The following is a 57,671-nucleotide window of genomic DNA, read 5'->3' on the forward strand; positions in this document are numbered from 1 at the left end:
CGACAAGGCGAAGGCGTTGGGCATCCCGGTCTCGCGTTTTGGCGGCGGCGGATGAGCACCGCTATTCTTCGGTTTCTTCCAAATAGCTGTGGAACGGAATGAGGACCGGCGATCTCTTGTCTCTGTTAATAAGCGAGGATCGCGATGCGCGGGAGGGCTTAGATTTTGACAGCCGTGCGGAATGCAAAAATACTCAATAAATGTAGCGGCATAACCCTCGTCGATTCTGCGTGCAGTGGTGCCGATCGTCGAATCGGGGCATTAACCTCTCGTTAACTTAAAATCGGTTGCCGTTCGGAGAGAATCGGGCATAGTTCACGCTTGCGACGAGGATTGTCGCGGAAAAGCGTTATTCCGGGAACGGCGCGGATGAATATGGCGGCACCTATCGAGGATCTTGAGGCTTTCAACTTCCACGAGACCATTCTCCAACAAGGAGAACTGATCTCGGACAAGCTGAACATGCTCCGGATTGAGCACTATCCTCCCAATGCCACGAAAGGACTTCGACAGTTCTCACTCTCGGAAGCGGCGTATTTTCTGGGCGTCACGCAATCGAACGTCAAGAAGCTCCATCTTGAGGGGAAGGGGCCGACGCCTACCACCTCTGTCTCTGGGCGAAGGACGTATACCGCAGAGCAAATGCTAGAATTGCGCCAATACCTCGATCGACACGGCCGCGCGGACTTCAAAAAATACGTTCCTCATCGAAGGGCGGGCGAACGCCTGCAGGTGACCTCCGTCGTGAATTTCAAGGGCGGCAGCGGCAAAACCACAACCGCTGCTCATCTCGCACAACATCTCGCCCTCACGGGTCATCGCGTGCTCGCAATTGATTTGGATCCGCAGGCCTCCCTTTCTGCCCTTCACGGGTTTCAACCCGAGCTCGACAGAAATCTCTCGCTCTATGAGGCTCTGCGATACGATGAAGCCAAGAAGCCAATCTCTCAGGTGATACGTGCGACGAATTTTCCGGGCCTCGATATCGTGCCGGCGAACCTTGAGCTTCAGGAATATGAATATGACACACCGCTGGCCGCATCGAACCGGTCGTCTTCGGATGGGCGTCTATTTTTCACGCGTATTACCGACGCGCTGAGAGAAGTCGACGATCGTTACGATGTCGTCATTATCGATTGCCCCCCGCAGCTTGGCTATTTGACGCTGACTGCGTTGACGGCTTCCACGTCGGTCCTAATTACGATCCACCCGCAAATGCTCGACGTAATGTCGATGAGTCAGTTCTTGCTCATGCTTGGTGGCATTTTGCGCTCGATCAGCAAGGCGGGCGCGCAGGTGCGCCTCAAGTGGTTTCGATATCTGGTGACGCGCTACGAGCCGACCGATGGGCCGCAGGCCCAGATGGTTGGCTTTATGCAGGCGCTGTTCTCAAAGCAGATGCTGAAGAACCCTATGGTGAAGTCCACGGCCATTTCTGACGCAGGCATCACGAATCAATCTCTCTATGAGGTCGAGCGCTCCCAATTCATCCGGGCAACGTATGACCGCGCGCTAGAAGCGCTCAATTCAGTGAACGAGGAGATTACGTCTCTCATGCACGAGGCTTGGGGACGCAAATGAAGCCCCTCTTTGACAGCCGTGCAGAATTTTCAATTCGATTTCTATCTCAATGGGTTGTCGTGATCCAGAGGAGGTCATGATGGCACGCAAAAATCTCCTAGCGAGCGTTACCAACCACGATGCGACCAAAGCTGATCACGAAGCGCGCTCCGAGTACGCCAATCGGGGCGCGTCGCGTTCGATGATGCTTTCGATCGAGGAAATGGCAGAAAACACAAAGAAGATGATTGCCGGTGAAGCGATCGTCAGTTTGGACCCGAACTTGGTCGATGGGTCCTTTGTCTCCGATCGCATCGAAGAGGACGAGGAAGAGTTTGCGCTGTTTCGGCAAGGAATGAAGGACGAGGGCCAGTTACAGCCGATCCTTGTGCGGCCGCACCCCGATGTCGATGGTCGATACATGGTCGTGTTCGGGCATCGGCGGACGCGAGCGGCGAGAGAACTCGGGATTCCCGTTCGCGCTGTCGTGAAAAATCTTGAGGCGATTGCGCACATCATCGCGCAGGGGCAGGAGAACTCCCGCAGGGCGAACTTGTCCTTCATCGAAAAAGCGCTATTCGCCAAAAAATTGCTTAGCATGGGGCAGAGCAAGGAGACCATCAAGTCTGCGCTGAGCGTCGATGACACGCTACTTTCGCGAATGTTGTCGGTAGTGGAATCGGTGCCTCCAACTGTGATTGAGGCGATCGGAGCAGCAAAGTCCGTCGGGCGAGACAGGTGGGAAGAGCTAAAAAAACTCATGGCGCATCCAAAGAGAGCGGATTTCGCCAAGGAGGTCGTTTTTTCGGACGGGTTTCGTTCGACCGAGAGCATCGGGCGCTTCAACTACGTACTTGCGCAATTGAAATTAGTGCGGAAGGACGCTCGTAAAGCTGCCCCGAATAGGGGCGCCGGAGCATGGGCTCCTGCCGACGAGATGGTCGCGGCAAGCTATCGCAATACGGGAAAGACCTTCAGCCTTTCGCTCAAATCGAAAGATGCCGGCGAATTTGGCAAATACATTTCGTCGAGCCTCGACGCGCTCTATTGCGCGTTCAAGGACGCGAAAACCCGCAACCAAGGAGACTAAGCCGCAAAAGAAAAAAGCCCCCGAACGTCGCCGCGCGGAAGCCTTTCTCTGATCTAAGCACCCAGAGAATCCCATTTTCGCGAATCACTGTCAAGCGTTTCAAACGTCGTTGTTCGGCGAGCAGATTTCTTTTGCCTTACTGAAGGTGAAAGAAAGTGGAACCTCATTTCTCGACGACGCCCTTTGGGCGGCGAACGCTGACGCTTGCCCATGTGGCAAGCCAGATTAGCGCGAAGGCCCGGCCGCCGGAGAAGGCGGTTCACAAATGGCAGGTCTTCCGGGCGGTCTGCGCGGCCAAGGCGAGGGTCGGCGTGTCCGAGCGCTCGCTGGCCGTGCTGGACGCTTTGCTCAGCTTTCACCCCGAAACGGTGCTGTCCGGCGAGAATCTGATCGTTTTCCCGTCGAATTACCAGCTTGCCTTGCGGGCGCACGGCATGGCGCCGGCGACGATGCGGCGTCATCTGGCGGCGCTGGTCGATTGCGGCCTGGTGATCCGCCGCGACAGTCCCAACGGCAAGCGTTACTCCCGGAAAGGGCGGGGAGGCGATATCGAACTGGCTTTCGGCTTCGATTTGAGTCCGCTCGTTGCCCGCGCCGACGAATTTGAGGCCTGGGCGGAAGAGGTCCGGGCTGACGAGCGGGCACTGAAGCTCGTGCGCGAGCGCATCACCATCTGCCGGCGCGACATCGCCAAGATGATTGCCACGGGGGTTGAGGAGAGGGTGCCGGTCGGACTTCGCGGGCGCGGCCTTGCTGATTGGCCGGACATCCACGCGTTGTATCGGGGCATCGTCGAGCGGATTCCGCGCACCGCGACGCGTCAGGAGCTTGAGCCGGTTGCCGAAGAGTTATCCATGCTCGCCGACGAAGTGCTTATGCTGCTGGAAGATCACATAAAATCTAAGAATCCAAGCGCCAATGAGTCTCAAAGTGAGCAGCACAAACAGAATTCAAATCCAAGTCACCTCACTGAACTTGAACCCGCTCCTCGAGAAAGCAGGGCGGCGGGGGTTGAGTCTAAGATACAAACGCCCAGGGTTCCGGACGGGGTGTTCCCATTAGGAATGGTTCTCGACGCCTGCCCCGACATCGTCGACTACGCCAAGACCGGAATTTCCAATTGGCGCGATTTCCTGGCGACCGCGGCGGTGGTCCGGCCGATGTTGGGGATCAGCCCCAGCGCCTGGGATGAGGCGCTGGAGGTGATGGGAGAACTTCCAGCGGCGGTGGTTGTCGCGGCAATCCTCCAACGAAGCGCCGCGATCAACAGCGCGGGTGGATATTTGCGTGGGCTGACGGAGCGGGCGAAGGCAGGGCAGTTCTCGCTGGGGCCGATGCTGATGGCGCTGATCGGCAGCCGGAAGCGCGAAAAGAAGCGGGCCTAGCCAGATGCGTCGGACGATGGAGCGTCGGCTTTCGCGAAACCACGGACGGCGAGGATCAATGGCTGCGGCCGCTTAGGACAGGCGCGCCCCGTGACAAGTGACTGAGTCGATTCCGGCGAATTCGGAGAATCAGATAGACTTTGCGATAGGCGCGGATGGCGCGCCGCCGCGCGGGTCGCTTAGGTGGGAGGGATGATGACCAATAGCTCAATCTCTGTTGGCGCTGCGATCGCCGCGGCGCTGGAACGTGGCGAGCAGCTTCGCAAGGGGTCCGCTCGAAAACCGCGCGTCCGGATCATGACGGTGTTCGGCTATGATCAGAGTGGTCTCACCGTTAGCGCGCGGATCGCCGCCCGCACGAACGAAGAGTTGATGGCGCAGCAGAATCTTGGCGCCCGCCGCATTCCCTGGGCCGATCTCGATGGCCGCGCAGCCGAACTCGTCACCCTCGTCGACGAGGTCGTGAGCGAAGTCGAGACCGCGGTCAAAAATGCAGCGCCGCCTCCGGGACGGCCGAGCAGAACTGAAAGCGATATGGATCTAGCTGCCTATGAGGCGGTGAAAGACGCCAGCTACGAGGCGCTGACCAGATCTGCGATGGTGTCGCTGCAGAACGCTGACACCAAAAGGCTTTCTGTGGGCGCCGCCAGCGAAGCGACGATGATCGCCGCTTTGAAACTTGCGGCGCTCGCGGCTTTGAGCGGACGCATTGCGCCCGATGACGTGCAAGAGGAACTGCGGATAGCTCTGAGCGACATCCGGGCCAAGGCAGGCGAGGGAACGTCCCCGCTGATGCGGCGGCGCCTCGATTCTTGAGCGATGATCGGGCTTTCGCGGCTATAGTCCCGCAGCCTTGGTCAGATTGAAGGGGAAACGTCGGATTGACGCCCTTAGCCACAACGCTTGGGAACGCCGGCGGTTTGGCCGCACGAAGCCTCTCATAGGGTCAACCGCGCCGCCTTGCCCTGACGTCGCTCGGCGTCATTGTAATAGCTCGCCGCCTGCTGGACGGATCGGTGTTGCGATTGCTGCATGGCTTCGGGCAGCGAGACGCCGGACCGCGCGGCCTCGGTGAGATAGCCTGAGCGCAGGCCATGGGCGCTGAACTGAGCCGGGTCGAGGCCCGCTTGCAGGCAGCGGCGCTTGACGATCAGGTTGACGGCTTGGGGCGTCAGCGCCCGCTCCTCCATCCCTTCCCATTGATCGATGGCGCGAAAAATCGGCCCCCTCGCTATGTCGGCGCGCTCAAGCCATGTTCGCAGGGCCTCGACCGGCGGCCCGACCAGCAGGACGCGCGAATCGTCGTCAGCGCCAGCGGTTTTGGTCCGACCGAGAGCGATCGCCATGCAGGGCAGCGGCGCAGATGAAGGGTCGCTTGGATCGAGCGACACCGGCGCTTCGTCGGAAAACTGTTCGACGCGCAGGCGTGCTATTTCGCTGCGCCTGCGTCCTCCGGACCCGAAGGCGATCAGCAGCAGGGCGGAATCGCGGCAATCGGCAAGCCGATCGCCGCGGCACGCAGCGAGCAAGCGGTCGAGAATGTCGCGGGTGACGGCGCGCTTGCTCTTGCGGCGGCGAGGCCGCGCCGCGGCGCGCACCGCCAGGCGGATCGCGGCCCGCAGCATGGGGGCGGCGAAGGGACCCTCGAGCCCTCGCCAGCGGTGCAGGGTGCTCCAGCTGGCCAGGCGCCGTTTGACCGTCGATGGCGCATGCGGCCCGTCGACGCGCAAAGCGCCAATGGCGGTAAGCGTGGCCGTAACTTCGGCCGGCATGCCGTGCGCCGCCTCAACTTCGCGCTTGGCGGGATCCCACAAGTGATGCGCGACAAATTTCAATGCCAGCCCTTCGGGCGCCGGCCAGGGCAGGGGGGCAGCGGTCGCCGCCTGCGCCCAGGCTTCCAGATAGGCCAAATCCGACGCGAGCGCCCGCAGGCTATTTTCCCCCATCCCCTCGCGGGCGAGATGTTTGAGAGTCTCAACGTCGTCATCGGTGAGAATCTGGGCGAGGCGGTCGCGCCGGTCCATGGGAAGGATGGCGGAAAGCGCGTCAAGCTGCAACGCGCGGCGCGTTTCCGGGTCGGCGAGGCGGGCAGGGATGTCGTCCATGGTCGCGCTGTCCGATCAGAAAAGGTAGCGGGCGTCGTCCCAGCGGAGCAGGACTTTGGCGTCGCGATCCGGCAGCCGGACGCGCTGTGCACGCAGGCCGGCCGCGATCGCATGCCCAACGTCAGGGTCGACCCAATTTCCGTGCGTCATCAGGAAAAACCAGCCGAATTTTAGACCGATTTCGCGATCGACGGCTTCGACGCGCTCCATCAACCGATACACGGACGGGGCGTCGTCGGCGGGAAGCTTTTCGGCCGGCGCCCGCAGCGGCCGCGGAATGAATCCGACCTCGCGCCGACCACGATGTTCATCGTCGCGGATGTCGAACGCCCAATGGTCGAAAATCCGCTCGGCCGACGCGCTCGAACGCTCCCAATCCTCGAAAAAGCGGACCTCGCGCGGGACGAAGTCGAACCAGCCTGGAACGGCGTCGAGGAAAGATATCTCGCGCGCGCCTTCGGGGCCAACCTCATGGATTACGCGGCTCTCGAGTTCCGGGCGACGCGCTTCCCGGTTCTCGCGTTCGACCCGCGCGCAGCGGCCGAGAAAGCCGCGCATATGCACGATTGCGCCGCCGCGGCGTTGTGACAACCGGTAGACCGGCCCGGCCAGACGATCCGCCTCGACCTGGTCGTCGCGGGCGATCCAGGTCGGCTCGAGCAGTTTTTCGATATCGTTCGGGCGGTAGTGGGGGTCGACGATGGGACCGGCGCGCCATTCGCTTTCCCGGCCGAGGGTGATCTGGACGAAATCCGCCGTGCCTGGTCCGGTGGCGGCGGTGGCGAAGGCGCTGGCGCCGCGCCATTCGGCGAACCGAAGATCGCCGGCGCGATGCCGGGCCCAGAACGCGGTCAGATCGCCGCCCATGGCTTCCAGCTCTCGTGTGACCCAGGCGTGGTGGTCGCCGAGGCGCGTCCGGCCGCCGTCGATAATGGTGCGCTCATCGCGCCAGTATGCATCGTCGATCGCGGCGACCGTGAAGGAAAATCCGGGAAAGGCGCGGCTGAGGGCCGGGGCGAGGGCGAGGTCGGCCGAGGCCGGCTTCAGTTCGGCGAGTACGGTCTCGACGGACGCGGCGTCGGGGAGGCGGCTGGGCTCGATGCTCATGGCGGGCGCCTTTCGCGCGGGCGAAACAGAGTTTCTCGTCGGTCGGAAGGCCGGCCGAGACCACCGGCGGGCTTCTGGACGCCCAGAATCGCCGATTTTGGGCGGGATGTCTATGGGTATCGATAAGAGGTAATTATCGATAGTGATAGGCGCGCGCGAAGAGGGTCGACTATGACGGAAGATAATGGCGTTTTAGATGCTCGGTCAATATTAATAGTGAGAAATATCAGTATTATGGTATCGTGGAGTTGGCGATACGTCTCCGGGTTCTGGACGCGAATTCGCCGAGCAACTTGGCCGCCGGTCCCTCATGACGCCCGATTCTCCGCCTTATGCGCTCCCCGACCCGATCCCCTGGCGCGCGCTGGCCGGACCGCTTGCCCAGGCCGACGACGCCCTCGCGCGCCTCGACGAGCGGTTGCGCGCCAGCCCGGTGAGGGAGGGCTGGACTGCCAGAACCCATTTTACCGAGGCCTGCGCCGCGCTCTGGCTGGAGGGCGCGCTCGTCCACCTGGAAGACCTCGTGCTGCACGATTCCGGCATGGATATCCGTGCGCCGACCCATGAACTGATCCGCGCCCACGCAATCCTGCGGGCGCGCCGGCGCATCGCCGCGGAAGCGCCCGACTGGGCTTTGTCGAAGGCCGGCCTCGGGGCGCTACGCAGCGACGCGGCCGGCGATGACGCGCCGGAAGAGGGCAGGCGACAGCAGGGAGAGCCGTCTGGCGCGATGGATAGCGATGCTGAGAATTCGAACGATGGCGGCTTTGACACGAATGTGATCGGCGACGCCTCCGGCCGTCCAGACGGACTTGAGGCAGAGTTCGCGGCTGTCGACGCCGCGCTCGCGCGCTCGCAACGCGTCATCGACGGGGAATCGGCGGCGCCGCGGCCGCGCGATCCTCTCGTCTATGATTTCGATTGGAACCAGGACGAGCGCCTGCAAGCCTGGCGCGCCGCGCGCGATCAAACCCGAAATCTGCCGCCGCTTCTCGCAGGCGCATTTCTCTGGGAGGCCTGGCAAAACATCGAACCGCTGCAGCATCGACCTTGGCTTGGCGCCCTTCTCGTCGCGGCAGGATTGCGCGAGGTTAAGAAGACCAAGGTGCATCTGCTCTGCCTGAACGCTGGTCTGCGCCTCGTCTCCCGCGAACGCCGCCGTGCGGTGAATCGCACCGCGCGCTTGATCGCCTGGGGCGAGGCGGTCGCCGCCGCCGCGGAGGCCGGCATGAAGGATCATGACCGCTTAGCTCTGGCGCGCCGGCAGTTGGAGCGAAAGCTGGTCGGACGGCGATCGACCTCGCATCTGGCCGGCCTGATCGATCTGGTCCTCGCTCGCCCTATCGCCAGTGTCGGCATGATCGCCAAAGAACTTGGCGTGACGCCCCGCGCTGCGCAAAACCTCGTCGCCGAGCTCGGGTTGCGTGAGGCGACCGGAAGGGGGCGGTACCGGGCGTGGGGGATATCGTGAAGGCTCCGAGGATGTCATGGAATCGATTCCAGGATTTACGTTGACACCGAGGTGATGTGCCGCTCGGCGCCTGTCCTCGTGGTGATGCGCTGATTGTTCCGTACGGGAGTCGCCGCTAGACGGAGATCATGCATTTTCCCCAGGCCTGCCGTAGTTCTGACTCCAGTCAGTATGGATAGGCGCCTTGTCATTCGATGACTTTCTTCGGCCTTCGGATGAAGCTAGCCACGATTGATATGTTTCTGCCAGCGCCTCGACACCCGTCGCCATTTCTAAAATAATCCAGGCATTTCCCGCAGCTACAAATCTGATGTCTCATGGCCATTCGTGCAGCGCTGTGACCCCAAGGGTCCGTTCGGTCATTGCTCACATGATATGAAAGGTCGGTTATAAAGTTGCTATATCCTACGTTTTGTATCATACTGCAGCAATGAATACAGCACCTGATCGCCAACAAGACCGGGCGCTCTCCTTGCTCAAGCAACGGGGAATTGTTCGCCTGTCTGAGCTAAACGCAGAGGGCATCACGGCCGCAACGGTATCGCGCATGACGGAGAAGGGCGCACTCTTGCGCCTTGGCCGGGGACTTTATCAGCTTCCCGGCTCATCGCTCGACATCAATCATTCGCTCGCGGAGGCGGCTAAGCTCGTGCCGAAGGGCGTGGTCTGCATGGTGACGGCGCTTGCGTTCCATGAGCTGACCGACACCATTCCTTCGCGCGTATGGATGGCGATCGGACCCAAAGATCGCCGGCCCCGCGCCAGCGGCCTGCCGTTTCAGTTTGTGCGCTTCCGGGAGGCGATGCTGAAGTCGGGCGTGGACGAGCATCTCATCGAGGGCGTGTCGGTGCGCATCTACAATCCCGCCAAGACGGTCGTCGACCTGTTTCGCTACCGGCAGAGCGCCGGCACGCGCTATCAAAAAAGCCCCGGCCTAAATCTGGCGCTCGAAGGCCTCAGAGAAGCGCTGCGGCAGCGCAAAGCGACTCCCTCCGATATCGCCCGCTACGCGACCGAAGGCGGCGTCTGGAAGGTCGTTCAACCCTATCTGGATGCGATGACCGCCAATGCGTGAACCCATCCGCAATATCGGCGCTTCGGTGCGCGCGCGTCTTCAGAACGTCGCGCGGCAGCGAAACCAGACCTTTCAATTAGTGATGACCCATTATGTGCTCGAACGGTTGCTCTACCGCCTGAGCCAGACCAAACATCGCGACCGCTTCGCGCTGAAAGGCGCGATGCTGCTCACGACATGGTTCGCCGATCCGCTGCGGCCGACGCAGGATCTTGATCTTCTCGGCTTCGGGGACGTCGACGTCGACAGGATGTTGAGCACCTTCCGAGAAATCTGCGCGGTCCCATTCGACGACGCTGTTGTCTTCGACATCGAAGGTGTGGAGATCGACCGTACCCGTGAGGAACTGGAATATGGCGGATTTCGCATCAAGACCAACGCCACCGTCGACGGCGCGCGCGTCAGAGTCGTCATCGATATCGGATTCGGCGACGCCACCGAGCCGGGTCTCACCGAAATGGACTTGCCGGTTTTGCTCGACTTTCCGGCGCCGCATCTGCGCGCCTATGCGCGCGAAACGGTCATCGCCGAAAAGTTTCAGGCGATGGTGATGCTCGGCCGCGCCAACAGCCGCATGAAGGACTTCTATGATATTTGGGCCCTCTCCCGCGCCTACGAGTTCAGGGGCGACAATCTTGCGCGCGCGATTGCCGCGACGTTCGCCCGTCGTAAGACGGACATCCCCTCGACGTTGCCGGACGCGCTGACGCAGTCATTCGCGGAAGACCCGGCCAAGGTGCAGCAATGGAATTCATTTGTGAGAGATGTGGCGTTTCAGACCGGCCCATTTGCTGACGTCATCCGGGATTTGGCGGCGTTCCTCATGCAACAGGCTGCGGCGGCGCGCGCAATCGGCGGGCCCGAGTCCACATGAGCCCGATTGGAATTTGCAAGCGCGTCGGCGCGGGTCGGGAACCGCTCGCTGGGAAAGCGCGCATTTGTGGCATCGGTCGCTGGAAGATTTCGAGATTATTGTCATGAATGTTTTGGAGGAGCGCGGACTTTTCTGGTGGCATCATGAACCGATTCCGGAAAGGCATTTCGCACCAGAGGCGAGCGTCTCAGGTCTGCTGAAAATAGACGAGGATGGCCTGGTCAAGCTTGAGCTTGACGGACGGCTATCGCGCGATAAAAGCCCGATGTCCGTGCTTCCATCGCAGGGAAGCAATGCCGAATTGGCCGGCAAGAGCATCGAGGGGATTCTGAAGGCCAGCAGCAAGCATGTGCTCTTGATCGACCTCATGAAGCAGGGAGGGCGCTTCAGTTCACATGGAATGTCTTATGAGGGATATGCGGCAGCGCATTGCCTAGTCAGCGATCATTCGCCGCCAAGGGCCAGAAAGCAGATATTGTCGAGCGAACTGGAGATTCAGCTCAAGGGCTTTGAAGAATGGCTTCGGCTCGGCTCTATTACGGCCATAAGAACAAAATCGAAAATCTCGGCAAAATATGCGCGCGTCAAAGACATCCGATACGGACTCGGTAACGGCAATATCGAGGTAAAATATCATATCCTCGGGCCGCAACTCGGCGAGTCGAGGGAAGATACGCTTGAGCTAAAGGAGACCGTTTCTCTGGTCTATCGGCCTGAAAAGCCGGCAACGCTCGGCGACATGAGGACAGAATTCGGATTGTTCCAGGAGTTGTTTATACTTTTAACCGACTCTGAATATGTGTTGGATTGGCCTTCGCTTAGGATACGATTGGGTCCGAAAAACAGGGAATACAAATGGTATTTTTGGCGCCTCAAAACGTCCGAGGAGCCTCCGAAAGCGCATGAGTGCGTCACAAATTTTGTTCAGCTCAGAGACAGTTTCGGCGACATAGTCTCCGCGTGGCGGAACAAACGCGAAGAATTCGGGCCGGGATATTATCTTTATCTTGGCGTCAGGCGCGGCGTGAAATTATACGCCGAACATCGTTTCGTGAATTTGATATGGGGCATCGAGGCGCTTCACAGAAAAAAGAAGATCGATGAGCCCGAGGCTGAGCTGAAAGTGAAGGAAAAAGTACGCAGAATATTGGACAAAATTGACGTCGCGAAAGACAAGAAATGGCTGGAAAGCAGGCTAAAGACGGCGCATGAACCGACATTGGAGCAGCGAATATTCGACGTTCTTTCGAGTGTTCCGATCAACCTGGAGGACGAAAAGATTCGTATGTTTGCGAGGCGGTGCGCGGAGCTTCGCAACGACATTTCGCACTTCGGATCTCAGAGACACGGGGGAAGCTATAAAGATTTTCTTGAAGAGCTCATGAAGATGAGCGAAGCGCTCTCAATCGTCTATCACATGCTCATTTTGCATGAGATTGGGGTCGAGGAAGAGATTTTGAAGTGGTGGATTTACCAAGGGTTCAAATCGTACCAGAATAAAAGGTCGCTCGTTGACGCCGACCTCCTCGACGCAAGCGTTCTTAAACCCAAGGTGTAACGGGGTGTAACGTGAAAATCGTGATTGATGATGGCGAATTGCCAGCCTCGCGGGCCGATCCCTGCAGGGCCAATCGAGAACTTATTTAGGATGGCACGCTAGTTCCTCAGCGTGTTTTGTAAGCTCGAGAGCCACGTGGGCCTGGGGAGTCGACCTCAAGACTCTGGTCTTGTTCGGCCTCTCGATCGATTTGTTCATCGATCGCCCTTCGAATTTCCGGACGGCATGAACCGCAATTCGTGCCCGCCTTCACCGCTGCGCCAACCGCCTCGACGGTGATGGCGCCTGCGCGGATCGCCGCCATGATTTGACTGACGCCGACGTTGAAGCAGGAGCAGACGATCGCGCCCGCATCGGGCCGGTCGCTGCCTGGCCGCCCCGAAAGCAGCTCCAGCCGTCGACGAGGTTCCGTAAACGCCTTGCCGAAATGCTGGATCGCGAAGCCGCGCGCCACTTCGACCGGTTCGGGCGCGACGAACAAGGCGCCGACCAACAGGCCGTCGGCAAATATTGCGAAACGATGCCGGCCGCCGGCAATGTCGTGATAAGCGAGCGTCTCGCCATCCTTCACGCCGACGAGCGCCTCCGCGAAAACCGTCCAATCTTTCGGAGCGCTGGTTCCCGCCAGCTCCATCCGCCAGCCGCCGTCGATCCGCGCTAGCGCCCAATAGGCGATATTGTTGAAGGCGGGCTTTTCGGCCGACAAAGCGAACCCATACCAGCTCGCGGCGAAGGGCTTTACTTCGACGCGCGTCGATTTAGAGGCCGGCTGCCCGGAGATCGGATCGGTCCGCCCGGGCGCCAGGGCGTCAACGCGCGCCTTGGAGGCGAATTGGTCGTTCCAGTGGAACGGCGCGAAGACGGAACCCCGACGTTGTTCGGGGGACAGGCGGGCGCGCAGGACGACGGAGCCATGTGGGCTCACGATCGAGACGAGGCTCGCCGCGCCGATGCCTCGCTCCGCAGCATCGGCTGGATGGATCTCGGCATAGGGTTCGGCAATGTGCCCGGAGAGCCGGGCGGACTTCCCGCTTCGCGTCATCGTATGCCACTGGTCGCGGATGCGCCCGGTGTTGAGAATGAGTGGAAAAGCGGGATCGATAGGCTCTGGAGCGGCTGGGGGTGTTGCGACAAAGCGGGCGCGCCGGTCGGAAGTGTAGAAGCGCCCGTCGCCGAAGAAGCGCCCGCCGGAAGCTCTTCCGCGCGAGACAGGCCATTGGATCGGCGCCATGGCGTCGAAAGCCTCTTTGTCCAGATCGGCAAGAGCGCCGAGATCGAAGTCGCGCGTTCCCTCGTTCTCGAAGGCGGACAGCGCGGCATGCTCGGCGAAGATGGGCGCCGCCCCATCGTAAGGGAATGCATCGGTAAAACCCATGCGGCGACCGACCTCGGCCAGCATCCACCAATCGGGCTTCGCCTCGCCGGGCGCCGGAAGAAAGGCGCGCTGACGCGAGATGCATCGTTCCGAATTGGTGACCGTCCCGTCCTTTTCTCCCCACGCCGCGGCGGGCAGGAGCACATGAGCGAAGCGGTTGGTGTCGGTCTCGCGCACGACATCGGAGACGACCACGAAGGGACAGGCTGCAAGCGCAATCTTCACCGCGTCGGCGTCCGGCAAGCTGTCGATTGGATTGGTGGCGATGATCCAGAGAGCTTTCACCCTTCCATCGCCGACCGCGCGAAACAGATCGACGGCCTTCAAACCGGGCCTATCGGCGATTGTCGGCGCATTCCAAAAGCGTTTCACCCGATCGCGGGCTTCCCCATCCTCGATCGCCATATGGGCGGCGAGTTGATTGGCGAGCCCGCCGACCTCCCGGCCGCCCATCGCATTGGGCTGTCCCGTCACGGAAAATGGTCCCGTTCCCGGCCGGCCGATGCGGCCGGTGGCGAGATGGCAATTGACAATCGCGTTCACCTTGTCCGTGCCCGAAGCCGACTGATTGACCCCTTGCGAATAGACGGTGACGACCTTTTCCGTCGCAGCGAAAAGCGTGAAGAAATGCACGATCTCGGCGGCAGCCAGACCCGTCGCCTTGACTACGGCTTCAACGGTCATTTCGTCCGCTGCCTCCAACGCCTCCAAAAAGCCGCTGGTGTGCTCCTTCAGGAAACCGCGATTGATCGCCCCGCTTTGCGCGAGATGGCGCAGCAGGCCAGCGAACAGTGCTATGTCGCCATCGGGCGCGATGGCCAGATGCAGGTCGGCGGAAGAGGCTGTCGGCGTGCGGCGTGGATCGATGGCGACGACGGCGATCGGCCGTTTCTCCCTTGCCGCCATGAGCCGTTGGAACAGAATGGGATGGCACCATGCGAGATTGGAGCCGACGAGAACGACAAGATCGGCCTCCTCCAAATCCTCATAGACTCCCGGAACCGTGTCGCTGCCGAAGGCTCGGCGATGGCCCGCGACGGACGAAGCCATGCAGAGGCGAGAATTGGTGTCGATATTGGCCGAGCCGATGAACCCCTTCATCAGCTTATTGGCGACGTAATAATCCTCGGTGAGACATTGCCCGGAGACATAGAAAGCGACAGAATCCGGACCGTGTGCGGCGATCGCGTCTTTAAATCGTTTCGCCACCAGATCGAGCGCGCCATCCCAGCTCGAACGCTCGCCATAGACCTCCGGGTGGAGTAGCCGACCCTCGAGGGACAGCGTTTCGGCCAGCGCCGATCCCTTGGAGCAGAGGCGGCCGAAATTGGCGGGATGATCGGGATCGCCCGCAACCGTGACCGTTCCGCCCGCTTCAACTTTGGCGAGCACGCCGCAGCCGACTCCGCAATAGGGGCAGGTCGTCTTGACGGGAGGCCTTTCGAGCACTGAATCGTTTCTCAAGCGGCTCTCGAAGCCAACGCTTCTTGCACGATGAAAATATGTGCGCCCTCAACTCTGAGAGGAATGGTGCGTACAGTTCCCTCATCGGCGCCCAGCGCTTTGCCTGTTTCCAGCGAGATCACCCAATTGTGCAGGGGGCAGGTCACCGCCGCGCCATGCACGATCCCCTGACTAAGCGGGCCGCCTTTATGCGGACAACGATCTTCGATGGCGAAGACCTGATTCTCAATCGTGCGGAAGATCGCGATTCTACCCTGCGGCGTGTTCACGCAACGCGCGCCGCGCTGAGGGATGTCCTCGATCGAACCTATCGAAATCCAATTCATCGGTTTCTCTCTTGTCCTGAGCGGGATCACGTCGCCAAACGATAACGGTCCAGGGCTCGCGCTCTACTCGGCCGCCTCGGCAAAGCCGACGGCCGCCATGGGCAGAAACTCGTGTTTATCTTTGCCGGAGACGCGTTCCGACCAAGGATCGATCTGGGCGAATTTCTGACTGAACACAAAGCGGTCGAAATAGGCGCCGCGTTTCGCCTCGTCGGCAACAATTTGACGTCGGATCTCGGCGAAGCCAATCCGCTTCGCCCATTTATAGATGCGCTCGAGATAGCGACCCTGCTCGCGGTACATCTGAACCAGCGCGACGATATATTTGAGCGCTTCCTGTTCAGTTTTCACGAGGCACAAGACCTCGGTGCCCTTGATGTCGAGACCGGCAGCGCCGGCAAAGTGGATCTCGTAGCCCGAATCCACGCAGATGACGCCGACGTCCTTGCAAGTCGCCTCGGCGCAGTTCCGGGGACAGCCCGAGACCGCCATCTTGACCTTGGCCGGCGTCCACGAGCCCCACATGAACTTCTCGATCCGGATGCCGAGCCCCGTTGAGTCCTGCGTGCCGAAACGACACCAGTCCGTACCGACGCAAGTCTTTACCGTCCTAAGCCCCTTGGCGTAGGCCTGTCCGGAGACGAAGCCAGCCTTGCCGAGATCGGCCCAGACCGACGGCAGATCTTCCTTCCTGACGCCGAGCATGTCGATGCGCTGGCCGCCGGTCACCTTGACCGTCGGGATATGGAACTTGTCGACCACATCGGCGATCGCGCGTAGCTCCCTGGCGCTGGTCACGCCGCCCCACATTCGCGGTACCACCGAATAGGTGCCGTCTTTCTGGATGTTGGCGTGAACGCGCTCATTGATGAAGCGCGACTGGTAGTCGTCGGCATATTCATCGGGCCACGCGCACACCAGATAATAGTTCAACGCCGGCCGGCATTTGGCGCAGCCGCAGGATGTCTTCCATTCCAGTTCCTGCAGTGCGGCAGCAAGCGTCTTCAGTCTCTTGGTCACGATCAGGCGGCGGATGTCGTCATGGCCCAGCGTCGTGCAGCCACACATCGGTTGGACGCTCGCTGGATTATAGGCTTCGCCGAGGGTGAGCGTCATTAGCTGCTCGACAAGCCCGCTGCAGGAGCCGCAAGAAGCGGACGCCTTCGTGTGCGCGCGCACATCGTCGATTGACTTCAACCCCTTCGAGACGATCGCGTTGGTGATTGTTCCCTTGCAGACGCCGTTGCAGCCGCAGATTTCCGAATCATCCGGCAAGGCTGCAACGGCCGCCGTAGGGCCCAGGCTTGGCCCTCCTTGATAGGCTTGGCCGAAAATCAGCGTGTCGCGCATCTCCGATATGTCGGTTCGCTTCTTCTTCAGGTCGCTGAACCAGGCCCCATCGGCGACCTCGCCATAGAGAACCGTGCCGATGACGCGGTCGTCCTTGAGAATGACTCGCTTGTAGACGCCCGCCGCGGCGTCGCGCAGGACGATCTCCTGACGATCGTCGCCCTCGGCAAAGTCGCCGACCGAGAACAGATCGATGCCGGTGACCTTGAGCTTTGTCGGCGTGTCGCTGTGGACGAAGCTTGCCGCGGCATCGCCGGCAAGTTGCGCCGCCGCCACACGGGCCATTTCGTAAAGGGGCGCAACAAGGCCGTAGACATGCCCGCCGACCTCGGCGCATTCGCCAAGCGCGAAGACATCCGGATCGGATGTGCGCATGCCGCTGTCGACGACAATGCCGCGATTGACCGTGATGCCGATGTCTTTCGCTAATTGTGAATTCGGTTTGATGCCTGCCGCCATGACAATGAGGGTCGCGGGAATGATCGTGCCGTCGGCCAATTCCACCGCCTCGACTTTGGTCTTGCCGAGGATCATTTTCGTGTTGGCCTTGGTGAAGACCTTGATGCCGCGGTCTTCGATCGCGCGCCGCAACAGATAGCCCGCCGCCGGATCGAGCTGGCGCTCCATCAGAGTGGGCATCAGATGCACCACGCTGACGTCCATGCCTTGGCTGCTCAACCCCGCTGCCGCCTCGAGACCGAGCAATCCGCCACCGATAACCACCGCCTTGCTTCGCGATTGCGCCGCCAGCAGCATGGCGTTGACGTCGTCGAGATCGCGGTAGGTCAGCACCCCCGGCAAACCATGGCCGGGTACGGGAAGGATGAAGGGGGATGATCCTGTGGCGATCACAAGTTTGTCGTAGGTTTCCGTGACGCCGTGGTTCGATGTGACGGTCTTCGCCGATCGATCGATCGAGACGATCTTGTGGCCCTTGTAAAGCATGATCTCGTTCTTGATGTACCATCCATCGCCGTGGATGATAATCTCCTCATAGGCTTTCTCGCCCGATAGAACGGGCGACAGCATGATACGGTCGTAATTGACCCGGGGCTCCGCGTTGAAGATCGTAATGGAATAGCGGCCTGGCGCTCTTTCAAGTAGGTGTTCGAGCATCCGCCCGGGCGCCATGCCGTTGCCGATAATGATGAGCTTCTCAATCATAAATGTCCGATCCGCTGCCGGTCAGGCCGCAGCCTCCTTGCCGTAGGCTTCCGCGATCATGACGCCTGAAAGCGCCCCGTACGTCGAAATCCATGCGCTCCTGGCCTCAAGGGTGAAATCCTCACCGAGACCTTTCTCCAGGGTCCATATCAGCGCCGCTCCGACGGGCTCATAATGGGCCGCGGTGACGCCGTAGCCCACATGTTTGACCGCCAACGCCTTGGCGGCCGGCAGGACCGCGTCGAGGTTCTTGAGGCTGCCGACCACGACGCCGAGCGTCGTCATCAGCTTGCGTCCCTGTTCGCGCATGTCATTGCGGAACAATGGCTTCACTTCCGGCGCAATTTCGAACAGCCGGCCGTAGAATAGCTCGGCGGCAGCGTCGGCGATCGGAACGACTTTGGCGAACGACGACTGAACAAGATCAATTTGGTCTGATGTCATGGTCCTGGCTCCGTTTGTAAACGATTGTTTGCATACCGGTGGGTGAGGGCATGGATTGTTCGATGCGGTCAGATCCGCGCCACGGCGACTCCATGGCTGGTCCAGGTGGTGCGCCAGCGGCGCTTAACCCGCGTCAGAGCGGCCAAGGCGAGAGCGGCCAAAGTCGCGAAGATCAGGAAGCCCGCCTGATAGCTGCCGGTAATCTGCCTGGAGAAGCCGAGGCTGGAGGCGAGATAGAAGCCGCCGATGCCGCCTGTCATGCCGACCAACCCGGTCATGACGCCCATCTCGGCGCCAAAGCGCTGCGGCACAAGCTGGAAGACGGCGCCATTGCCCATGCCCAGCGCCAGCATTCCAACGAGCAGCACGCCGAGTCCAAGCCAGAGCTGCGAAAGGCCGAAGCTGACGATCACGAAGGCGACGGTGGCGACGGAATAAAGCACGGTGAGGACACGGACCCCGCCGAACCGATCGGCCGCCGCGCCGCCGATCGGGCGGAAGAGAGAGCCGACCAGCACACAGGCCGCCGTGAAATAGCCAGCGGTCACGGCGTCGAGGCGATATTGCGTGTTGAAATAAATGCCGAGAGAAGAGGCGAGTCCGGAAAAACCGCCGAATGTGACGGCGTAGTAGAACATGAACCACCAGGCGTCCGGCTCGCGCAAAACTTTCCCATAGTCGGCAAAAGATTTGGCCGCCGCCCGCTCGGAGCTGTCCTTGGCCATCGCGAGATAGACGACGAGGGCGACCGTCAACGGTATCGCGGCAAGACCAATGACATTAATCCACCCGAAAGCCGCCGCCAGAACGGGCGCGAACAGGGCGGCGAGGACCGTACCGGAATTGCCAGCGCCCGCAATCCCGAGCGCGATGCCCTGATACTGAGGCGGGTACCATCGCGAGGCCAACGGCAAGGCGACCGCGAAGGAAGCGCCGGCGACGCCGAGAATCACGCCAAGAAGCAGGACCCCAGCGTAGGTGTGGACGCCCAGATACCAAAAGGCCAACAATCCAACAATTACGATCGCCTGACCGATTATGCCGGCGCGCTTGGGCTGGAGACGGTCGACGAGCACGCCGTTGACCACGCGCAAAAAGGCGCCCGCCAGGACCGGCAGCGCAACCATCAAGCCCTTTTGAGCGGGATCAAGATGGAGATCGTTCGCGATCTGCACGGCTAGTGGACCCAAGATGATCCAGACCATGAAACTCACGTCGAAATAGAGGAACGCCGCGAAAAGCGTCGGCCAATGTCCGGCTTTGAAGAAGTCTTTGCTGATCAATTCTCGCGTCCCGATTTTGAAGATGGCGTGAAGACAAAACCTGCCGAACCGATCCAGATCGCCAAAAAGGGCAAACAAGAACGATCGGCAACAATGCCGGCTCGCATCCATCGGTGGACGCCGGGGCTTTGAGCCCCAATTTAGAGATTGAACCACCTGCTGGACCTTCATTGGTCCGGGTGGCGATTACGAGAAGGTCGTTCGTCTCGCTGAGCGGACAATAGGATCAGTCAATGCGGATCGACAAGATCAAACTTTGTGCGCTGCAGCACGGAATTTAATCTCGCGCACGCTATTGGCGCCTCATATTTGGACGTCGAACGATTTGAGATAGGCTTCGACCTCATCCGGATCGAAGAGACGTCCATCGAAGAAACCGTCCGGACCGAGCACCATCGTACCGTTCCGCGAAGCAACCGGCGTCGCTACGGTCAACGCGCCTTCGACTTTGGCGCTGGCGCGCGGAAGGTCTGTTCCTGTAGCAGCTAGAGCGTTTCGGTAGAGGTCGGGCCGATAGACTCGCCGCGCCTTCTCCGCAAGTGCGGAGGAGTAGGAAATCTGTCTCCAGCGCACCATTTGCGAATAGAACCACAGAGAGTGGCTCTGCCATGGAAAATTTGCGGCGTGGGCGTTAAACACAAGAAAATCTGGAATCTGCTCCGGCGTTCCACCCTGGATCCGAACCAGATGACCGCTCAGCGCCCGCAAGATGATCTCGGCGGGTGTTGCAAGATAATTGGTCGCCGCGAGCATCTGGCTGAGTTCGGAATGATTTTCGCTCCGCCCGGCCCAATCGGCCGCTTTGTAGACAGCGCGCACAAGCGCCGCGATCCTCTCGGGCCAGCGTTCCGCGAAATCGGCGCGGAATCCGAGCACCTTTTCCGGTCCCTGGCGCCAAAGCGCGGATTTGGTCACGACGATGACGCCCGCCGCCGCCTCGACCGCCAAAGAGTTCCAGGGCTCGCCGACGCAGAAACCATCGATCTGCCGGTCGCGCACGCCGCCCATCATCGCGGACGGCGGCAGCACATTTATGCGCACGTCGCGATCAGGATCGATTCCCGCCGCGGCAAGCCAGTAACGTAACTCGTAATTATGGCCCGAAAAAGGATGAACCACCGCGAGCGTGAGGGGAGCGCCGCCTCGTTCATGACGGCGCGAGATGACATCTGCGAGCGCACGGCCCATCTCCGAAGGCGCCGAATTCAGGCTGGCGCCCGCAGCGCTCATCTCGGCAAAAATCTCGGGCGAGACCGTAATCGCGTTACCCCCCAGGCCTAGGGAGAAAGGGGCGATCATCGGCGCTGCGATATGCCCGATGCCCAGCGTCGAAGCGATCGGCATGGGCCCGAGCATCTGCGCCGCATCAAAATGCCCAAGCATCACCCGATCGCGAATATTGGCCCAGGACGTCTCCCGAACGAGCGAAAGCGCCAGCCCCTCGGCTGCGGCGAATCCCTTCTCCTTGGCGACCACGAGAGGGGCGCAATCCACCAGCGGAATAAACCCGAGCGTAAGGTGGACGGATGATCCGTCCCCTGCTTCTGAGTCCTCAACGATATCGGCGCCCGCTCCCAATGATCGCTCCTCTAGCCTAATAGTTTCGCAGCTGTGATAAGAGATCGCGCTACATCTGCCAGGCGTCGGCTCTCGTTCATCGCGGTCTTGCGTAAGAGCGCGTAAGCGTCTTCCTCCGCAATACCGCGGCTTTTCATGAGGATGCCTTTCGCCCTGTCAATGACCTTGCGATCCTCGAGCGCCTGCTTTGTGCGGTCCAGTTCATCCCTGAGCCGGTGGAACGCATTGAAACGGCTGATAGCCATGTCGAGGATCGGCTTGACGCGTTCCTTGTGCATCCCATTCACGACATAGGCGGACACGCCAGCGTCAATAGCCGCTTCAATCGACGCCGTGTCCGATTGGTCGACGAACATCGCAACCGGCCGGTGTACGGTTCGCGACACCTGAAACATCTGTTCGAGAACGTCACGATTCGGATTTTCGAGGTCAATGAAAATAACATCCGGATCGGCTTGAACGATCTGCGGCAGGAGGCGACGCATGTCGGTGATCACCGTGACCTTTTCATGCCCTGCTTCACGTAGGCCTTCCTCGATCACCGAGGCCCTGACGGCATTGTCATCGATTATCAGGACATGAAGCGCCGCATCGGTCATACTTCATCTTCGAACACGGAAGATGAAGTTGCAAGGGAGCGGCCGCTTCGCGACTGACGGCGCTATTGCCTGGCGCGATCGATGACAGAAAGCGATTCGTTGATGTCCGCGCCTCCGCAACCTTTTTCGACCGAACCACTCCGCGCCAGCCTCAGCGAGGCGGACGATCGCATCCGCGTCAATCATTGGATGCCGCCCCAGGAGGGGATTGCGCCGCGAGTCCGGTTCGGCCGCCGTTGGATCAACGCGCTATGGGGTCTGCCTATTGGAGCCGCCACGCTGCTCTCGCTGATCGCTCTGGCTCAAAGTCTGCGCGATCTTCCTGGCGTGGAGGCCTTCATCCAGCAGCATCCAGGCATCGCGCAGTCCGCCCCGTCGGTCGATTCGGGCTTCCCATGGTGGCTGCAGCTCCAGCACTTCTTCAACATGTTCTTCATGCTGTTCATCATGCGGGCTGGTCTCCAGATCCTGGCTGACCATCTCCGGCTCTATTGGGGCCGCGACTGCACGCCGGGGACCGATTGGTTCCGCTTCCAGGTTCCGGTGCCGACGGGTCGCGTCTGGACCGCCAAGGACGATTCCGTCACGCTGCCGACATGGCTCGGCATTCCTGGGCTTCGCCACACGCTCGGGCTGTCGCGCTGGTGGCATTTCTCGGTCAATCTGCTGTGGCTGGTCAATGGCGTCGCCTTTTACGCGTTGCTGTTTTGCACGGACCAGTGGCGCCGGCTCGTGCCGCTGACCTGGGAGGTGTTCCCGGCTGCGCTGTCGACGGCGATCCAATATGCCTCGCTGAACTTCCCCGTCGATCACAGCTGGACCCGCTACAACGGCCTCCAACAGCTTAGCTATTTCGTTACCGTGTTCGTCGCTGCGCCCGTCTCGATCGTCACCGGTCTGATGCAGAGCCCCGCAATCTCCAATGCGCTGGGATGGTTCGGCAGGCTGTTCAACCGGCAGGCGATGCGGTCGGTTCACTTCATCTCGTTCGCCTGGCTCGTGGGCTTCATCCTGGCGCATGGCGCGATGGTGTTCGTCACCAGCATAAGAGAGAACACCAACCACATGTTCGGCGGCGTCGACGACGCATCTTGGCGGGGATTTCCGCTGTTCTTGCTGGCGATGGCCATCATGACGGTCGCCTGGCTCACGGCTTCGCCCTACACCATTCGGCACGCTCGCCTGGTGCAGCGCGCCGGCGCGTTCATGATCGGCTGGATCATGGGGATAGCCGAAGGCTGGGATCCGCGCTCACAGCTTACCCGGAAAGACATATCCCCCTACTTCTGGCCGAACGGCACGATGCCCAATTCCAAAGAGTTTGATGATCTGGTGGGGGACGAATTCGCCAGCTACAAGCTGCGGATCAGCGGCCTTGTCGAGGCGCCGCGTGAATTCTCTCTGGCCGACCTCAAGGCCATGGCGAAGCAGGACCAGATCACGACGCATTTTTGCATCCAGGGCTGGTCGGGCGTCGCCGAATGGGGCGGCGTTCCCATGCGCGATATCCTTGACATTGTGAAGCCGATGCCTGAGGCCCGCTACGCTGTGTTCTATTCGCTGGCCGACGGCGCCGATGGCGGTCGGTACTACGACGTCCACAAGATCGCGAACATGCGCCACTCCCTGACGATCCTCGCCTACGAGATGAACGGGGCGCCGGTCAGCGTCCTGCACGGCGCGCCGTTACGGCTGCGATGCGAGAACGAATTGGGGTTCAAGATGGTCAAGTGGATCGCGGCGATAGAATTCGTGCGCGACTTTGCGAATCTTGGCGCGGGGCAGGGCGGCTACAATGAGGACCATGAGTTCTATGGCTACCGCATGCCGATCTGATCCCTCCGAACGTGCGAGCTTGCGGCGGAGGGGGTCTCTCAAAGGCGTCCTATCGAAGTCGGGGCCGATCTCGCCGAAAATTCTACGCCATCAGATCAGGAGAATTAGACGATTGCAGGCGGAATGAGGAGATCGAGCGATCGGCCGATCGCATCTTCCTCGTCGAAGCCGAAGATGCGGGTGGCGCCAGGATCCCAGCACCGCATGCTGCTGCAAAGGCGCGTAAGCTATCCAAAAATTGCGAGCCGCCACGTGCTGCGTTCACCGTCGCTTTTTCTAACAACAACAAAGACATGCTAATAGCCTAAATGGCTGATAAGGCAAGCTTATCGGACATCGATATCGCACGACGGGCGCGGCGGTTTGAGGGCTACAGGCTATCTGAAAGCGCCGTCCTCTGCTACGATTCCAACCATGATTCGCGCCGATTCCACCGCGTTGAAGATCGCCGTAACGACGCCGCAAACCCCCGCATGGGCGCGGCCCGGCGAGGGTGCGCCCGCTGGCGAAAGCGCGGCGCTGGAAGCCGCGTTCCTGGCCGGCGCCGGCCTCGGCGCCCTCGACGCCTTCTTGCGCCTCGCGCCGCCCTGGGCCGGCGTCTGGCGCCGCCGCCTGGCGCTGACCGCCGCCGTCGCCAGCGTGAGCCTGATCGGCCGCCGCGAGGACGAGGCGGCGTTGCGCGATGCCTGGGCGCTGCGCCGGCCGGCTGACGATCCGGGCCCGGCCGGGCGCATCCTCGCCGCCTGGCGCTCTTTAAGCGAACGGTCCGATCCGCTGGCCCCGGAAAGCGTGCAAGCCGCCGCCCAAAACTTCGGCCTGGCGCTCGGCGACGCGCTGCCGGCGATCGTCGCGGCGGCGCAAGAGCTGGCGGCGGGCGATCGGCCGGCGGTGCTCGCAGCGGCCGAGGCGTCGCGGCGCGTCGTCGCGCTTCGGCCGGACGCCGAACTTCTCGCGTTCTGGGTCGCCGACGCGGTCCTCGCCGCCCGCCTGCGCTGGACCGTCGCCATTCCCTTGCTCGCCGTCCAGGTCTTGCATCCGCGCCTGAAGGCCGGCGCCGCGGGCCGGCGACCGAAAGCAGGCGACGCCGACTGGCTGCGCGCGTGCTGTCTCGCCTACGCCCGCGCCGCGGGCGCCGCCTGCGACCTCGGCGCCGATCTCGGCCGGCGCGCCGATCGGCTGAACAGCGTCGCCCCAAAACTGCGCGCCAAGGGCGCCGACGCCGTCATTGCCGCGCTACTCGAGGACGACGCGCTGACCGCCGCCGGCGGCGCCGGCCGCATGGGCGAGCGCGCCCTGCGCCGCCTGTTCGATCGGCTTGTGAGCTTGGGCGCCGTTCGTGAACTGTCGGGGCGCGACAGTTTTCGGTTGTATGGGCTGTAGCGATGAGCCGGCGGGCCAGAGCCGACATCGCCCTCGACGTCGAGCTCGACGATCTGCCGCCGGCGATGCGCTGGCGCGAATGGATGGGCCGCGTCGAGGCCGTCATCTTCGCCTCCGCCCAGCCGGTCTTGCGCGAAAGTCTCGCGAGGGTCGTGGGAAAGGCCTGCAATCTCGACCTGATCATCGAGGACATCCGCGACGAGTTGCGCAATCGTCCCTATGAGATCGTCGCCGTCGCCGGCGGCTGGAGTTTTCGCACCCGGCTCGGCCATGCCGCGGCGATCCGCGCCGCCGGAATCGTCAGAGAGCCCGCCGCCGATCTGTCGCGGCGCGAGGCGCTGGTGCTGATGACGGTGGCTTATTTTCAGCCGGTGACGCGCGGCGAGCTCGGCCAGTTCTTCGGCATGGAGGTCAGCCGCGACACCATCGCCGCCCTGCGGCAGGCGGGGTTCATCGCCGCCGGGCCGCGCAGCCCGCAGCCCGGCGCGCCCTACGCCTATGTCACCACGCCGGCGTTCCTGTCGCACTTCGGCTTCGAATCTTTGCGCGATCTGCCGGATATGGAAAAGCTCGAGGAGGCCGGGCTGCTCGGCCGGACGAGCGCGGCTGCGTCAGGCGCGCCGGGAGGGAGGGGGGAGAATGCGGGGCTGCTCGCCGACCTGGCGGGCGCTCTCGGCGTGATCGCCGGCGAAGACGATCTGGAGGAGGATGCGGCGTAAGCCCGAGTCTGCAGGTCAGTTGACGATTGAGGGTCCCGGCGTACGCCGTCGACGGTCGAGGAAGTTAGGTTTTTGTCGCTGCCCTGTGATGGATGGAGATTGCGTTGTCCGCAAAGTAGTCGGCGCAGACGATCGCGAGACTGACACCGCTCCTGTCACGGAGCGTGCGAAAGCAATTCAATAGCGCTTATAAGTCGTTGATCCAGTCCGAAATGTGCTCAGATCCATATACGTGCGGCTTGCTGGACCCTTGGTGACGAACGGTCGAACGTCGCCCGAATCTGTTTCCAGTCGTTCCACCACCGGATACAGCCTCAGATATTCTTGGCCGTCGAAGCCCGCGCCCTCTGAAGAGACGAGTGGCAGGATGGCGATTCGGCCTTGGTGGAAGCCATCAAAATAGCCGAGTTCCCAGGGCATCCACTTTGAGTCCGGCGAGCTGTCGGAGGTGGCAAACAAAAGCGACGCAGATTGTCGCATCCGGTGGCGAAGCACGTCAGCCGTTTCGGGCGTGACCCGACCGCGATCGAGCTGCTTGTCGACTAGCCAATCAACATAAACCTTATTCCCCTGCTCCTCGAGATAAGCCTTTTACCCCCAAGATCAGATCTGCGTCCCTGAGGCAGTGAGATAGGAAAATGTCGAAGCGATCTGTGTCGCGAACGCTGGCCACCTCCTCGTTGAGGACCTGCGAGGCTGATTTACGAATCGGACGGGTGCGCTGAGCGCGTTCGAATGCCTCCCGTGCGTCCCGGATAGTGAGATAGGCCATTGTCTCGGCGTCCCCCTGCTTTCGTCGTCAGAACCTAGGTCGATAGGTTGTCGCATCGTCGGTTTCCCAGCCACAGCCCGGCCAATGTTCTTGCTGGAATGACTGCTACGCAGCGCGCATTGCAACGCCGATTGCAGCCACCAGGACAGTTCCTGCTATGCCAAGACCGATTAGTACCCGTTTTTGCATTTTGTCGATCGCATGCATCCGGTTGCCGAGTTCGACATCCGTGATCATCCTCATCGCGAATCCTGCGAACAGAACGAGAATACTTAAGGGGAGGGGTAGCGCTTTGGAACCACAAACGTGTGGTTTTCCCAACTTTCGCAGGTGGATCCCTTTGTCCGAAGAATGCAGCATATTTCGGACGCCCTTGTCTCTGTCCGAAGAATGCTACATTCTTCGGACATGGCCGACGCCGCCCCCACCGCCGATTTTCGGAGCCAAATCCTCAGCCGCGCCGCCGAAGATCCGTCAGCAGTTTGGACCCCGGGGGATTTCGCCGATATCGCGGGCCGTGCCGCCATCGACAAGACGTTGCAGCGCTTAGCTACGAATGGAGAGCTTCGCCGCATCGACCGCGGGCTCTACGATCGCCCGAGCTTCAATCGGCTGACCGGCAAACCGACCGTCCCCAACTATCAGGCCGTCATCCGCGCCGTCGCCCGTCGAGACAATGCCCGCTTCGTCGTCGACGGCATGACCGCCGCCAATGACCTTGGCCTGACCACGGCCGTGCCGGCCAAGATTGAAGTGCTTGTCGACGCCCGGCTGAAACCGATCATACTCGGAAAGCAGGAAATCCGCTTCAAACATGCGGCAGTGAGTCGGCTCACCTGGGCTGGGCGTCCTGGAATGCGCGTTGTCCAAGCGTTGCACTGGCTACAGGACGCCTTATCCAGAGAAGAAGAGCGGGACCGAATAGCGACGATCTTGCGTCGCCTGTTCTCCGACGCGAACCATGGAGAGGCGATACGGGACGACCTCCGCAAAGGCATCTCGGCCTTGCCGATCTGGATGCAGGAGTTCCTTCGGCCGCTGTTGTTTGACCGCCGGGAGGCTGCTTCGTGAGCGCCGACGACTATGCCAAGATCATCGCTTCGCCGCCTCGCGATCGACTGGATTTGTTCCTTACTACGGCAAATCGGCTTGGAGCGCCGGTCGGCAATATCGAGAAAGACTTCTGGGTCTGTTGGACGCTCGATGCCCTTTATCATCGACTGCCTCACGGCGGGCCACGCCTTCTCTTCAAGGGCGGAACATCGTTGTCGAAGGCTTTTGGTTTAATTGAACGCTTCTCCGAGGACATCGACGTCACCGTCTTCCGCGACGATCTAGACCAAGCGGCGTCCGTCGAAGAACTGGAAGCGCTATCGAACACGAAACGCCGGGCCAAGCTCGATGCAATCCGCGACGCTTGTCGGGCCTACATCACAGGCCCGCTTCGAGACTCGCTCGCAATCCTGGTGACCGACGTTACATCGGGTGCAGGGCGAATCGAAATCGATGAAGCCGACCGCGACGGTCAAACGCTGCTCGTCCATTACCCCGAAGTTGAACCACGGGATGGCGCCTATGTCCGGCCTGTGGTGCGCATCGAGTTGGGGGCCAAATCGGCGCTCGATCCCAACCACGCGGCTACGATCCGCCCTTACGTCGCAGACGACGTCGATGGGCTGGACCTTTCCGTTCCCAAAGTTATCACCATCGAGGCCGCCCGCACATTCTGGGATAAGGTGGTGATCGCGCATGGGCTGCGTCGCTGGCACGATCGGCGCGGCGTACTCCGACTAGAAGGCGAGCGGATTTCGCGCCACTACTATGATCTGCACTGCTTGGGGGCATCAGAACGTGGCAGGAACGCGATGATGAATAAGAGCCTCGGTCGCGATTGCGTTCGTCATGCCCGAATGTTTTTCGATCGGCCAGACTATGATCTCGCTTCCGCCCAACCGGGATCCTACGCTTTGACCCCTCACGACACGATGATCGATGCACTTCGTCGAGACTATGAGAACACCCGGGCGATGATCTTTAGCGATCCGCCGGCCTTTGAAATGATCCTGGCCTCGATCGTCGATATAGAAAAGCGCATCAACAGCGTCTCGTAGTGCAGGAAGCGGAGGTCCGCAGTTTCGCGGCCATGCCGGGTTAGCCGGACGGCTTGTCCCGATACAACTCGTTGGCGCCAGCGGAAGCCGGTCTCGTGGAAATAGAGATCGGCGTGTTTCGGACTGATGTGTTGAAACAGGTCAGCGACCGTGCGCTAAAAGCGGGAATTGAACCCGCCGGGTAAAGCCTCACACAGATCCGCTTGGGGATTGTGCAAATCTCTCGTATGCATCGCCCACGATGACGCCTAACCTTTGGCTCAGCGCGATCTGATGGTCGTCTGCTCGCGAAGGGCCCCATCATCAGCGTCCCGCATAAATGGTTGGGGTCGCCAAGGCCAAATAGGCAAAAGCGAAAGAGCTCAGATAGTGAACACCGCCCAGTTCGTGACGGCTCTCACCGAGCTACATTTTCCCAATGTTTTCAACCCCTACTCCCAAACCTGTCCGTCGCATGATGTTTCTGACGCACCAGCGATCCGGCGCCGTAATCTGGAAATTGTCCTCGATGCGGCAATCGCCAACGATGTAGATTCAATTTGGGTCGGTCGCGATCTTGGCTACCGCGGCGGCCGTCGCACTGGTCTCGCATTGACAGATGAAGCACATCTGTCCTCACACGGAGCAATCTTCGGCTGCCAAGCGCCGTTGCGAGCGACGTGGGGTCCGGCAGTCTCTGAGCGTACAGCGACCGTCATTTGGGATACCCTTACGGCAGTTCGACGGCCAGTATTCCTTTGGAATGTGTTCCCGCTTCATCCGCATGAGGCAGGGGATCCGCTTTCGAACCGCTGCCACACCCGCGCCGAGCGTCAGGCCTGTCGCGAGATTATGGAATGGCTGCTGACGATGCTTTCACCGAGGCGGGTCGTCGCAATCGGGAGGGATGCGCAGGCGGCATTGTCGGAAATGAATATTCCCTCCACGGGCGTAAGGCATCCAAGCTACGGCGGGCAGATCGAGTTTATTTCGGGAATCGCCGATCTTTACAATCTACCCAGGATGAAAGAGCGCGAGGGCCAATTGACCATGTCTTTCGAGGCGAGCTCTTGACCAATAACCATCGGGTTTTGTCAGATTGGCTACGCGGAGAAGTGGTTCATTGACGGTGCTGTTACCCCGGGGCTTGAAAGCTCAGCGTGCGGTTTTCAAGGTCCGCAGTCACGGTGCCACCACGGTGAACCTGGAGTGCACGGAATACCTCGTAGCCTGAAAGAATTGACTCTTCCCACAGCCATAGCGGCATCTTCTCGACCTCGTAGCCCTCGACGAATTCTCTGACGGTTTTCAATAACTCATTGTCGAGGGCATGGAGCCCCTCGAAGAGTTTCAGGCGCTGGGCACGATTGAATACCCAGGTAGAAACGCCTTCCTCAATCAAGACGGCTCGCGCGCCGTCTTCGACCTCATCGATCTTAAGATTGCTCTTGCGCTTCCGTTTCAGCAGGCGCCTCAAATTCGGTGACCAACCGAGTTTTGCCGCGAAGGCCATATGGAAGGCATCGTGGAAGCGATAATCGTCATCTTCCATCCTGTTGTCCGTGAGTTTGTCACCGAGCGGGGCGCCTTGATAGTAGGGTGTCACGTGGCGTTTGCCTGGTTCGCCATTCTCGACCAGCTTGAGCGAAAGAAGCCGAGGAATCTGCTCGTGCTCCGGAAAAGTCGCGTCCAACAGGGCAGGGTAGCGCTTCTCCTGCGGCCAACGATCAAGAGATTTCGCGATGTTTGCAACCGCCGCGTTCGCAAGGCTTATGCCTGCCTCCTCGGCCGCATCGCGGAGGCTTCGAAGGATTGCGACGAGCCTCCCAGCTACGGACGCTTGGTTATCAACGAGCCGACCAGCCTCATGATCAGTGATCATTTGCCCAACTTCTGCGGCGATACGTAGCAAGCTCTTTTCAAATTGTTGCGTTGGCGCGGAGGCCCGTCCCCGAGTGGCCTTCTGTACATCGACGAACTTCAAATCGCTGGGCTCGACAATCTGCCACTCTCCAAAGGAGCGATCAAGATTATGCCCTAAATAGGAGAGCTTGATGTTGGCCCGGCACGCAACAGCGTTCAGATACCATAGGGTATCACCTATCTCTTCAACAACGGACTTTTCATATCCTCGGTATGTCGTTGCATCGCGCTGTTTCTTTTTGACTTCGCTTAACAGGCTTCCCGTTTCGCCAAAAAGGCCGAGCAGTGGAAAAGTCAAGCTTTGATCTTTCCTGATGAGCCGATCTGTACTCCTTGCAGCCTCTTGATAGTCATCGAATGTGAGACTTCCGGCGCTCAGGTCTTTCATTTGAAATCTCCTCGACCTCCGATGCCCCGGGTGCAATGGCGCACTGCCCGCAGCGAGCATGAAAGCAGCCTCTAAATGATCCGATCGACTCTCTTCGAGTACCGGGCGCTGCTCTGCGTGAACTGAAACGGGTCGCCTAAGACGTGGTTGACCTTGCTCCCGAAGGCTTCATTCAACCAGGACAGCAGTGGCCGAGCGTCGGCCAACGGATAGACTCGGTGACCGACCCTGTTGTGGAAGCCAATGTCCCTCAGCACCTCTTCAGGGACCAAAGGCGCCGCTTTGCCGAAGTAAAGGAAGTGATCCGAGATAAGAACCCGATCCGTCTGCGTGTCATGTTGAATATTCGAAGGGTCCGGCGCCCCGTCCGGCTGGCTATGATGAGAATCTTCCTGGTGCCAATTGTGGGCAGCTGCAGTGTGATGATAGATATTGTCCCCTACAATGGTCTTGCGGCTGCCGTTTCTAACCGGCTGCTTGGCTCGATATTCCGGCGCAGCCCAGTACTCGTCAAAAGTCAAAGCGTCGGTGACTTGCATTGCAAAGATGCAGCGTCCGACCGCTTTAAGTTTGCTACCACCCATGCCGATCACCCAATCACCGACCTGAGCGGTTCGACGAATGACAGGCTTGCATGTCGCCAATGTGCAGACGCCATGAAACGGATTTGGCGCAAAGCCAAAATCCCGGGCCACGACATAAATATAGACCTTGGCCATGGGGCTTCAGCACCGGGACGTCCGAGCAGCATGGACGGGCACACGAGGCGTGCCATCGGGCTTCTCAAAGGGACTGTCCTTGCCTTCGATGGCGTCGATGACGCTGCCCGAATTCCAATTCACAATCGCGTCGCCAAAATCCTCAAAAGCTGGCGGAATGTCGGCTTCGGTCCCCCCTCGGGTATAGACCCCGACGATCCTCTTCCCCAATTCATTCGCCTGCCGGATTTCCCAATCCACCCAGGGGCGCCGATGCGTCTCTTTGCCAATCAATACGATCACGGTTGATGCCCAGGACATCTTCATACGGAGCAAGCGCTTGAGCGTCCCCTCTTTGATCAGGCCCTTATCCAAGCGCTCTTGGTTAGCCGGCTTGGCGCGAATGGAACTGTTCCGGATCTCGAAGCCTTGTCCGGCCAGTAATTCTGTCAACTTGCTGACGTGATCATCGTCCGCGTGATGATGACTAATAAAAACATGCCGGCGGTTTGGCATCAAATTCTACCCCCCGACTTTCGAGAGCGCGCATGCGTCCGCTGAAAAATCGGTTGAGGTACTTAGCATGTTCTTGTGATTCGCGCATCTTCGCGTCTGACGTGGTCGCACACAGAATTTTCACGAGCACGACGAATTTGACAAAAGGTGAGGTAGGGTTCGTCTCGGGTAACCGGCGTCAGCGCGGCCACTCGCCGGTCAGACCGAAGAACATAAGGCCGCCCCCCAATATCCGTCTTGAAGACATGTTCACGCCTCCCGGATCGCTCGAAAATCGAACCCGGACCTTAAACGCCCTCCGAGAAGTTGCCTACCTTCGGGTTCTCGAGCAGACACACACGCTGAAAAACAAGTCGGGGCTAGCTTGATCCGGTGCGACTCGTCTTTATCTGCCAGATATGGGTTAAGACCAACATCATGGGCTTGACGCGGCGGGGTGCCGCGCGGGCGCAAGCTGCTGGCGAAGGTCCCTTATGGCCGCTGGCGAATATCGACCATCCTGGCGGCATTGCATCAAAATCGCTGTCGCGCGGCACCTAAATGTAAGAATGCGGCGCTTCGTGCTGTCTCCGGGAAATGAAATTGCGTTAGTTCCCCCACCTTAGACCAAAATCGCAAAGTTTCTCGATTCATGGAGCACCAGTGGCGCCGGTCGCAGAAGGCTTGATTGCTGACGATTGAAGCATGGGCCCCGAACCAATCTAGCTTCACGCTAAAGCACCTTGAAGGCAGCCGCCAAGGTCCTGCCTTGGTTCCGAAGTCGAGAGCGCCATCCTCGTCGCTCTCATCATCATCATTCCCTTAGCCAAGCGGACAGCTCTTGTGCCGTGTTCTTCTCCTGGTTCCATACCATGAATATCGGCTGTGCATGACCGGCAAGGCCGCCGTAGACGACGCGGTCGTAGATGCCGAGATATTCTTGTTCCGACCAAGCTGGTTCATGGGCGTTATCCGGGCTAGGAAAGACGGCTGTGCTCGTGGCGCTCTTGTAGCCATCAGCAAGCCCAAGCTCCCAGGGAATCCATCGACTGTCTTTGCTGTTTTGCGTGGTGAACAGAATGAATCTCCGACACTGTCGAATCCTCCCGCGCAGGATCGTTGCAGTTTCACGTGATGTGTAGGGCGGCAGGCTCTCGTCCTTCTTGTCCACATACACCTCGGCTCCGTGTCGCTCCAAGATGGCGATCACTCCTGGAAGCGAGTCGACGTCTTTTGATGAGTGGCTCAAGAATGTCGACCCCGCCGGTGATCGGCTCTGGGCCTTGCGGATGGTTGACGCCTGCTCGTTGAGCGTGCCCGCGTTCCGCCGAAGATAGTCCGGGGTAATGTAGTCAATCATCGTGGTGGGTCCTAAATGCAATATTCCACGCGTGGGCTCGCTCCCCTGAAGGGCGAAAGAGCATCGCGCATTAAACTGGTGAGTCGGTCAAGACAGACTCTCTCGATTGAGTTGAGATATAGGACAAATCGCCCACGTTCAGCGTCCCGGACGGCCAGGGGTCCGAGTTTCATCGAGAGCGGGGAGGTGTCGCCGCCCTCACTGGGCCGATAACAGGGCCAAGCAGCATCGGAATGGAGAAGGGCAGGTCGGTCATCGAGGGGAGGGTGTGCGCAAAGTCTGAAATCCCATCAACTCACAGGCGAGACAGTGGCCTAGGGGTATCATCGACGGCTCGGGAGGTACATCCCCAAAAATTCTCAAAGAGCTGCGAATGCCGGTTCTGGCTAGGATTCAAGGCGAAACGGCGGCTGGGACGTTAGTGCGGCTCATGCAGTGAGAACTGTGTTCCGAAGTCGGGAGCGGCACTGTCTTTGGCCAGGGCTTCCAGAGCCTAAACTAAGCCCTTTTGACCCGATGCATTAGTGCAATCCCGGCAATCATTGCCGCGGTTCCTGACAATCCTTGAGGCCAAGCATCGCACCAAGCAGGATCTTGATAGATCTGTGATCCTGTCCGATCAATCTTACGGACCGCAGAGTTCGACACGAGATTTCGGAGGAGGAATGCCTTGGTATGTCGGCGCGAGGATATCCTTCGGCCAGCGCGCACAGGCAGCGCTGATTAAGCTTTGACGGCGCATGTCGAAGATCCGCAGAACACCGGCGTCTAACGAGATCACTCGGTGGGTTCCATCGTTGATGAAGCCGAGCTCTGAGACCCGGCTTGGCGTGGGGATCAGGCTGCGAGTCTCCGATGTGCTGGGATCAAGGAGCCGAATGCCGCTATCCCCGTCGGGCACCGCCACGAGGGTCTCATCTTCTGAGAAAGCCACCGGCGGCTCTAAGGGCCTCAATTGCGCTGGGGCGATCGGAACAAACTTCCAACCACTCGCGGCGGCTCCCAGAGACACTTCGCCGTTGCCAAAAACAGCTGCGGCAAATGCGGCGGTCGTTGAAAAGGCGATTCGGACTGGATTGCGATTGGCGCCGAGGTCCAGCTTTTTGCAAGTGTGCGTGATGCTAGTTGCGTTGCATTCCGATTTTGCCTGCCCGGTATTGCTACGTGAGCACAGACAGGTCCGTCCTTCCTTTAGGATTACCGCGACTGCCTCACCCGCTGGCCCAACCGACAAACCTGCAACTTCCGTCTCGAAATTGATCGATTGCTGGTGATCGCTAAGCGGCGGAGCCCAGATCGTAACGGAGTTGCCCTCGACGGCTGCAACCGCGCCTGACGCCACAGCGGCCCGTCTGCTCGGGCCCTGGTAGGGGAATTCCGCCTGAATGTGGCAGTCCGGTATTCGCCAAAGCCTTATTTTTCCCGGGCCATCCTGCGCTGTTGCCTCAAGCGTGGCGATTTCATTCGCAACTGTTCCCTGCATGATCTGCCAAACCATTTCAATGCCGTCGGTCCCGGCGCGACGTTGAAGCCCGTCGGCGCAGGATGTCGGAGTGTCGGGGTGAACGGCGAAGGTGCGAACTTGCGAAGATGCCGAAGGTCGCAGGAATAGAGTTCCATCCGCTACCACAATGCCCTGCCAACCATCCGGCTTGATCGAGCCGACCGACTCGGGGTCCCCGTTTCGATCGGCATCAATTCGCCAGACAAAAGTCGAGCCTTTGGCGGGGCTTGCCCAAGCCGCCACTTCGCTCCGTCCGGGTCTGCCAGAGAAACCCGCGACACCAGCGACACGAGGTCCAGTAGCGGTATCAAAGGGCCGAGACACGCGGACCTGCCCATCGTCACCGAATGTATAGACCGCGGCGCCCGTGGCCGAAAAGATCACACCTCGGGCCGCCGCTTTGTGAATCACCACTGCGATTGGGGCAAGGGATGCAGTCAGCAGAAACTTGACTGTACGATCGTGGCCCGTCACTGCGACCACTTGGCCGCTGGGATCGAAAGCGACCCCAACTGCAGGCGGATCCTCGACTTTAGACACAATCCACGCTCCATCCGTGTTGCGCCCTACGCTCTGCGGATCGGGCTGCCGGATCTCTGCTACACGTCGTGTCCAGGTCCCGGAGTCATAGATTGACAAGGCCCCTTTCTCATCGACTATGGCGACCTGACCGCCATTCGAGGAGGCATCCATTGCAAATATGGAGGTGGGATGCACAAATTGCCGCTCGAGCGCCATTGCATCAGCATTAAGATGGACGACCGTAAAGACTCCATCGATGCCAGCGATGAATAGGCGCTGGCCGCGCAGGGCAAGTCCGAAGACCCCGCTTGGGACGTCTCCTTCGGCGTAGCGCGGGTCGACGACATGAAACGCGAGCGTGGCCGACCAGTCTCGTAGGGGGCGGCTCGGGAGAGTGAATATGTCTCCGTCGAAGGTCCCCGCGATTATCCTTGAACCTAACGCGTCGAGTGCGAGGCCGCCAATGCGCATTGTTTCCAACGCCTTCGCCTCAACATTCAGCTGAATCGAATTGCCTTCACCAATCTTCAGAGTCACTAACCGTAGCCCGTGGTCTGTGCCGACGACGATTTCGGAGCCAAGGTCTGTAATCGGCACTATCGAACGAATGCGCGCGGCGTTCAAAGGCAACGCCGCCACTTCATGGCCGGTAGTCGTTTCGATCAAATGAAGGATGCTTTCGCGCCCACCAATCGCCAGCATCGCACCGCCGCGAAAGAGTGCCGCCGTCTGCGCTTGTTCAGTGGCGCGGGGGCCCGACAACTCCAGAGTACGATCCACCGGCGCCAGCCGATTGAGAATCTTGAGCAAGGACCGACCGGAGGCGTCGTCGCCCCCCTCTGATACCGCGCTAGCCCCGTAAGCAAGCGCATCGACTAATGCAGGAGAAAAGGAGTCACCCAAATCCTCGGTTACGCGCGTCCAAGCTTCGACTTTCTCACGCCAGACGTGCTGATAGTTTAGATAGATCGCTCCTAGCAACGCGCCAGCTAGCAAGAGTGCCCCGGCAATCGTCAGCATCCGTTCGCGCCGACGCTTGGCGCGCTCTTGCCGCTCAGCTTCGGCGTAGGCTTCTTCCAGATCCGACACCGCGACGGCTGCGCCGAGCTTGTCCGATACGAGCTGCGCGGCGAGCTTCGCGGTTTCTTCCCCGAACCGCCGGATTTTCTTCCAACTCAGGGCGGCCAGGCGCAAGCTTTCTGGTCGCCCTGTTCGACCGCGGAGCATCGCAACCAAAGTCCGCCACGACCATCGCGAACTCGTGTAATACCCGCGCAAATCGAAAAATAGCGGCAGATCCTGACCGCCGCGCGCGCTCAGCGCCTTGGGAGTGAAGAGTTCCACGTCGTAGGGACTGTGCGCATGGGTGACGGCGAGATAGACGGGACCATCCGGGCGCACCTCCTCCCACCACTCGATTTCGCGGTTGATCCATGGATGGTCGCGACTGCTTGAGCCCACGAAAATGATGAGGCAGCGTGAGCGGGCTTGATATTCACGGATCACCTTCCTGATGAGGTCCTCAGTGTCCGGCTCGCCCCGTCTCTTCCTGGGAAAGATGAAGTCCCGGCCGTCGACGCAGAGCTCAAGTTCCTGCGCATATTCTTTGGGTAGCCCCGGGCGTCGATGGAATCCTTCAAGGATAGCCTCGACCTCCCGAACCAGGTCTCCATCCGGGTCGGTCGCATGGGTCGCGAAGGCGTCGAAAGCGAAATCTTTCCCTCTTCCCGATGACCCACGCGGGACCGCAGTACCCGTTACAATGGGTTCGGCCGTAGCGGCTGCCGGGCGTTGCCGGACAGTTTCGGCGTTCATTACACTCCACCACCCGTTGCGATTTCCATCCCGCTCATCTCGGGGCGTCCTTCGCAATGACAATGCGCTCGCGGCGCGAATGCAGCAACCGCTTTCGTCGTGGAATAGAGCCACCATGCTTGATAGCAAACGCCGCCTTTGGCTCCGAGAACTTCGTGGCGGTCATTGTCTATCCTACATTGGCGAAACTTCTCGAATAGCTCTTGTCCTGGCCTCCGATTACGCGGACACTCAGCCATTGGGGGTCGGGTCGAGGCGCTCGCAGATAGGTTATGTCGGCGGACCTCTGGACCGGCGGCGCGGCCCCTAGGGCTCGACAGGCGGTGTCGAAAATCGCCTCAATGGATAACTAAGATTCAGTTGAAAGTATAACCGGATAGACTCTGGAGGACGAGTTGACCAGACGAACCTTCTTTTCGTTTCACTACGCCGCTGACATTTGGCGAGCTATGAATGTTCGCAATTCTTGGATTGTCAAAAAAGATGAGCAAATCGATCGCGGTTTTTTTGACGCCAGCGTTTTCGAGGCCACCAAGAAGAAAGGTGACGACTTGATCAAGGCCTTTCTCCGGGACGGCCTAGACAATAGCTCTGTGACGTGTGTCCTGACCGGTACGGAGACTTGGAAGAGGCGTTGGGTGAGGTATGAGATTGTTCGAAGCGTAGTCAGACGAAACGGACTTCTGACCGTGTTGGTCCATGGGCTAAAAGATAAGGACGGACAAATCGCTGCGAAAGGATACGATCCTCTATGGCAGGTCGGCGTTTACAAGACGGCGGCTGGCATTTTCTTTGCCGAATGGAAGGACGGCAAATGGGCTAAATACGACGACTACGCTCAGTCGATATCTGCGAACGAGCTGTGGTTTGCGGCGCCCAAAGACGACAGCGTCGTTGCACTGGGAAGTCATTGCATGAGTTATGACTTTACCCCGCAAGACGGCCGCAAAGATATCGGCGGCTGGATCGAGACGGCCGCAGGCCTCGCCGGCCGATAGTCGATCCCCATGCATCGTTGGTGCATGGCGTGAAAACGATAATCGAAGGAGCCATCCCAAATGTCCGCGCCAATCTCCGAGCCTAAGCCCGACAAGCTCGCCGCGCATGACTTGCTCTCGGAACTCCGGACCCGGATAGCGACCCAACCGTTGGGCTATCAGCACGGCGACGAAGCCAGGGCCTTGGAGAGCTTAGTGGAGGTGTTCGCTTTGGCGCGAAAGGCGATGAAGGATCACCCCGGCTGTGAGAATTTCGCGCGGATGACCACGCAGATACTGAATGTCGACCTGAGACCTGTGACGGCCAAATGGCATCGGGCGGCGAGGGCCGGGCTTCTGAATTCAAAAGACGGCGCGAACGAGTTTCGCGCAGACTTGGCGAGAGTGCGTCAAAAGTTGGTAGCTTTTTCGGAAGAGCTACAGAAGATGGCCTATGGCAACTGCGAGCCCGACGCGGTTACCCCCCCGGTAATGCCGCCCGATGAAATCGACCATTGTTTGGGATCCGTCGCTTTCGGAATCGTCGCTAATTCCTCGGAGAAAATTCCGAACGTTGCCGAGATTAACGGTGCCGAAGGGGCGGCGGTGGATGCAAGGCGCGTGCGCCACAAAATCAAGACAGCGAAAGGCGCCGATGCGGTCGGCCTCGCGCTATCGGGCGGAGGCATCAGATCTGCAACATTCTGCCTGGGCGTCGTCCAGGTCCTCGCGGAACGTGGACTCATGAAGGACGTGGACTTCCTTTCCACCGTTTCGGGCGGGGGATACACAGGCAGCTTCATTACTGCGCGCATCGGTCAGGGACAGGACTTTGCCGCGATAGGCAGTCCTCACGGGCCAGACACCCCGTCAGTGAGGTACCTTCGGCAGAACGCCAAGTATTTGAATGCGGTCGATCTCAAGCACCGATGGTTTATGGCGACAGGCACGCTTGCCGGATTGCTCCTCAACTGGACGGCTCCGCTATGCGTGATTGCCCTTCTAGCGCTTGGGGGAGACTTAATCGCGTCTGCCGTTTCAGCCGAAATGTTGGGCTACACAGTGCCGACGCTCGCTATCGCTACTCTGGTGTTGACGCTGATCTACGGTGCTGCCTTGCGCGCCGGAGGTACCACGACCTACATTGGAAGCTGGCTTCTCGCCGGGAGCGCGGGATTGACGGTTGCGGCGCTCGCCATATTTGGAGTGGAGCGCGGGTACTTGCTATTCCATGATGCGCTTAGGGCTCACTGGTCCATCTCGAGTCTTGCTGCCGCGGCGCTCATCGCGACGCCGGCGCTCCTGCGCTATTTGCCCATATTTCGGAGCCCGGCGATTGAAAGAACCGTAATCAAGGTCGTATTAGCCGCTGCCGCCATCGTTGTGCCGGTGCTCGGGTTGATTTGCTTTTATCTTTTGCTCGATATGAACTCGCTTTCTCCAGATCCATCGGCGTCGGTCTGGAGTCCGATGCGCTATGCCGGGGGCGTTTGGATCACCATTGCCGTTGCTGTTATCGCCGGGTTGTTCTCGCGTTTCCTTCTGAACATCAACCTAACCGGGCCGCACAAACTCTACCGCGATCAGCTGGCGCGGACATTCGTACAGGCTTCCACCGAGGACGGGGATATCCCTCTCAGCGCGGCAAACGGCTTTAATGGGGCACCTTACCACCTCATCAACGCGACCATAAACTTGCCTTCGAGTACGAGCGCTGTCTTAAGAGATCGGAGGGGTGATTTCTTTCTCTTCTCCAAGTTTTGGACCGGTGCTCGCTCGGTCGGCTATCGTCCCACCGGCGAATGGAGGTCGAATGGAGCCGAGATCGATCTTGCGACCGCCATGGCGATCTCTGGCGCAGCCGCGTCACCCCACATGGGCCTCGAATCGAAGCCAACGCTTGCCGCCCTCCTGACATTCCTGAATATCCGCCTCGGTTTCTGGATTGCCAAGCCGCAGTCGAATAAGGGCGTGCCTGCCTTTGGATGCCTGCTAAGGGAAATGACGGGGGTCCAGATGTCCGAGCACAACGATTGGTTGAACCTTTCCGACGGCGGGCACATCGAAAACATGGGCATCTACGAGCTGCTTCGCCGGCGCTGCAAATTCATAATCTGCGTGGACGGTGAAGCCGACCCACAATCGACCTTTCACGGACAAATGACCCTCGTGAGACACGCGCAGATCGACTTCGGCATAAGAATCGAACCCAGGTTCGACGACCTCAGGCCGGACTCGAAGTCAACTTTCAGCCGCTCTCATTCTCAGCTCTTTCGAATCCGGTATCCAGCAGACGGCGACCGCCCCAACGAGATCGGTCTGATGCTCTCTCTGAAGCTGTCTTTAACCGGAGACGAAGCCGAATTGGTAAAGCGCTACCGGGCCATTCATCCCGATTTTCCGCATCAGTCAACGCTCGACCAGTTTTACGACGAGGAGCAGTTCGAAGCCTATCGACAGCTTGGGGTGCACGTTGCAGAAGGAACCTTCTCCCCCGCGCTGATGACCGTGAATTCGTCTCCACCGAGCATCGCGAATTGGTTCAGACAGCTTGCGAGCAACATGTTGGAGCCGAGCGGAGAGATATCACAATAGCCAAACAGACTTCGTCCTTCGGAGGCAAGTCATGAGGCTTGATGTATGGTGATCGACCGCGGCGACGAGGCGGTTATGATGGCGCCATGCGGCTTCTTGGAACGGCTCACGGAATGTCACAGGACGCGCTTCGGATCACCGCGAAGAAGGACGAGGCGGACGCGACCGGCGATATCGTCTTTCTCTGTCACAACAGTAAGGACAAGGAGTTCATCCGAAAGATTGCTGATGCGCTCGAGCTTGAATTCGGCACCCGCTTCTTCTTGGACGTTTTCACGATTCCAACTGGCGAGGAATTCATACCATGGATCGAGAAAGCGCTGGAAGAGTGCGCGACCTGCGCCATTTTTCTTGGCGCAAACGGCTGGGGCCCGACGCACCTCTGGGAAGCCGAGTTAGCTCTGGCTCGCTATCGGCGAGACCCGAGGATCGGAGTCATTCCCGTCGCACTTCCAGGCATTTCGCGCGAGGAGGCAGCGAAACTCGGCTCGGGCAAGCTCTTTCAAGATGTTAACTGGGCGGATTTCACGAAGGGTCCGAACGATAAGGAAAGCCTGGAGAAGCTTGAGGCTGCGCTCACGGGGCGGAAAACTTTGGGCTACCGTGGCCCAGCACGTTTGACGCCTTATCAAGTGAGGAGGGACGCCGATCGTTGGGAACGGTCTGGAAGAAAAGATCGAAGCATTCTCTACACCGGCAAGCAGCTAGTCGAAGCGGCCACGATGGAGCGGGACAATCCGGACGCCGTTATGGTCGCCGCCGTGACTTCCTTCCTTGCCGTTTCGCGAGAGCGAGAGCGTAACTTCTGGCGGCGGACAGCCATTGGGGCGACTGCGGTGGCAGCGGCTTTGTTGATATCTTCCGCTATTGCCGTCGCCAGTTATCTGCTAGCCGAGCAGCGTCGGCTCGCCTCCGTGTCGCGCCAACTTGCAATAGCGTCGAGCCAGGCGGCAGGCGCTGACCGGGCCTTGCTGATCGCGGCCAGAGCAGTGCTCGTAGACGATGTGCCGGAAGCGCGAGGCGCGCTGCTAGAGCAATTGCAGAATATGCGCTTCTTGAGGCGCATAGTCGGTGTCGGAAGTTATGTTGAGGCTGTCGGTCTCGGACCCGACGGTCGCTTCCTTTTTGGCACGGCCAACGGATTGCGAACCCTTGCTCGCTACAGTGCCGCACCGGCACTTTTCGACCAAACCCTTGCCTCGTCGAACGAGACGGTCACCGCGGTAGTCGCTGCCGAGGGTAGCGTCTGGCTGGGGCATGAAAGCGGTAGCGTCAGCGTAGTCACCGGAAGCACAGAACGGACGCTCCTTGACACTTCGCGTGGCGTTCCCCCAGAGCGAGAAACGCGGATTCATGCGCTGGCCTACGACAAGTCGAAGCGACTGATCGCGGTCGGAACGGGAGCCGGACGGATCGCGATCGTTCGACTGTCCAAAAGCGAAGCCGCAAAGGTCATCGACGAGGGAGTCGAACAGCGCATCAATTCGCTCTCGTTTGATCCTACCCGTCCGAAACTTGCGGTTGGGACCAGCGCTGGGACTATTCTCATCATCGACACCAACTCTTTCAAGGTGACGCAGGAGTACCCCCGGATAGATGGCGGCGTGCTGGCACTTGGCTACGTAAATGATGGATCACTCGCGGTCGTCGGCGGCGAGGGAAAACTGCTATTCTTCGACGGGAGAAACCCTAAGCTGGAGCGTCCAACCACCGGCGATGGTGTACCGCTTGCGACCGCGGCGGCAATCGATCCCGTTTCGTCCCGGGTTGCAGTCGGAGACTCTGCAGGCACGATCAGACTTTACGACGCCGCCACCGGTAAGAGTACAGGAATGGAACCGTTGCTCGGCCACTCAGATTCTGTCACAGCGTTGAGCTTCGGTGCCGAAAGGGATGACTTGGCTTCCGCATCCTCGAACGGCACAGTGGCGTTGTGGGACCTCGCGGGCCAGCAAGGACCGGCCGACGAATTGCCACAATTGAACCCTTCGCCCTTGGCCATCCGGTCCGATCGAACGGGACGAATTGTTGCAGTGTCAGCGGAACAAAGCGGCGCGGAGGTTCGCCGACTCGAGGGAACTGACTGGAAGCTTGTGGCCGACCTTGTGGCCGTGACGAAGCAGGCCGACAACGCGGGCACACTCTTCAGGGAACCCCACGCTGATGCTGAAGGATTTGTCGAAGTCGTTACGCCGATTCCGGTGATCGCAGTCGCAGACGACGGCCGGCGTGTCGCCTGGTCGACGTCCGGCGGCGCGATCTTAGCTCTATCGACCGATGATCCGTCGCCACCGCCGGGCGTCATACGGGGGCCGGGCCGCGCAGCTGTAGAAGAGCTTGCGATTAGCGGCGATGGCGGAACCATTGCTGCGATTGAGGCGGGCGGAGCGAGAATCTCGCTTTACGAAATAGGCACACCGAGTGGGGCGCCGTTTTCAATCACTCCGCCGGCGCCAGCAAGGTCCGCGGCTTTGGATCATGACGGAAAGCGTCTCGCAGTTGGTATGAAGGACGGCAAGATCGTGCAATATTCCGCCGTAGGCTCGCACGCATCCATCGGAGAATCGTGGTCCGCACACGCCTCCGAAGTCGCGGGCTTGATGTATTCTCGCGACGGGAACGTGATCGTAACATACGGATCCGGTGGGGGTGGTGCAGACAGGACCGTGGCGATATCGAACACTTCCGGGGCGCCGGATCCGCGGAGCCTGCCGTCTCGCCAGGCGGCCGGAAGTGTCTCCGCATTGTCGCTGGGGTTGGAGGCCGGATTACTGGCGGTTGGCGATCACGATGGTCAGGTGCTAACGTGGTCCGCAGCGGATGGGCGCTACTTTGGTCGCCTTGCCGCAGGCACAAGCGAAATCTCGGCGCTGCTGGTCGATGATGAACACGCCCGGTTGCTCACCGCGAGCGGCGACGGTTCCATTCTGTCGTGGAGCTTAGATCCGATGCGTTGGGTGGCGCTCGCTTGCGCAAAAGCGAATCGGCCTCTAACGCGTCAGGAGTGGCGTGAGCTTCTGCCGGATGACGACTATGTCTCATCCTGCACAGAGAAGAAGCCACTGCGTTGATCAAGTAAAGTCATTAGAGGGCGACGGGATCTTTCGACGAGCACGAGGAATGACCGGGATTCCGGGAAACTCTATCCGGAACGGTCGGTCCTGCGTCGCTTCGTGGGTCCGGGTTTCATCCTCATGAGGCCCCGTAAGATGAGCGCTGTAGCCTCATCGATATGGACGGTCTCGGCGAGCTTCCGGTTCTCGACTGCTGTCAAACCGTTGTGAAGGTTGTTGGGGCTAAATTGTCGAACGGTCTCTATGCCAGTCCAACTTCTCGTTGAACCTGCTCCGAGATCGTCGCGTTGGTCTATGCCCATTGCGCGCGCGATATCGGAGCTACAACCACCGAAACCGCCGAGGACAAAGAGCGGTGCGCCTCTTTCAATTTGTATCAAAGCCTCTTCGGCTATTCCCGGAAGACGGCCCTTGTATTTCGCAGTTTGGCCGCCAAGAACGATCCTCGCATCGATGTCGCATGCCATCGCGTTGCGCATCGCCGTTAGTCCATCCTCCCAGTCGCCTTGACCGAGTGGCGCAGCATCAGCCGGCCGATTGGAAAGCTTCATTTTTTTTCCGTCGGGGCTGAGAAGGACCAATTCGGCCAATCCTTCGAGCGCCATTTGCCATTTTTCTATCTGATCGGCGAGAAGCGACGTATGCACCGGCCACGCCAGATAGTTTTTAACAAGTATTCGGTTGCTGTCTTTGTTGCGCCTATAGCGGGTGACGATCTCGAACAGAAGTTCGGTAAAGCCGCCTTCCCTGAGGTCTCCGCCATAGGCCAGGGTCGCGCCGCACGCGATGAGATGTCGCGCGATCTCGGTCATCGCATCATCCAAATGCTCTTTGCCGAGTCCTAGCGCAGCCATATCGGGGCTTTCGGAAATGGAGATCCCGATGCGTCTGCCTCGAAGAAACATTGCTCTCATGTGCCGGCTCCAGCAATCCATTCGTTCGCGCTCAAGAGTTTCACGCCTGGCGCCGCCGAGGCGAACAGATTCAGTTCTTCCGCGCCGATAGGTGGATCTGGGTATACAAGCGTATCGTTGGGAGGGGTTTTACCCCTAAGAGAGGTGAGCACAATCAGCTCCGGGGGTCGGGGTATGAATGCCACGTTCGTTCCCGCTGCATTTCCAAACGTCCTGACGCGACAGCGCCAAAGGAAATCCTTCAGTACCTCATCCATGAGGCGAGCGACGACGACGTCAATGCGGTCCCTCTTCAGTGGGTCCATCCTGACTATCGGAACATTGGCCATGTATGGAAAGCCACGTTCGTCGGTGTCGTTGATGCAATTGGCGACGACAAGGGGGACATTGAAGAGCTTTGCTTCGATCATTTCGCGTCGACACCACTCCCGCGACGAGTAACTATCGGTGTGGATGGCGACAATTGCGCTCGCTCGCACCTTTTCGAGAAGTACGCGATCGAAGCGTTGTCCGATCGGGATGTCGAACACGTCGAAGAAAGTATCGTATCCACCGTCTTGCATGAACCGCCGTATCTGCAAGGCGATCTCTGAGCCGTCCTTGTCATGCTTCGAATGGCTTAGGAACACGTCGACGCGCCTGAGAAACGCCAGCAGGTCGACCTTGGATGTTGTCGGCCGATTGAGCTGCTCGAGGTAGTGTCTGAGCATGCGGCAAAACTCGTAGGACAAGGCGGTGAAAAGCCTGCGCCGCTTAATCTCGTCGTCCTCAGCGCCCCACCTGTCCCACCGTACCGCCTGTTCTGGAACGACTCCCTTTTCGATGCCGCTCGCGTCGATGGCGACCGGAAAGACTAAAGCGCGAAGTCCCTCTCGATCGACCTGATCGGAGATTCTCCTCGCCCAAGCAACCCACTCGATGTCTCCCGACCAGCAACTGTCGACCAAGAGAATGACAGCACAAATCTCGGCCGAATTGAGGTCGATGTCGATTGGAACCGCGGAGCCCTTTGGCGGCTCAAACCTGTACATAACAGGCACTCCGGAACCTCCAGCGACATTCTGATAGAGATCTCGACGGTAGTGCTTAAATAGGGAGAGGCCAAGATCGGCGCCTTCTCGAAAGCGTGGGTGCCAGGCAACATAAATTGCGAGGAATGGTCGAGTCGGGATGGTCGGCGCCGCGTTTATCATACCACCTCGATTGCGCTTCCGAGCATCACGCCGCGGAACGGTGAAGCGGCAAGTTTGCGGTCTGCCGTTGAGGAGTTGATCTCGGCGTCTCCCATTACAGCTAGGGCCTCGCTCGTTCCTGCAGCGAACGCTGTTCCCTTCCTCTGAAATTCTCTCGTTTGGTCTAGACCCGCGGATCCGATCGGGCCGCTGGTGGAGAGCGTCAGCTGCACCTTATCCATTGGCAGAGGCTACCGGCACGCGGCTGGTTTGTCCATGACACCTGTGGGCGACTTGCGGTCTACGGAGAGGCTCGCGCGTCGCATCGCCTATCGCCCTAGGGCCCATCATGCGCTACCCTTGGAACGGGACCGCAAATCCGGGGGGACCAAATGACGTCAGAACAACCGCGTTATAGGGCGTTCCTCTCATATAGCAGTAAGGATCAACCCACTGCCGAACGGTTGCACAAAGAACTCGAATCGTATCGGGTTCCTAAGCAATTAGTTGGTCGCCCAACTCCTCATGGTCCCATTCCACCTGGGCTGTTTCCCATTTTCCGGGACCGCGACGAGTTGCCCTCATCACCCGATTTGAATGCCGGGATAAGGGATGCATTGGAGCGGTCAGACTACCTGGTCGTCATCTGCTCTCCGCACGCAGTTATCAGTACCTGGGTCAACAACGAAATAGTGGCGTTCAAGAGAATGGGTCGCGAGAGTCAAATTCTCGCCTACGTGGTGGACGGTGAGCCGAACGCGGCAGGCAGAGCCGGCGTCGATCGGGAGTTGGAATGCTTCCCGACTGCTCTCAAATTCAAGATTGGCGCTAATGGAGAACTCACCAACGAGATAGTCATCCCGCTTGCAGCGGATCCGCGCGCCACTGGGGACGGGAAGGAGAACGCCAAGCTCAAGATAATAGCCGGTCTACTTGGGGTGGGGTTCGACGACTTGAAGCAACGGGAGCGCGAGGCCGTTCGCCGCCGTGCTACAGTTCGCTTCGCCGTCAGTGCTGCCGTGGCATTGCTGGCGATCGCCGCAGTAGTTGGCGCCGGAACCGCATGGCGTGGCGCAATGGCGACCCAAAGGGAGCAATCGGAGAGTATCCTAGCGGGGACCGCTGAATATGTGCCTGAGCGTGCTGTTCCAAAACTTCTAGAGGCGTTGCCGCGTTCAGTGCGCAACCCGGAACGACCCTATTTGCCCGAGGTGGCATCGCAACTCGCATTATCATTAGATCGCAGTCGCGATTTTCTCTGGTTACAGCCCAGCTCCGGTCCAGTGACAAATCTGCAATTTGCATCAAATTCGCCAGCCCTATTGTCGTCGAGCGCGAGCGGAGAGGCATCAATTGTGGATGTGTGGAGCTTACCACGCGGCGCCAAAATTCTCGAACGTTCATTTGCGTCGTTGTTCGATTCAAGTATCTCATCCGACGGGCACCAAATCGCCGTCGCGGAAAGGGTGTCTCCGTCGCCGCTTCATTTGATCCGGGTTTCGGACGCGCAATCTCCGCCATCGGACGATAGGTCGCTTTGGCTGCCCGGAAGCAAGGAGCAGCGATCTACGACGAACGCGATCGCCGTGGCACCGGACGGCTCGGTTGTTCTCGCATTCGGCTTCACGTTCGGATCGAACGCCAGTGGCTTTGCACGGTTAGATAGGACCTCAGGAGGCGTTCTTGAGATACAATTATCTTCATGCGGTAACCCACAGATCCACGTGTCTCCAGAGGGTAGCGCAGCGATGGTCTGGTGTGGAGATCGTGTCGAGATATGGCAATTCGAAGGCCACTTACGATCGAGCGTACTTGCCGGGACTGTCGGCGAGGTGCACGTGGGCAATCGCGCTTCTTTCACTCGAGACGGACAGTATCTCGCAATTGACCCAAACCGCGATGGGAACATTGTAATCTGTCGAACGAGCGACGGGTTCGTGGTCGGTCGCCACAAGCTCGCTGACAACGTGGCGCTACTCTTTGAATTCGTTGGCGACAGTCACACCTTTTTAGCCATCACAGACGATGGATACGCGACATCAATTGACGAAGACGGAACGGTGACGTCGACCCGCATCACTCGCGCGCCGAACGAATCGGGCAATGAATACGTCGGTATCTCCCTTTACGGCGCACACATGGAACTTGCTCGGGACGGCGAGACAATTCTGATTGCGCATCACAACCCGGAGGTCGTGGATATTCGCAAATGGCCGTCGAGACAATTAATATCCCAAACACCAAGCGATCCAAAATCGGTCGTGACAACCATAGTACCAGGTCGATCGACGAGCGAATTTTTGGTTGGACGGGGGGATGGCTCCTTAGAAGTGTGGAGCGGAGAGAGCGCAAAAATCGTACGAACCATGAAATTCGACTCAGGGCCGGGACAAGTCATCCTTGCGCGAAATGGCGCTCGTGTGCTTGGCCAAGTTGGAAGCTCAGAACTTTGTGCGGTTGATCTAGCAAACGACCATGCTCCGACCTGCGCAACCTTCCAGGGGCAGCTGCAAGCCGTCACGTTTGGGTCGGACCCGAGTGCATTTTTGACACTCATCGACGGAAAGGTCGAAGTGCGTTCGTTCGAGACGACGGCTGCGATTGGGACCATGCAGCCTCCCGATACCGACATGACCTTCACGACGGCGTCGTTCGATCCGACTGGACGTTTCCTAGCCGCTCAAGTCTATTCGCGCGGTGACGAGTATTCAGTGGTCGTGATTGATCTGACGGATGGCTCAGTCAAACACCGCTGGTCGAAACTGAACGCTTCAAGGGCCAAGCTGATGTTCGACCCGACCGGTCGCTACCTCATCGCTCTCTATTGGGACGGCGGTGATGAGGTCAGTGTCTTCGATCTCACCGAAGACCGACTGTTGTGGCATGAGGGCGTCAAGGCGCTTTCTATGGCCGTCGATGATCGCACTTTGCTTGTCGGGGAATTTGTCGCAGGTACACTTGGGTTCGATTTGCTGACGGGGGCCCGGATCCCCGAGAGGGACACAAAGGGTCAATCTATCGTGGCGATGAGCCAGGATGGGCGGGTGATTGCGACACGTGATAATTTTTCGGTCGCTGTCAGATCGTCCGATTACGTCAGGTCCCTCAGCAGGCAGTCGCTCGGGCCTCTCGGTGCTTTCGGACCTATGTCAATGTCATCCGATGGAACGTTGATCGCTCTAAGCGCCAACGGCACCATTCAATTGCGACGATCATCGGATGACCGCGCGCCAGATCTTTCATATGCATTAGGTGGGAAGCGGGTTGTCACGGCGGCGTTGTCCGATGATGGAGGGTCTTTGATAACGGGCGACGACGACGGCGAGATTTCCCTCCTAGATGTGGCGCACCAGAACCTGATCGTCCAGATGTCGTGCGATTGTGGGCGACCAGTCGTTGTTTCCGTAGATTCCAAGGGCACGCACGCGCTCGTGGTTGGCAGCGACGCGGCAGTGGCGCTGGAACTACCTAAGCTTGAGATAAAAAAACGCACTCCCTTTGCCGGATTTTCCGTAACCTCGGCAAATGTGAGCACCGATCTTAATGTTGCCGCGCTTGAAGGAGCACGCGGTGGATTGCGTTTGTTGTATCCGGGTGAAGGAAGAATTGATGCAATTCGGCCGGGCGGAGCGGATCTATTTGAGACCACTGCGGCGTGGCTTTCTAAGGACGGCCGTACCCTCGCCTATACGAATCAAGAATCGATTCACGTCGTGCATTTGCCAAGTAAGGAAGTGCTATTCGAAAAGAAGTTTACGAACTTCGTGATTGTCGCCGCAGCCTTTGACGCCCAGGGAGACTCGCTGGCAGTGCTCCAGAGCGACGGCAGAGTGTGCCTGATCGACGTCGGAAATCGCACGGAAGAATTTACAAGCCAAGCCACGTTCACTGATTTCTTGCCGAACTCGATAGGATTTGTCGGCACTCATCAAACTCAGCTGTTGCTCGGATCGCAAGGAGGGCCTGTTTGGTTGGCGAGTGCAAAACAACCCCTTGCACCCGTAAAACAGCTCGCATATCCAGTTGGCGGCCTCGCTTTTCAATCCGACCTTGTTGCGTCTGTCGGCCTTACTGGCATCCTCACGAGTGTCTCCAGCTACAACATAAATCCAAATTACTTGGACGAACCAGGCCCGATAATACTGTGGGATATGGAGGCAATGACGCCTTTGCCTGTGCGACTATTCAATGTGTTTCGTCCGGGGGCGGGCTCCAAGTTGAGGGTCGCCGTTAGTCGCAATGGCCAACGCGCATTCGTTTTCGGCACTGGCCCGGTTGCGGCATTGATTTCCCTTGAAGTCCTTCAGCCGCAAGCTCTGATCAACGAGGCGTGCCGGCGAGTTGTAATGCCGATAGATCGCGCAGACATCCCGCCGAAACTGTGGATTGATAAATTTAGCGACCTTACCCATCTGGCGTTGTCTTCTGAGTCGGGCGATGACCTTCGTCCGGCTACTTGTCCACCGGGCAGCAATCACTGAGTTGAGCGGTACTCCGCATCAATTTTGATCCAGCGCAGAGAGCGGGAGCGATTCCGAAGATCTGCCGTTGCGAAGGATGATTGGCGGGTTCGAACACAATTACCAATTTCTTACCAATTTCTCAGATCGCCACGCAAAAGGAGCCCACGTTCGCCATATTTCAGGCCTCGCTCCACGATTCGCACGAGATTGTGAACGGAACGCCGTGCCCTTTTTTCGAGTGATGCCGAGCAAGGACAGGCCGCTGGCTGGTGACGTTTTGCTGGCGGGGGTCCATCTCAGCTCCCGAGTCGCCGATGAGTGGCCCATAGGCCCGCATTACGATCGATCCGCCCACCCCTCGAAACCCATCCGATACTTTCGCCGGCATCGCATGCCTCTGGCGTCTCCCTCAGCGAATTCTGGGCGTGGGTGCGCTAGCTCCACGCCATCGCCGATGGCCGTATTACGGTTGACCCCGGCATTTTCGGAACTCGATGCCCATCAGAAGACGATCCTCTGCGAAGATTTCGGTATGGGGGCACCAGTCTATTGGCTGCCTGGCCGCTTGCAGATCGGCGCGATCGTGGACGGCCGCTACGACCGCGTTGCGGCGTCCATTGGCGCGACAGCGGTCAAGCCGCCAAACGAGGACCGGGAAAATCGCCCGACTTCGTCGTTCCCGATATCCATCGCGTCTGGCGCGTTCTCGGATGCAAGGGCACCCAGACCAGCCGCGCGACCCGTGCACGGCAAATGGAGGATGCTGGCCCGGCGGCGTCCGGAGCCGTGGCTCAGAAACGTGCTATCATTTTTCGTCGGTCATATCGGACAGCGCCTCGCCAGCGGATTGATGATCGGCCTGGCGGGCGGCCGGCAGGCCAGCGGCCTCAGGATCATCGATCCGCCGGGAGCGGACAAGGTCATGATCCCGCCGACTCAACTTAGCTTAGGCGATGACCCGGCAGGCGGCCGTGCAGGCCAAAGCCACGCGGGCAAGGGAGGAACTTCGTGATCGCGGCGGCCGCGCTCTGTTCACCATGGCTGAGGAGCAATATCGCGGAAGGGAGGTCATCAACGATCTTCCTGTAGTCGTGAACGTCAAGGATCAGGAAATCCGTTCGGTGCATGTGAGGTACGGTGTCCGCGAAGCGCTCCGCGGCGATTTGGCCGAGCGGCCTTCCTTCGACGAGCCCTTCCAAACGAAAGCGGACAGTCCGGCGCTTCCGGAGCGGATGCAGATCGCGGCCGAGGGCTTAAGCGCAAGGCTGACCATCGGAGCGACATTCGTCGCAGAGATCGACCTGAAGCAATGAGCCTCTAGCCAAAGTTATCAATGGCTTCGCCCCGATGGGCATCGAGATCCGACGCGTTCGTACCTCAGCCGGTGCGTCGCGGGGTCCCTGGCGGGATCAATCATTCTCGAAAGCCGCTTTTCCCATTGTGGATTTGCGTGGCAAATGCAGTGGCCTTCGAACATGGAATAACTAGGAATTATGATCGAACCACGAACTCGCAAATGGGACGGCCCGGGACCGTTAAATTAACTGGGGTGTTGCGCCGTCATGAGCAACGGCGGCGTCCGTTCGAGCATCCACGCAAACCTTGATCGATGGGCTTGTCTTGGCGACTTGTACGCAGAGCGTACCCGAAGATCGCCGTTGAGAACGGTGGCCCGAATCTGAAGCAGAAGATGGGCGCCCCGCTTTGACCATTGCATTTGCTGCTTCTTAACCATCCGGCGGGCGACCAGCGAATTCACCGCGGACTCGGCCAACGCCGTCGCAGTGCGTCGACTTGATCGATACGGGCGCCGTAGTTGATGATCGCGCCTTTGTTTAAGCGGATATAGGTGAGCAAAGGGTGCGCCAGATGCAGCAGGCGCGTCGCCGGGAGATTGCCTCCCTCTCGCAGCTTCGCGAATTCGTTCGTCATCGTCTCGAGCTGTTCCAGCGCCCGATCGGTCTGTCCGTGCCAGAGTTTCCACTTCAACGATCGGACGTCGGCGCCGACCTTGGCCATTTCGCTGCTTCCACCGCCACGCCAACGCGCGACGTGATCGGCGATCTGCTGCAGGGACTGGATCTTCATGGCGATGTGAAACCAGTCGATGATATGCGCCGTCGGCTGCGGCAGCACCTTGGGCAGCCTTTTCATGATCTCGGCGCCATCGGAAAGAACCGTCACCTCACCTCACCGCGGCCCGCGTAGCCCTCGCACTGCAGGGCCTGCAGCGTGCGCGATTGAAGCTCGCGCTCGATGTGTCAGCGGTCGTGAAATAGCGGCCTGGGCACGAGCCGCGCCCGCTGCGGCCGCATCGCGCGACGGCGATCTCGAAGTTCAAGCCAGCTTCCGCCCGGCTAGCGCGAACATGCGCAGTATCGGTGCTTATGACGAATTCACGTTCTGGATCATTCGGCAGAGTCAACTCCATCTGGCGGCACTCCGCTGTTGAAGGCGGCTCGAACTAGGCCCGTTCGCAAGCCTTCTCGTGCAGGCGCTCTCCCAACTTCAGTGTGCGGTGGCGTAGGGTCACAAAGGACTCGGTCGGCTTGATAGGCAGGAATTCGGCCATCACCTCCGCCGCTTTGCGATACGGCAGAAGGCTGCCCAGACGCGCGGAGCGCTCCATCAATTCCGGCGTCGCCTGATCCGGGCAGACATCGCGCAGGACGGTCCATGCGCCACAAAAATGAGCAGGCAGCGCTGACGGTTCATGATCCGCAGATTTCTGACCTGAACGCAACCGAACACCGTCCGGATCTTGCGCTTGCCGTAATCCTTAATCCGTCGGAAATTCTCGCAATCCATGCAGAAACGGCTCGTCAGGACGTAAGCCTCGCATTGCTGTTCGACGACAGCCTGCTGGAGATGAGCCATAATCGCCTTGCCGTCCTCGACCGAGAAGCCGATCTCACCGGCCGAAAGGCACGCCAAATCCTTGTCGATCGTCAATTCCGAACGGTGGGCTGAACCGAACTCGTCCGTGCCCTCCAAAACTATTTTCCACTGCATCGACTCTCTCCACGAAGAGAGCGTCTCATCCCGCGAAACCTCTTAACAAGCCGCTGCCACCCCAGTTAATTTAACGGTCTCAAACCGCACCAGTCTCACCATTTCGTGCAATGTGACAGCAAGGTGGCTCCCGACGCCCAAGGCGAATCGCAAGCGGAACATTCCTTGCGATTTCGCCATGTGTGGCTGGCGCGAACTCGTCGAGAACTTGTTCTGCACCATCAAGAACTACCGCAGGATCCTCACAAGCTACGATAAGACCGATCAAAGCTTCGCTGCCATGATCAATCGCGTCGCCATCCGCCTCGCACTCAAATGTTTGCCAAAAGGCCTTAGGAAACCTTCATCGCAGCAAACAGACGCCGCTCATTACGTCAAGTATCCCCGCCACGCAATTGAGAAGCGACGAGAATCGAGACAATCGAGAGGGCAGACCTGCCGCTGTTACCCAAATCAGCCCTGAACTGATCGTAAGGCATGCGCTCGCGAAATTCTGCCCAGATTCCGAGTAGCCGCGCGTAAGGATATAGGTAACGGCGATAGCAACCGTGCCCGCCGCAATGGCGACCCGCCGATAGGTTGATCGGGTCCGGTCGGGCTTTCTACGTCCATCACTGGAACGAGCCGCCCGAACATGGGATGAACGAGTAGGGTGGAAAAACGAATTGGCCATAGCGCACCGTTCGGCTGGTCGGACGAGAAATTTCGTCACGGTGCCCCTCCCGGAACTTCCCGAAATCTGAACCAATAGGTGGCCTAAATGCGCTGACGCGGACCTTGCAAAGGTGCGTCAAATTGGTTCAACTGGCTCATGGGGGTCGTTCATGGGCGGTATTCTTTTCAGCGAAGCATTGCCAGAGGCGCGGCCCCAGACAGCCGCGTCGCAATACATTGGCGGCGTGGCCGCCACAATCCGAACGAGCATCACGCCAATCGAGGTGAAGAACGACCGTCTGATCTATGGCGCCGAAGTGCCGTGCCTAATTTGGGACCGCGACCATGAGGTCGCCCGTAAGCAGGGCGGCATGCTTCGTTTTCGCCGAAAGGAATTTCGCGTTGACGAAGAAATGCGTGGACCGATCGGCCACAACTGGACCTTCGTGTCGGCTTGGTTGCCGCCCAGTCTGCGACGTGTCGCATCCGCGCGGTTCCAGGCGCGAATCGCGAACCGGGCTGGCGCCATTTCGATTGAGGACGCGCCACCACTGCTGAAAATAGCAAATGCGGAAAACCTGTCCGACGCAGCGCTGCTCGATCTTCTCAGTTCGCTCCAGGAGAATGTATTTGAGACCGGTCGACACTGGGTCGCGAGCTTGCCTTACGGCCTATCGCAAGAAGGGACATTCACGCCCTACGGAATCGGCACGGTTGACGCTGTCTTCCGTCAGCGCTGGGCTTCCGGCGCAATTCGGTCGGGAACGGCGGAATATGCTTTCGGCGCTTATCCGGTAGGCGACGAGTTCATTTGGGAGCAACTATGGAAGGACTCGGAGTTCGAGGGGCTTCTCAAAATCCACACGCTTCGATCTTGGCGAATGGAGGGCGCCGCTCGCTGCGAGGTCGAGATTGAGCTGTCCGACAATGTAAGGGCCCAAATCCCCTACGAGTTGCACCTTGCGGTACGCCAGGCGCTCGGAGGCTGGGGTCGCGAGGCGGATGAGCAGACCGGGAAACCCGTGATCTTTAGAGTGCGTCGCCTATTGGAGCGCGCTCTCGAGGCATTGCACAAACGGGACCGGATAGCTGCCGACACAAGACTTTTGGGAACCGACACTTGGGACGCTTGGCGCGGACAGGACGATGACCTCGAGAGCCGTATCCTTGATGGGATTGTTGAAGCGCGGCGGAAAAGTGAGTCCGGACTGATTGATGATCGCCAAAACCCAAACGCTAGCCGTAATTCTCGGCTACGTCGATGATGGCTCAGGACTGGATGACAAATTGGCGCGATGGCGGACCTGCCTTCACTGTGGGAATCACAACCGATCACAGTTTCGGAAACGGATTGATGGTCGACGATCTGACGGTGTTGACCTGTGCGCACGTCATCGAGCCCTTTACAAAGGGCCAGTCTATACGTGTTGGCACGGATTTCGGGTACGGCCATCTCGCGGAGGCGTGGGTTGAAATGCCGTGGAAAATTGAGATTCATCGCTCGGGAGGGCGTGCCCTTGTTATGGGCGTTAGAATCCACCCCTGGCTTGATCTTGCAGTCCTCGGCATTGGTCGTCCGCTCTCCGGACGCACCGCGCCTCTCCAAAAGTCGTCCGCGAGAATCCATGATCGTGCAGCTCTTGTCCCGTCAATTCGGATGAGCGCCACCGGTTACGCGTCTGTTTGCTATTCTGTTCCGAAATTGCCGATCCAATTCGAGACGATTGCGCGGCGCGGCGAAGAAACGAAAGTCAACCTCGGATTGATCGAAGGGACGAGCGGCGCCGGTGTGTTCGTCGATGACGGCGGCGATCCCGCTTTTGTTGGGCTCGTTGTCCGAGGAGGACGCCAATCGGATATCGGCGAGCTCGTCCACGCGGACTCCGTCGAGGATTTCTTGTCTGAATGCCGACGGTCTCCAGCGTCGAGACCAACGAACGCTCAAGAACGTTCGCTATGGGCTGATGGCATTTCACCGCGACATTTTGAATGCGCACTGCCGCATGGAAATGTCATGCGCTTCGCGCCACTCGGGCGCGTAGGACGCTCGCGCGTCTGGTTGGCGACGGAGCAAGTCGTCAACGAAATATGTGGCGTCTCCAAAGGACATCCCCTCGATCGCGCGACAAACATGACCCGCGCCGAGGCTCGCGCGGCAATTGATTCACTCGATAACGGTTTGGGGTTGGCGACGGGGCTTCGCGCGAGGCTTCCCACGCCAGAAGAATTGCTTCTCGGATTCAGCCTTGGAGACGGAATTGAGATGCCAAAATTCCACCAATCCGAGTGGATTGAAGACCGCGAGGTGGCCGCTCTGCGCCGCGATCCGAGAAGAAAGCCTCCGTTCGCGGCGATCATAGATGAAAGACCCACCTCGTCTCAAGGTTTCCGGCTTGTACTTGAGGAGAGTCTTGGATGAGCGCGGAAAGTCCTGCGATTCCGGAACTGGAGAACAAAGCGAAGACGCTCGAAACCCCTTCCGCGGGTGGAATTCTACTTGGAGATTCCCGGCCACAGGCAAATGGCAAGGCAGACGATGGCGCGGCGGGGCGTCCCGATACACCTCCCCCGAAAAATGCGGCCGACGGCGGGGGAGCCAAACCAGACGGCGAAGAAGAGGACGTTGGCGGCGGAAAAGATATCCCGCGAACCGAAGCCGATCAATCCATTCGCTACCGCTACAAGCCGGTGGAACTTTCGCTGTTGGGGTGGCCGCGTGATCTGTCGCCCGAATTGCCTGCAACATTACGGAAGATTGAAGACTGGAACGGGGGTTTGATTGTCCTGGTAGGTCGAGAGGACTCAAGCAAAGTTGCGGCGCAACTCGCCGTGCAACTCGGCCATAGTAACTGCCTCGTCGCTCCAGACAACAAGCGGCTCGCAGTCGATCCGACGAACACGAATCCGGAGGAACTTGCGGACGGGTGGATTCAGGCGGCAGGGCCGGCCAAGGAGAGGGTGCTCCTGTCGCAGGCCTTCACCTTTGAGGACATAATTGTTAGCAAACTCCTCCAGACTCCCGATGGTCTGCAGATCGTCGCGGCTCGACTGCGCGCTCGCAATCTTACCGTATTTCTGCCGGTGAAGGTCCGACAGGCCAACCATATCGTTTATGCACACAAACTTAGAAGTCAGGGCGGACATCTCGTCGTTGCGCTCATTCCCTGGGCACATCTATTCATTGCTCATGGAGCTGTCGCGAAAGGCGATCTCGCTGAAGAGCAAGACGCTGCCGACATCTCGTCGTTACCGATTTATCTTTCGGCGGCCGGAGAGGGGCCTTTTGATAATACTGCGATCGCCGCGGATCGTCACTTTCATGAAGGTCTCAGCAAATTACTCGACGAGAGCGATAGTTGGGAAGAATTCGTCGTGGAATTGCGAAGAACACTCATTGAATACAGGGCTTATGACGCCGACGCGTTTGTCGAGCACCGCAACAATCGCGCGCCAGGGCTGTTAGAAGCTCAGAAGGCAACGCTGGCCGCTATACTCTCGCC

Annotated in this window: 40 protein-coding genes and 3 pseudogenes (1 of these 43 cut by a window edge); 23 read left to right on the forward strand and 20 right to left on the reverse strand. The window is 59.4% G+C overall.

What is annotated here, in order from left to right; all coding sequences use genetic code 11:
* Nucleotides 1-369: 369 nt before the first annotated feature.
* From repA to GSQ90_RS16965, 4 genes are all read left to right on the forward strand, one after another.
* Nucleotides 370-1,581, forward strand: a complete 1,212-nt coding sequence (gene repA / locus GSQ90_RS16950) for a plasmid partitioning protein RepA (protein ID WP_158816041.1) — start codon at nucleotides 370-372, stop codon at nucleotides 1,579-1,581.
* Between the two features lie 76 nt (nucleotides 1,582-1,657).
* Nucleotides 1,658-2,650, forward strand: a complete 993-nt coding sequence (gene repB / locus GSQ90_RS16955) for a plasmid partitioning protein RepB (protein ID WP_246731648.1) — start codon at nucleotides 1,658-1,660, stop codon at nucleotides 2,648-2,650.
* Between the two features lie 155 nt (nucleotides 2,651-2,805).
* On the forward strand, nucleotides 2,806-4,035 hold the full coding sequence (gene repC, locus GSQ90_RS16960) for a plasmid replication protein RepC (RefSeq protein WP_158816042.1): 1,230 nt from the start codon (nucleotides 2,806-2,808) through the stop codon (nucleotides 4,033-4,035).
* Nucleotides 4,036-4,230: 195 nt separating this feature from the next.
* Nucleotides 4,231-4,851 carry a hypothetical protein gene (locus GSQ90_RS16965; RefSeq protein WP_158816043.1) on the forward strand — a complete coding sequence of 207 codons (621 nt, stop codon included), beginning with the start codon at nucleotides 4,231-4,233 and terminating at the stop codon, nucleotides 4,849-4,851.
* Between the two features lie 122 nt (nucleotides 4,852-4,973).
* Here GSQ90_RS16965 and GSQ90_RS16970 read toward each other — a convergent pair whose 3' ends face one another.
* The gene (locus GSQ90_RS16970; protein ID WP_158816044.1) at nucleotides 4,974-6,140 is read right to left on the reverse strand and encodes a site-specific integrase; all 1,167 of its coding nucleotides are present in this window, start codon (nucleotides 6,138-6,140) and stop codon (nucleotides 4,974-4,976) included.
* 15 nt (nucleotides 6,141-6,155) lie between these two features.
* A complete protein-coding gene (locus GSQ90_RS16975; protein WP_158816045.1) occupies nucleotides 6,156-7,247 on the reverse strand; it encodes a hypothetical protein in 1,092 nt (363 codons plus the stop codon).
* Nucleotides 7,248-7,557: 310 nt separating this feature from the next.
* Between GSQ90_RS16975 and GSQ90_RS16980 the strand changes: the two genes are divergently transcribed.
* The 4 genes from GSQ90_RS16980 (at nucleotide 7,558) to GSQ90_RS16995 (ending at nucleotide 12,225) form a co-directional block, all read left to right on the forward strand.
* Entirely contained in the window at nucleotides 7,558-8,718 is a 1,161-nt protein-coding gene (locus GSQ90_RS16980) for an RHE_PE00001 family protein (protein ID WP_158816046.1), read from the forward strand.
* A gap of 430 nt (nucleotides 8,719-9,148) precedes the next feature.
* Nucleotides 9,149-9,793: a type IV toxin-antitoxin system AbiEi family antitoxin domain-containing protein gene (locus tag GSQ90_RS16985; RefSeq protein WP_158816047.1), complete on the forward strand. Its 645-nt coding sequence runs from the start codon at nucleotides 9,149-9,151 to the stop codon at nucleotides 9,791-9,793.
* Nucleotides 9,786-10,667 (forward strand): nucleotidyl transferase AbiEii/AbiGii toxin family protein, encoded by an 882-nt coding sequence (locus GSQ90_RS16990; protein ID WP_158816048.1) that lies wholly within the window; start codon nucleotides 9,786-9,788, stop codon nucleotides 10,665-10,667. The genes GSQ90_RS16985 and GSQ90_RS16990 overlap by 8 nt, the downstream gene beginning before the upstream one ends.
* A gap of 13 nt (nucleotides 10,668-10,680) precedes the next feature.
* Entirely contained in the window at nucleotides 10,681-12,225 is a 1,545-nt protein-coding gene (locus GSQ90_RS16995; protein ID WP_158816049.1) for a HEPN domain-containing protein, read from the forward strand.
* A gap of 172 nt (nucleotides 12,226-12,397) precedes the next feature.
* On the opposite strand, the pseudogene GSQ90_RS17000 reads toward GSQ90_RS16995, so the two are convergent.
* The 7 genes and pseudogenes from GSQ90_RS17000 to GSQ90_RS17030 all read right to left on the reverse strand — a co-directional run.
* A pseudogene (locus tag GSQ90_RS17000) lies at nucleotides 12,398-15,064 on the reverse strand (molybdopterin-dependent oxidoreductase); the annotation flags it as partial.
* Nucleotides 15,061-15,390, reverse strand: a complete 330-nt coding sequence (nirD, locus tag GSQ90_RS17005) for a nitrite reductase small subunit NirD (RefSeq protein ID WP_158816050.1) — start codon at nucleotides 15,388-15,390, stop codon at nucleotides 15,061-15,063. The pseudogene GSQ90_RS17000 and the gene nirD, both read right to left, overlap by 4 nt.
* 63 nt (nucleotides 15,391-15,453) lie before the next feature.
* Entirely contained in the window at nucleotides 15,454-17,904 is a 2,451-nt protein-coding gene (gene nirB, locus GSQ90_RS17010; protein ID WP_158816051.1) for a nitrite reductase large subunit NirB, read from the reverse strand.
* Between the two features lie 21 nt (nucleotides 17,905-17,925).
* The gene (locus GSQ90_RS17015) at nucleotides 17,926-18,348 is read right to left on the reverse strand and encodes a globin family protein (RefSeq protein WP_158816052.1); all 423 of its coding nucleotides are present in this window, start codon (nucleotides 18,346-18,348) and stop codon (nucleotides 17,926-17,928) included.
* Nucleotides 18,349-18,416: 68 nt separating this feature from the next.
* Nucleotides 18,417-19,631 carry a NarK/NasA family nitrate transporter gene (locus GSQ90_RS17020; protein ID WP_158816053.1) on the reverse strand — a complete coding sequence of 405 codons (1,215 nt, stop codon included), beginning with the start codon at nucleotides 19,629-19,631 and terminating at the stop codon, nucleotides 18,417-18,419.
* A gap of 303 nt (nucleotides 19,632-19,934) precedes the next feature.
* Complete coding sequence (locus GSQ90_RS17025) at nucleotides 19,935-21,209, reverse strand: CmpA/NrtA family ABC transporter substrate-binding protein (protein WP_246731650.1); 1,275 nt, start codon at nucleotides 21,207-21,209, stop codon at nucleotides 19,935-19,937.
* Between the two features lie 11 nt (nucleotides 21,210-21,220).
* Entirely contained in the window at nucleotides 21,221-21,808 is a 588-nt protein-coding gene (locus GSQ90_RS17030; RefSeq protein ID WP_158816054.1) for an ANTAR domain-containing response regulator, read from the reverse strand.
* A gap of 102 nt (nucleotides 21,809-21,910) precedes the next feature.
* On the opposite strand from GSQ90_RS17030, the gene GSQ90_RS17035 reads away from it, so the two are divergent.
* Complete coding sequence (locus GSQ90_RS17035; protein WP_158816055.1) at nucleotides 21,911-23,644, forward strand: molybdopterin-dependent oxidoreductase; 1,734 nt, start codon at nucleotides 21,911-21,913, stop codon at nucleotides 23,642-23,644.
* Between the two features lie 82 nt (nucleotides 23,645-23,726).
* Here GSQ90_RS17035 and GSQ90_RS17040 read toward each other — a convergent pair whose 3' ends face one another.
* Nucleotides 23,727-23,939 carry a hypothetical protein gene (locus tag GSQ90_RS17040; RefSeq protein ID WP_158816056.1) on the reverse strand — a complete coding sequence of 71 codons (213 nt, stop codon included), beginning with the start codon at nucleotides 23,937-23,939 and terminating at the stop codon, nucleotides 23,727-23,729.
* A 119-nt stretch (nucleotides 23,940-24,058) separates the two neighbouring features.
* Here GSQ90_RS17040 and GSQ90_RS17045 point away from each other — a divergent pair, with 119 nt between their 5' ends.
* Together GSQ90_RS17045 and GSQ90_RS17050 are read left to right on the forward strand one after the other, a co-directional pair.
* A complete protein-coding gene (locus tag GSQ90_RS17045) occupies nucleotides 24,059-25,024 on the forward strand; it encodes a DUF1403 family protein (protein ID WP_158816057.1) in 966 nt (321 codons plus the stop codon).
* A 2-nt stretch (nucleotides 25,025-25,026) separates the two neighbouring features.
* Nucleotides 25,027-25,743: an SMC-Scp complex subunit ScpB gene (locus GSQ90_RS17050; RefSeq protein ID WP_158816058.1), complete on the forward strand. Its 717-nt coding sequence runs from the start codon at nucleotides 25,027-25,029 to the stop codon at nucleotides 25,741-25,743.
* Between the two features lie 177 nt (nucleotides 25,744-25,920).
* Here GSQ90_RS17050 and GSQ90_RS17055 read toward each other — a convergent pair whose 3' ends face one another.
* Nucleotides 25,921-26,163, reverse strand: a complete 243-nt coding sequence (locus GSQ90_RS17055) for a hypothetical protein (RefSeq protein WP_158816059.1) — start codon at nucleotides 26,161-26,163, stop codon at nucleotides 25,921-25,923.
* A gap of 760 nt (nucleotides 26,164-26,923) precedes the next feature.
* Between GSQ90_RS17055 and GSQ90_RS17060 the strand changes: the two genes are divergently transcribed.
* Both GSQ90_RS17060 and GSQ90_RS17065 read left to right on the forward strand, forming a co-directional pair.
* Nucleotides 26,924-27,586, forward strand: coding sequence for a DUF6088 family protein (locus GSQ90_RS17060; RefSeq protein ID WP_158816158.1), 663 nt, complete (start codon nucleotides 26,924-26,926; stop codon nucleotides 27,584-27,586).
* Entirely contained in the window at nucleotides 27,583-28,626 is a 1,044-nt protein-coding gene (locus GSQ90_RS17065; protein ID WP_158816060.1) for a nucleotidyl transferase AbiEii/AbiGii toxin family protein, read from the forward strand. Before GSQ90_RS17060 ends, GSQ90_RS17065 begins: the two co-directional genes overlap by 4 nt.
* A 23-nt stretch (nucleotides 28,627-28,649) precedes the next feature.
* Here GSQ90_RS17065 and GSQ90_RS32440 read toward each other — a convergent pair.
* A pseudogene (locus tag GSQ90_RS32440) lies at nucleotides 28,650-28,781 on the reverse strand (IS1595 family transposase); the annotation flags it as partial.
* Between the two features lie 214 nt (nucleotides 28,782-28,995).
* On the opposite strand from GSQ90_RS32440, the gene GSQ90_RS17070 reads away from it, so the two are divergent.
* Complete coding sequence (locus tag GSQ90_RS17070; protein WP_158816061.1) at nucleotides 28,996-29,679, forward strand: uracil-DNA glycosylase; 684 nt, start codon at nucleotides 28,996-28,998, stop codon at nucleotides 29,677-29,679.
* Between the two features lie 61 nt (nucleotides 29,680-29,740).
* Here the strand turns inward: GSQ90_RS17070 and GSQ90_RS17075 are convergent, their stop codons facing one another.
* The 5 genes from GSQ90_RS17075 to GSQ90_RS17095 all read right to left on the reverse strand — a co-directional run bounded on the left by GSQ90_RS17075 (nucleotide 29,741) and on the right by GSQ90_RS17095 (nucleotide 37,310).
* Nucleotides 29,741-30,916, reverse strand: coding sequence for a nucleoside triphosphate pyrophosphohydrolase family protein (locus GSQ90_RS17075; RefSeq protein ID WP_158816062.1), 1,176 nt, complete (start codon nucleotides 30,914-30,916; stop codon nucleotides 29,741-29,743).
* Nucleotides 30,917-30,987: 71 nt separating this feature from the next.
* Nucleotides 30,988-31,635, reverse strand: coding sequence for a hypothetical protein (locus tag GSQ90_RS17080; RefSeq protein WP_158816063.1), 648 nt, complete (start codon nucleotides 31,633-31,635; stop codon nucleotides 30,988-30,990).
* Nucleotides 31,636-31,641: 6 nt separating this feature from the next.
* Nucleotides 31,642-32,130, reverse strand: coding sequence for a TIR domain-containing protein (locus tag GSQ90_RS17085; RefSeq protein WP_158816064.1), 489 nt, complete (start codon nucleotides 32,128-32,130; stop codon nucleotides 31,642-31,644).
* A 793-nt stretch (nucleotides 32,131-32,923) separates the two neighbouring features.
* Nucleotides 32,924-33,469, reverse strand: a complete 546-nt coding sequence (locus tag GSQ90_RS17090) for a toll/interleukin-1 receptor domain-containing protein (RefSeq protein WP_158816065.1) — start codon at nucleotides 33,467-33,469, stop codon at nucleotides 32,924-32,926.
* Nucleotides 33,470-34,094: 625 nt separating this feature from the next.
* Complete coding sequence (locus GSQ90_RS17095; protein ID WP_158816066.1) at nucleotides 34,095-37,310, reverse strand: TIR domain-containing protein; 3,216 nt, start codon at nucleotides 37,308-37,310, stop codon at nucleotides 34,095-34,097.
* A 395-nt stretch (nucleotides 37,311-37,705) separates the two neighbouring features.
* Here GSQ90_RS17095 and GSQ90_RS17100 point away from each other — a divergent pair, with 395 nt between their 5' ends.
* The 3 genes from GSQ90_RS17100 to GSQ90_RS17110 all read left to right on the forward strand — a co-directional run bounded on the left by GSQ90_RS17100 (nucleotide 37,706) and on the right by GSQ90_RS17110 (nucleotide 43,953).
* Entirely contained in the window at nucleotides 37,706-38,308 is a 603-nt protein-coding gene (locus tag GSQ90_RS17100; protein ID WP_158816067.1) for a TIR domain-containing protein, read from the forward strand.
* 60 nt (nucleotides 38,309-38,368) lie between these two features.
* Nucleotides 38,369-40,882, forward strand: a complete 2,514-nt coding sequence (locus GSQ90_RS17105; protein ID WP_158816068.1) for a hypothetical protein — start codon at nucleotides 38,369-38,371, stop codon at nucleotides 40,880-40,882.
* 113 nt (nucleotides 40,883-40,995) lie between these two features.
* Nucleotides 40,996-43,953 (forward strand): toll/interleukin-1 receptor domain-containing protein, encoded by a 2,958-nt coding sequence (locus tag GSQ90_RS17110; RefSeq protein ID WP_158816069.1) that lies wholly within the window; start codon nucleotides 40,996-40,998, stop codon nucleotides 43,951-43,953.
* 71 nt (nucleotides 43,954-44,024) lie between these two features.
* Here GSQ90_RS17110 and GSQ90_RS17115 read toward each other — a convergent pair whose 3' ends face one another.
* Nucleotides 44,025-44,870: a hypothetical protein gene (locus GSQ90_RS17115; protein WP_158816070.1), complete on the reverse strand. Its 846-nt coding sequence runs from the start codon at nucleotides 44,868-44,870 to the stop codon at nucleotides 44,025-44,027.
* Nucleotides 44,867-45,901, reverse strand: a complete 1,035-nt coding sequence (locus GSQ90_RS17120; protein ID WP_210254917.1) for a toll/interleukin-1 receptor domain-containing protein — start codon at nucleotides 45,899-45,901, stop codon at nucleotides 44,867-44,869. Before GSQ90_RS17120 ends, GSQ90_RS17115 begins: the two co-directional genes overlap by 4 nt.
* A 533-nt stretch (nucleotides 45,902-46,434) precedes the next feature.
* Here GSQ90_RS17120 and GSQ90_RS17125 point away from each other — a divergent pair.
* The 3 genes from GSQ90_RS17125 to GSQ90_RS17135 all read left to right on the forward strand — a co-directional run bounded on the left by GSQ90_RS17125 (nucleotide 46,435) and on the right by GSQ90_RS17135 (nucleotide 51,818).
* Nucleotides 46,435-50,523, forward strand: coding sequence for a toll/interleukin-1 receptor domain-containing protein (locus tag GSQ90_RS17125; protein ID WP_158816072.1), 4,089 nt, complete (start codon nucleotides 46,435-46,437; stop codon nucleotides 50,521-50,523).
* Between the two features lie 436 nt (nucleotides 50,524-50,959).
* Complete coding sequence (locus GSQ90_RS17130; RefSeq protein WP_158816073.1) at nucleotides 50,960-51,517, forward strand: hypothetical protein; 558 nt, start codon at nucleotides 50,960-50,962, stop codon at nucleotides 51,515-51,517.
* 25 nt (nucleotides 51,518-51,542) lie between these two features.
* Complete coding sequence (locus tag GSQ90_RS17135) at nucleotides 51,543-51,818, forward strand: hypothetical protein (RefSeq protein WP_158816074.1); 276 nt, start codon at nucleotides 51,543-51,545, stop codon at nucleotides 51,816-51,818.
* A 308-nt stretch (nucleotides 51,819-52,126) separates the two neighbouring features.
* On the opposite strand, the pseudogene GSQ90_RS17140 reads toward GSQ90_RS17135, so the two are convergent.
* Nucleotides 52,127-53,517, reverse strand: a pseudogene (locus GSQ90_RS17140) (ISKra4 family transposase); the annotation flags it as partial.
* A gap of 824 nt (nucleotides 53,518-54,341) precedes the next feature.
* Here GSQ90_RS17140 and GSQ90_RS17150 point away from each other — a divergent pair.
* The 3 genes from GSQ90_RS17150 to GSQ90_RS17160 all read left to right on the forward strand — a co-directional run.
* A complete protein-coding gene (locus tag GSQ90_RS17150; RefSeq protein WP_158816076.1) occupies nucleotides 54,342-55,436 on the forward strand; it encodes a hypothetical protein in 1,095 nt (364 codons plus the stop codon).
* An 89-nt stretch (nucleotides 55,437-55,525) separates the two neighbouring features.
* Nucleotides 55,526-56,590, forward strand: a complete 1,065-nt coding sequence (locus tag GSQ90_RS17155; RefSeq protein WP_158816077.1) for a hypothetical protein — start codon at nucleotides 55,526-55,528, stop codon at nucleotides 56,588-56,590.
* A protein-coding gene (locus tag GSQ90_RS17160; protein WP_158816078.1) for a hypothetical protein crosses the window boundary here: on the forward strand, nucleotides 56,587-57,671 show its start. 1,897 nt of this gene lie beyond the right edge of the window; only the first 1,085 of its 2,982 coding nucleotides appear in the window; its start codon is at nucleotides 56,587-56,589; its stop codon lies beyond the right edge, outside the window. The genes GSQ90_RS17155 and GSQ90_RS17160 overlap by 4 nt, the downstream gene beginning before the upstream one ends.

This window comes from Methylocapsa sp. S129 (assembly GCF_009765995.1).
Taxonomy (GTDB): Bacteria; Pseudomonadota; Alphaproteobacteria; order Rhizobiales; family Beijerinckiaceae; genus Roseiarcus.

Excerpts from the sequence above, each read along its gene's own strand:
- repA (WP_158816041.1), top strand. The coding sequence starts at position 370 with ATGAATATGGCGGCACCTATCGAGGATCTTGAGGCTTTCAACTTCCAC.
- repB (WP_246731648.1), top strand. The coding sequence starts at position 1,658 with ATGATGGCACGCAAAAATCTCCTAGCGAGCGTTACCAACCACGATGCG.
- GSQ90_RS16965 (WP_158816043.1), top strand. The coding sequence starts at position 4,231 with ATGACCAATAGCTCAATCTCTGTTGGCGCTGCGATCGCCGCGGCGCTG.
- GSQ90_RS16970 (WP_158816044.1), bottom strand. The coding sequence starts at position 6,140 with ATGGACGACATCCCTGCCCGCCTCGCCGACCCGGAAACGCGCCGCGCG.
- GSQ90_RS16975 (WP_158816045.1), bottom strand. The coding sequence starts at position 7,247 with ATGAGCATCGAGCCCAGCCGCCTCCCCGACGCCGCGTCCGTCGAGACC.
- GSQ90_RS16980 (WP_158816046.1), top strand. The coding sequence starts at position 7,558 with ATGACGCCCGATTCTCCGCCTTATGCGCTCCCCGACCCGATCCCCTGG.
- GSQ90_RS16985 (WP_158816047.1), top strand. The coding sequence starts at position 9,149 with ATGAATACAGCACCTGATCGCCAACAAGACCGGGCGCTCTCCTTGCTC.
- GSQ90_RS16990 (WP_158816048.1), top strand. The coding sequence starts at position 9,786 with ATGCGTGAACCCATCCGCAATATCGGCGCTTCGGTGCGCGCGCGTCTT.
- nirD (WP_158816050.1), bottom strand. The coding sequence starts at position 15,390 with ATGAATTGGATTTCGATAGGTTCGATCGAGGACATCCCTCAGCGCGGC.
- nirB (WP_158816051.1), bottom strand. The coding sequence starts at position 17,904 with ATGATTGAGAAGCTCATCATTATCGGCAACGGCATGGCGCCCGGGCGG.
- GSQ90_RS17015 (WP_158816052.1), bottom strand. The coding sequence starts at position 18,348 with ATGACATCAGACCAAATTGATCTTGTTCAGTCGTCGTTCGCCAAAGTC.
- GSQ90_RS17030 (WP_158816054.1), bottom strand. The coding sequence starts at position 21,808 with ATGACCGATGCGGCGCTTCATGTCCTGATAATCGATGACAATGCCGTC.
- GSQ90_RS17035 (WP_158816055.1), top strand. The coding sequence starts at position 21,911 with ATGTCCGCGCCTCCGCAACCTTTTTCGACCGAACCACTCCGCGCCAGC.
- GSQ90_RS17040 (WP_158816056.1), bottom strand. The coding sequence starts at position 23,939 with ATGTCTTTGTTGTTGTTAGAAAAAGCGACGGTGAACGCAGCACGTGGC.
- GSQ90_RS17045 (WP_158816057.1), top strand. The coding sequence starts at position 24,059 with ATGATTCGCGCCGATTCCACCGCGTTGAAGATCGCCGTAACGACGCCG.
- GSQ90_RS17050 (WP_158816058.1), top strand. The coding sequence starts at position 25,027 with ATGAGCCGGCGGGCCAGAGCCGACATCGCCCTCGACGTCGAGCTCGAC.
- GSQ90_RS17055 (WP_158816059.1), bottom strand. The coding sequence starts at position 26,163 with ATGCCCTGGGAACTCGGCTATTTTGATGGCTTCCACCAAGGCCGAATC.
- GSQ90_RS17060 (WP_158816158.1), top strand. The coding sequence starts at position 26,924 with ATGGCCGACGCCGCCCCCACCGCCGATTTTCGGAGCCAAATCCTCAGC.
- GSQ90_RS17075 (WP_158816062.1), bottom strand. The coding sequence starts at position 30,916 with ATGAAAGACCTGAGCGCCGGAAGTCTCACATTCGATGACTATCAAGAG.
- GSQ90_RS17080 (WP_158816063.1), bottom strand. The coding sequence starts at position 31,635 with ATGGCCAAGGTCTATATTTATGTCGTGGCCCGGGATTTTGGCTTTGCG.
- GSQ90_RS17085 (WP_158816064.1), bottom strand. The coding sequence starts at position 32,130 with ATGCCAAACCGCCGGCATGTTTTTATTAGTCATCATCACGCGGACGAT.
- GSQ90_RS17090 (WP_158816065.1), bottom strand. The coding sequence starts at position 33,469 with ATGATTGACTACATTACCCCGGACTATCTTCGGCGGAACGCGGGCACG.
- GSQ90_RS17095 (WP_158816066.1), bottom strand. The coding sequence starts at position 37,310 with ATGAACGCCGAAACTGTCCGGCAACGCCCGGCAGCCGCTACGGCCGAA.
- GSQ90_RS17105 (WP_158816068.1), top strand. The coding sequence starts at position 38,369 with ATGTCCGCGCCAATCTCCGAGCCTAAGCCCGACAAGCTCGCCGCGCAT.
- GSQ90_RS17110 (WP_158816069.1), top strand. The coding sequence starts at position 40,996 with ATGTCACAGGACGCGCTTCGGATCACCGCGAAGAAGGACGAGGCGGAC.
- GSQ90_RS17115 (WP_158816070.1), bottom strand. The coding sequence starts at position 44,870 with ATGAGAGCAATGTTTCTTCGAGGCAGACGCATCGGGATCTCCATTTCC.
- GSQ90_RS17120 (WP_210254917.1), bottom strand. The coding sequence starts at position 45,901 with ATGTACAGGTTTGAGCCGCCAAAGGGCTCCGCGGTTCCAATCGACATC.
- GSQ90_RS17125 (WP_158816072.1), top strand. The coding sequence starts at position 46,435 with ATGACGTCAGAACAACCGCGTTATAGGGCGTTCCTCTCATATAGCAGT.
- GSQ90_RS17130 (WP_158816073.1), top strand. The coding sequence starts at position 50,960 with ATGGCCGTATTACGGTTGACCCCGGCATTTTCGGAACTCGATGCCCAT.
- GSQ90_RS17135 (WP_158816074.1), top strand. The coding sequence starts at position 51,543 with ATGGCTGAGGAGCAATATCGCGGAAGGGAGGTCATCAACGATCTTCCT.
- GSQ90_RS17150 (WP_158816076.1), top strand. The coding sequence starts at position 54,342 with ATGGGCGGTATTCTTTTCAGCGAAGCATTGCCAGAGGCGCGGCCCCAG.
- GSQ90_RS17155 (WP_158816077.1), top strand. The coding sequence starts at position 55,526 with ATGGTCGACGATCTGACGGTGTTGACCTGTGCGCACGTCATCGAGCCC.